The 56,548-nt window shown below is 45.3% G+C and carries 51 protein-coding genes and 1 pseudogene; 26 read left to right on the top strand and 26 right to left on the bottom strand.

The genetic code is table 11. From position 1 onward, the window contains the following. Positions 1-91: 91 nt before the first annotated feature. The 6 genes from MiSe_RS17895 to MiSe_RS17870 all read right to left on the bottom strand — a co-directional run bounded on the left by MiSe_RS17895 (position 92) and on the right by MiSe_RS17870 (position 10,104). A complete protein-coding gene (locus tag MiSe_RS17895; protein ID WP_226582878.1) occupies positions 92-3,412 on the bottom strand; it encodes a CHAT domain-containing protein in 3,321 nt (1,106 codons plus the stop codon). Positions 3,413-3,420: 8 nt separating this feature from the next. After that, positions 3,421-4,197 (bottom strand): DUF928 domain-containing protein, encoded by a 777-nt coding sequence (locus MiSe_RS17890; protein WP_226582876.1) that lies wholly within the window; start codon positions 4,195-4,197, stop codon positions 3,421-3,423. Positions 4,198-4,363: 166 nt separating this feature from the next. Further along, positions 4,364-6,676, bottom strand: coding sequence for a CHASE2 domain-containing protein (locus tag MiSe_RS17885; RefSeq protein ID WP_226582869.1), 2,313 nt, complete (start codon positions 6,674-6,676; stop codon positions 4,364-4,366). Positions 6,677-6,899: 223 nt separating this feature from the next. Further along, positions 6,900-7,856 carry a DUF1822 family protein gene (locus MiSe_RS17880; protein ID WP_226582866.1) on the bottom strand — a complete coding sequence of 319 codons (957 nt, stop codon included), beginning with the start codon at positions 7,854-7,856 and terminating at the stop codon, positions 6,900-6,902. Then, complete coding sequence (locus MiSe_RS17875) at positions 7,853-8,404, bottom strand: hypothetical protein (protein WP_226582863.1); 552 nt, start codon at positions 8,402-8,404, stop codon at positions 7,853-7,855. Before MiSe_RS17875 ends, MiSe_RS17880 begins: the two co-directional genes overlap by 4 nt. Before the next feature lie 197 nt (positions 8,405-8,601). Next, on the bottom strand, positions 8,602-10,104 hold the full coding sequence (locus MiSe_RS17870) for an SdrD B-like domain-containing protein (RefSeq protein ID WP_226582860.1): 1,503 nt from the start codon (positions 10,102-10,104) through the stop codon (positions 8,602-8,604). A gap of 15 nt (positions 10,105-10,119) precedes the next feature. Between MiSe_RS17870 and MiSe_RS17865 the strand changes: the two genes are divergently transcribed. Then, a complete protein-coding gene (locus MiSe_RS17865; protein ID WP_226582857.1) occupies positions 10,120-11,343 on the top strand; it encodes an RNA-guided endonuclease InsQ/TnpB family protein in 1,224 nt (407 codons plus the stop codon). On the opposite strand, the gene MiSe_RS17860 is transcribed toward MiSe_RS17865, so the two are convergent. Then, positions 11,311-12,423, bottom strand: a complete 1,113-nt coding sequence (locus MiSe_RS17860) for an SdrD B-like domain-containing protein (RefSeq protein ID WP_226582853.1) — start codon at positions 12,421-12,423, stop codon at positions 11,311-11,313. The genes MiSe_RS17865 and MiSe_RS17860 overlap by 33 nt on opposite strands. Before the next feature lie 389 nt (positions 12,424-12,812). On the opposite strand from MiSe_RS17860, the gene MiSe_RS17855 reads away from it, so the two are divergent. Next, on the top strand, positions 12,813-13,631 hold the full coding sequence (locus MiSe_RS17855; RefSeq protein ID WP_226582850.1) for a tetratricopeptide repeat protein: 819 nt from the start codon (positions 12,813-12,815) through the stop codon (positions 13,629-13,631). A gap of 93 nt (positions 13,632-13,724) precedes the next feature. Here MiSe_RS17855 and MiSe_RS17850 read toward each other — a convergent pair whose 3' ends face one another. Both MiSe_RS17850 and MiSe_RS17845 read right to left on the bottom strand, forming a co-directional pair. Beyond that, positions 13,725-14,462 carry a PEP-CTERM sorting domain-containing protein gene (locus MiSe_RS17850; RefSeq protein ID WP_373872809.1) on the bottom strand — a complete coding sequence of 246 codons (738 nt, stop codon included), beginning with the start codon at positions 14,460-14,462 and terminating at the stop codon, positions 13,725-13,727. 363 nt (positions 14,463-14,825) lie between these two features. Continuing rightward, entirely contained in the window at positions 14,826-15,734 is a 909-nt protein-coding gene (locus MiSe_RS17845; protein ID WP_226582846.1) for an XDD3 family exosortase-dependent surface protein, read from the bottom strand. 219 nt (positions 15,735-15,953) lie between these two features. Between MiSe_RS17845 and MiSe_RS17840 the strand changes: the two genes are divergently transcribed. After that, complete coding sequence (locus MiSe_RS17840) at positions 15,954-16,481, top strand: plasmid mobilization protein (protein ID WP_226582844.1); 528 nt, start codon at positions 15,954-15,956, stop codon at positions 16,479-16,481. 108 nt (positions 16,482-16,589) lie between these two features. Here MiSe_RS17840 and priA read toward each other — a convergent pair whose 3' ends face one another. Then, positions 16,590-19,214 (bottom strand): primosomal protein N', encoded by a 2,625-nt coding sequence (gene priA / locus MiSe_RS17835; RefSeq protein ID WP_226582841.1) that lies wholly within the window; start codon positions 19,212-19,214, stop codon positions 16,590-16,592. Positions 19,215-19,675: 461 nt separating this feature from the next. Here priA and MiSe_RS17830 point away from each other — a divergent pair, with 461 nt between their 5' ends. The 3 genes from MiSe_RS17830 to MiSe_RS17820 all read left to right on the top strand — a co-directional run bounded on the left by MiSe_RS17830 (position 19,676) and on the right by MiSe_RS17820 (position 23,018). After that, on the top strand, positions 19,676-20,812 hold the full coding sequence (locus MiSe_RS17830; protein ID WP_226582884.1) for an RpoD/SigA family RNA polymerase sigma factor: 1,137 nt from the start codon (positions 19,676-19,678) through the stop codon (positions 20,810-20,812). 264 nt (positions 20,813-21,076) lie between these two features. Beyond that, positions 21,077-21,577: a GNAT family N-acetyltransferase gene (locus tag MiSe_RS17825; protein WP_226582839.1), complete on the top strand. Its 501-nt coding sequence runs from the start codon at positions 21,077-21,079 to the stop codon at positions 21,575-21,577. 346 nt (positions 21,578-21,923) lie between these two features. Next, complete coding sequence (locus MiSe_RS17820; RefSeq protein ID WP_444980515.1) at positions 21,924-23,018, top strand: response regulator; 1,095 nt, start codon at positions 21,924-21,926, stop codon at positions 23,016-23,018. 87 nt (positions 23,019-23,105) lie between these two features. Here MiSe_RS17820 and MiSe_RS17815 read toward each other — a convergent pair whose 3' ends face one another. The 3 genes from MiSe_RS17815 to MiSe_RS53855 all read right to left on the bottom strand — a co-directional run bounded on the left by MiSe_RS17815 (position 23,106) and on the right by MiSe_RS53855 (position 25,172). Beyond that, positions 23,106-23,462 carry a hypothetical protein gene (locus MiSe_RS17815; RefSeq protein WP_226582834.1) on the bottom strand — a complete coding sequence of 119 codons (357 nt, stop codon included), beginning with the start codon at positions 23,460-23,462 and terminating at the stop codon, positions 23,106-23,108. 554 nt (positions 23,463-24,016) lie between these two features. Then, a complete protein-coding gene (locus MiSe_RS53860) occupies positions 24,017-24,436 on the bottom strand; it encodes an RNA-guided endonuclease InsQ/TnpB family protein (protein WP_307731450.1) in 420 nt (139 codons plus the stop codon). A 34-nt stretch (positions 24,437-24,470) separates the two neighbouring features. After that, entirely contained in the window at positions 24,471-25,172 is a 702-nt protein-coding gene (locus MiSe_RS53855; protein WP_307731452.1) for an RNA-guided endonuclease InsQ/TnpB family protein, read from the bottom strand. Positions 25,173-25,825: 653 nt separating this feature from the next. Here MiSe_RS53855 and glmU point away from each other — a divergent pair. Further along, positions 25,826-27,181 carry a bifunctional UDP-N-acetylglucosamine diphosphorylase/glucosamine-1-phosphate N-acetyltransferase GlmU gene (gene glmU, locus MiSe_RS17805; protein ID WP_226582832.1) on the top strand — a complete coding sequence of 452 codons (1,356 nt, stop codon included), beginning with the start codon at positions 25,826-25,828 and terminating at the stop codon, positions 27,179-27,181. A gap of 177 nt (positions 27,182-27,358) precedes the next feature. Here the strand turns inward: glmU and MiSe_RS17800 are convergent, their stop codons facing one another. Further along, complete coding sequence (locus MiSe_RS17800; RefSeq protein ID WP_226582830.1) at positions 27,359-29,986, bottom strand: serine/threonine-protein kinase; 2,628 nt, start codon at positions 29,984-29,986, stop codon at positions 27,359-27,361. Positions 29,987-31,077: 1,091 nt separating this feature from the next. Here MiSe_RS17800 and labA point away from each other — a divergent pair. The 6 genes from labA (at position 31,078) to MiSe_RS17775 (ending at position 35,144) form a co-directional block, all read left to right on the top strand. Next, a complete protein-coding gene (gene labA / locus MiSe_RS17795) occupies positions 31,078-31,596 on the top strand; it encodes a low amplitude/bright protein LabA (protein WP_226582827.1) in 519 nt (172 codons plus the stop codon). A gap of 98 nt (positions 31,597-31,694) precedes the next feature. Further along, positions 31,695-31,820: a hypothetical protein gene (locus MiSe_RS51025; protein ID WP_264196553.1), complete on the top strand. Its 126-nt coding sequence runs from the start codon at positions 31,695-31,697 to the stop codon at positions 31,818-31,820. A 135-nt stretch (positions 31,821-31,955) separates the two neighbouring features. Then, a complete protein-coding gene (locus MiSe_RS17790) occupies positions 31,956-33,569 on the top strand; it encodes a 2-isopropylmalate synthase (protein WP_226582823.1) in 1,614 nt (537 codons plus the stop codon). A 119-nt stretch (positions 33,570-33,688) separates the two neighbouring features. Then, on the top strand, positions 33,689-33,994 hold the full coding sequence (locus MiSe_RS17785; RefSeq protein ID WP_226582821.1) for an antitoxin family protein: 306 nt from the start codon (positions 33,689-33,691) through the stop codon (positions 33,992-33,994). Further along, complete coding sequence (locus MiSe_RS17780; RefSeq protein WP_226582818.1) at positions 33,988-34,455, top strand: type II toxin-antitoxin system VapC family toxin; 468 nt, start codon at positions 33,988-33,990, stop codon at positions 34,453-34,455. Before MiSe_RS17785 ends, MiSe_RS17780 begins: the two co-directional genes overlap by 7 nt. 71 nt (positions 34,456-34,526) lie before the next feature. Further along, positions 34,527-35,144 (top strand): hypothetical protein, encoded by a 618-nt coding sequence (locus tag MiSe_RS17775; protein WP_226582815.1) that lies wholly within the window; start codon positions 34,527-34,529, stop codon positions 35,142-35,144. Between the two features lie 138 nt (positions 35,145-35,282). On the opposite strand, the gene MiSe_RS17770 is transcribed toward MiSe_RS17775, so the two are convergent. Continuing rightward, positions 35,283-36,020 carry a glycerophosphodiester phosphodiesterase gene (locus MiSe_RS17770; RefSeq protein ID WP_226582814.1) on the bottom strand — a complete coding sequence of 246 codons (738 nt, stop codon included), beginning with the start codon at positions 36,018-36,020 and terminating at the stop codon, positions 35,283-35,285. A gap of 764 nt (positions 36,021-36,784) precedes the next feature. Here MiSe_RS17770 and MiSe_RS17765 point away from each other — a divergent pair. Both MiSe_RS17765 and MiSe_RS17760 read left to right on the top strand, forming a co-directional pair. After that, on the top strand, positions 36,785-38,224 hold the full coding sequence (locus MiSe_RS17765; RefSeq protein ID WP_226582810.1) for a RecQ family ATP-dependent DNA helicase: 1,440 nt from the start codon (positions 36,785-36,787) through the stop codon (positions 38,222-38,224). Between the two features lie 124 nt (positions 38,225-38,348). Then, positions 38,349-38,930 carry a Uma2 family endonuclease gene (locus MiSe_RS17760; RefSeq protein ID WP_226582807.1) on the top strand — a complete coding sequence of 194 codons (582 nt, stop codon included), beginning with the start codon at positions 38,349-38,351 and terminating at the stop codon, positions 38,928-38,930. A 237-nt stretch (positions 38,931-39,167) separates the two neighbouring features. Here the strand turns inward: MiSe_RS17760 and MiSe_RS17755 are convergent, their stop codons facing one another. Further along, positions 39,168-39,356 carry a hypothetical protein gene (locus MiSe_RS17755; RefSeq protein ID WP_226582804.1) on the bottom strand — a complete coding sequence of 63 codons (189 nt, stop codon included), beginning with the start codon at positions 39,354-39,356 and terminating at the stop codon, positions 39,168-39,170. A 246-nt stretch (positions 39,357-39,602) separates the two neighbouring features. After that, positions 39,603-40,607 carry a phenylalanine--tRNA ligase subunit alpha gene (gene pheS, locus MiSe_RS17750; RefSeq protein ID WP_226582801.1) on the bottom strand — a complete coding sequence of 335 codons (1,005 nt, stop codon included), beginning with the start codon at positions 40,605-40,607 and terminating at the stop codon, positions 39,603-39,605. Between the two features lie 148 nt (positions 40,608-40,755). On the opposite strand from pheS, the gene surE reads away from it, so the two are divergent. Both surE and MiSe_RS17740 read left to right on the top strand, forming a co-directional pair. Continuing rightward, positions 40,756-41,550: a 5'/3'-nucleotidase SurE gene (surE, locus tag MiSe_RS17745; protein ID WP_226582798.1), complete on the top strand. Its 795-nt coding sequence runs from the start codon at positions 40,756-40,758 to the stop codon at positions 41,548-41,550. A 54-nt stretch (positions 41,551-41,604) separates the two neighbouring features. Continuing rightward, a complete protein-coding gene (locus MiSe_RS17740; protein WP_226582795.1) occupies positions 41,605-42,000 on the top strand; it encodes a hypothetical protein in 396 nt (131 codons plus the stop codon). Between the two features lie 13 nt (positions 42,001-42,013). Here MiSe_RS17740 and MiSe_RS17735 read toward each other — a convergent pair. The 4 genes and pseudogenes from MiSe_RS17735 to hemJ all read right to left on the bottom strand — a co-directional run bounded on the left by MiSe_RS17735 (position 42,014) and on the right by hemJ (position 43,648). Continuing rightward, positions 42,014-42,271, bottom strand: a pseudogene (locus MiSe_RS17735) (ParE family toxin-like protein). Further along, entirely contained in the window at positions 42,268-42,468 is a 201-nt protein-coding gene (locus tag MiSe_RS17730; protein WP_444980514.1) for a hypothetical protein, read from the bottom strand. Before MiSe_RS17730 ends, MiSe_RS17735 begins: the two are co-directional and overlap by 4 nt. 67 nt (positions 42,469-42,535) lie before the next feature. Continuing rightward, the gene (locus MiSe_RS17725; RefSeq protein WP_226582789.1) at positions 42,536-42,865 is read right to left on the bottom strand and encodes a DUF433 domain-containing protein; all 330 of its coding nucleotides are present in this window, start codon (positions 42,863-42,865) and stop codon (positions 42,536-42,538) included. 213 nt (positions 42,866-43,078) lie between these two features. Further along, complete coding sequence (hemJ, locus tag MiSe_RS17720; RefSeq protein WP_226582786.1) at positions 43,079-43,648, bottom strand: protoporphyrinogen oxidase HemJ; 570 nt, start codon at positions 43,646-43,648, stop codon at positions 43,079-43,081. 139 nt (positions 43,649-43,787) lie between these two features. On the opposite strand from hemJ, the gene MiSe_RS17715 reads away from it, so the two are divergent. From MiSe_RS17715 to MiSe_RS17705, 3 genes are all read left to right on the top strand, one after another. Beyond that, positions 43,788-44,834, top strand: a complete 1,047-nt coding sequence (locus MiSe_RS17715; protein WP_226582783.1) for a dipeptide epimerase — start codon at positions 43,788-43,790, stop codon at positions 44,832-44,834. A 60-nt stretch (positions 44,835-44,894) separates the two neighbouring features. Continuing rightward, positions 44,895-45,374, top strand: a complete 480-nt coding sequence (locus tag MiSe_RS17710) for an SRPBCC family protein (protein WP_226582780.1) — start codon at positions 44,895-44,897, stop codon at positions 45,372-45,374. Positions 45,375-45,449: 75 nt separating this feature from the next. Then, positions 45,450-46,505, top strand: a complete 1,056-nt coding sequence (locus MiSe_RS17705; protein WP_226582777.1) for an N-acetyltransferase DgcN family protein — start codon at positions 45,450-45,452, stop codon at positions 46,503-46,505. A gap of 24 nt (positions 46,506-46,529) precedes the next feature. Here MiSe_RS17705 and MiSe_RS17700 read toward each other — a convergent pair whose 3' ends face one another. Next, on the bottom strand, positions 46,530-47,024 hold the full coding sequence (locus tag MiSe_RS17700) for a hypothetical protein (RefSeq protein ID WP_226582774.1): 495 nt from the start codon (positions 47,022-47,024) through the stop codon (positions 46,530-46,532). Positions 47,025-47,033: 9 nt separating this feature from the next. Here MiSe_RS17700 and MiSe_RS17695 point away from each other — a divergent pair, with 9 nt between their 5' ends. The 4 genes from MiSe_RS17695 to MiSe_RS17680 all read left to right on the top strand — a co-directional run bounded on the left by MiSe_RS17695 (position 47,034) and on the right by MiSe_RS17680 (position 51,238). Continuing rightward, complete coding sequence (locus tag MiSe_RS17695; protein ID WP_226582771.1) at positions 47,034-49,496, top strand: HEAT repeat domain-containing protein; 2,463 nt, start codon at positions 47,034-47,036, stop codon at positions 49,494-49,496. Then, positions 49,468-49,866, top strand: coding sequence for a HEAT repeat domain-containing protein (locus MiSe_RS17690; protein WP_307731451.1), 399 nt, complete (start codon positions 49,468-49,470; stop codon positions 49,864-49,866). The genes MiSe_RS17695 and MiSe_RS17690 overlap by 29 nt, the downstream gene beginning before the upstream one ends. A 203-nt stretch (positions 49,867-50,069) precedes the next feature. Continuing rightward, positions 50,070-50,720 (top strand): metallophosphoesterase family protein, encoded by a 651-nt coding sequence (locus tag MiSe_RS17685; protein WP_226582768.1) that lies wholly within the window; start codon positions 50,070-50,072, stop codon positions 50,718-50,720. Positions 50,721-50,731: 11 nt separating this feature from the next. Then, positions 50,732-51,238 carry a metallophosphoesterase family protein gene (locus MiSe_RS17680; protein ID WP_226582765.1) on the top strand — a complete coding sequence of 169 codons (507 nt, stop codon included), beginning with the start codon at positions 50,732-50,734 and terminating at the stop codon, positions 51,236-51,238. 493 nt (positions 51,239-51,731) lie between these two features. On the opposite strand, the gene MiSe_RS17675 is transcribed toward MiSe_RS17680, so the two are convergent. The 3 genes from MiSe_RS17675 to MiSe_RS17665 all read right to left on the bottom strand — a co-directional run bounded on the left by MiSe_RS17675 (position 51,732) and on the right by MiSe_RS17665 (position 53,438). Next, positions 51,732-51,908: a hypothetical protein gene (locus MiSe_RS17675; protein ID WP_226582762.1), complete on the bottom strand. Its 177-nt coding sequence runs from the start codon at positions 51,906-51,908 to the stop codon at positions 51,732-51,734. Between the two features lie 305 nt (positions 51,909-52,213). Continuing rightward, entirely contained in the window at positions 52,214-52,849 is a 636-nt protein-coding gene (locus tag MiSe_RS17670; RefSeq protein WP_226582759.1) for a hypothetical protein, read from the bottom strand. Positions 52,850-53,081: 232 nt separating this feature from the next. After that, positions 53,082-53,438, bottom strand: a complete 357-nt coding sequence (locus MiSe_RS17665; protein ID WP_226582743.1) for a hypothetical protein — start codon at positions 53,436-53,438, stop codon at positions 53,082-53,084. A gap of 1,011 nt (positions 53,439-54,449) precedes the next feature. Between MiSe_RS17665 and MiSe_RS53850 the strand changes: the two genes are divergently transcribed. Next, positions 54,450-54,680 (top strand): antitoxin, encoded by a 231-nt coding sequence (locus MiSe_RS53850; RefSeq protein ID WP_444980513.1) that lies wholly within the window; start codon positions 54,450-54,452, stop codon positions 54,678-54,680. After that, the gene (vapC, locus tag MiSe_RS17655) at positions 54,677-55,078 is read left to right on the top strand and encodes a type II toxin-antitoxin system tRNA(fMet)-specific endonuclease VapC (protein WP_226582737.1); all 402 of its coding nucleotides are present in this window, start codon (positions 54,677-54,679) and stop codon (positions 55,076-55,078) included. The genes MiSe_RS53850 and vapC overlap by 4 nt, the downstream gene beginning before the upstream one ends. 405 nt (positions 55,079-55,483) lie before the next feature. Here vapC and MiSe_RS17650 read toward each other — a convergent pair. Then, the coding region (locus MiSe_RS17650; RefSeq protein ID WP_226582735.1) for a vanadium-dependent haloperoxidase at positions 55,484-56,548 on the bottom strand (1,065 nt) is incomplete at its 5' end.

Here is a 56,548-nt window from a genome sequence, read left to right as displayed (position 1 = left end):
CTAGCGCGTCTGCCAATGGACGGAATGTAAGTCAACCTGGTAAAACTTCGGTTTTGCTGGATGCTGTTCCGGTTGAAGTTGGAAGCCCCCGTCATAGCGGTACTCCGCTTGACGGTGGGTAGTTCACCAACCCGTGGGTGGCTAGATGAATAATTCTAGCTGTGGGCAATTTTGCCACTACAGCAGATTTTACAGCTTGGTTGCCGATTAGGGGTTGGGTATTGAAAATAGAGGCGATCGCAACAGCTTCCCTTTCCGCATTCGGCAAAGCTGCTAACTGCTGTGGTGCTTCTCCTGGCATGAGGGAGATTTTGGGCATTGTAGGATTGCCAATTATGAGGATATTTTTAGCATTTCCTGGCACTTGTTGCCGTCGCCGATGGGTTAATTCCAGAACTTGAATTGCTGGGGCGGTGAGGATAGTGTGTTTCTCGATTAAATATTTCCCTTGAGCATCTTGAAGAGCGGTAAAAGGAACTAGAAATAATTGCGATTGGGGAATAAAGATAACGCGGGCGTTGGGGTCACTTGGTAATAGGTCAGAAATTGGTTGAATCAGCAACTGATAGAGTTTCTGCAAGCGGGGGTTATTGCTGCGGCGAGACTCTACTTTAGCTGCTACATCAGCGATTGGGCGTTTTAGAGTCACATCTGGGGGAAAGGAAGATTGTCTAATTGTGAGCATTCTGGCAGTAGTATCAACTGCTACCACCTCCCAAGGCTCCGAATCAGGGGCGTCGGTGTTGAGTTTGACCAAATCGCCGGGGAGAAAAGCTAGCTGCTGTTGGTTTTGACCGCGACTTCTGACGCCAATCGATTGACGGCTATCGGGAACGAGATTTGCTAAAGATGTATTTTGTTGCTGCCACAAAGGTTTAAGGTCAACTTGGCGAAAAGTAACTTCACCTGTAGGCTTGATTACCCAGATATAGAGTTTTGATTCTTGGCTTTCAATACTGCCTTGAATGTGGAAATCTTCATAGATAATCGAATATTGAATCAGGGTAGCTTTTTGTGCTTGAGCGATTTGTTGAATTTGCTGGAGCGTTAGTGACTTGGGCGGCTGCAATTGAGTCGTTGAAGTAGAAGAGAACCGTTGGGCTAATAACTCGACAAACGCCCTTGCCCGCCCCCGTTCGGCAATTTCTAGTGCTGCATTGGGTTGATTGAGGGCGATGAGGGCTGCTTGCTGTAGGTCGTAGGTACGAGCTTGCTTGTCAAAAATTGACACTTTATTGGCGTCGCTTAATCCAGGGCGGAGAGATTCCGCAATTTCAATTGCGCTACGGAGTGCTTCTGTTGCATCTGCGAGATTGCCAGACTTTAACAAAGCAGCTCCTATATTGCTCAGACCAATCCTTTCTCCATCGCGATCGCCAATTTCCCGTGCAATAGCCAGCGACTGCTGATACAACTCTATTGCCCTGGCATATTGCCCCTGGATATCGTAAACAATGCCCAGATTGCCGAGTGAGTGGGATTCCCCAAGGCGATCGCCTATTTCCCGTGCAATGGCTAAAGCCTGCTGCTGAACCTCTATCGCCCGCTCGTTTTGACCCAGAGCGCGGTAAGCATTGCCCAAATTTACCAGGGTACTGGCTTGTCCGTCGCGTTTCCCGATTTCCCGGTCAATTGCTAGTGCCTGCTGATAAAACTCGATCGCCTGCTGGTTTTGACCCACAGAAGAGAAAGCCAGACCTAGATTACCCAGGGAATCAGATTCTCCATCGCGATCGCCAATTTCCCGTGCAATAGCCAATGACTGCTGATAAAACTCTACCGCCTGCTGGTATTGCCCCACGGAAAAGTAAGCCACACCTAGATTACCCAGGGACTTATATTCTCCATCGCGATCGCCAATTTCCCGCTTAATTGCTAGTGCCTGCTGATGCAACTCGATCGCCTGCTGGTATTGCCCCAGGTGACGATATAGCGGATTGCAGTCGCATGAGGTACACCTTCGTTTGTGTAGCGGCACCCTTAAGGGTGCCGCTACACAAACAAAGCCATTTGGCTGTACCTCACTCGCTTGCAATCTGCTGTAATCTTCTCCCAAATTGTTCAAGGCAGAACCAACACCTGAGCGATCGCCAATGTCCCGTGAAATAGCCAGGGACTGTTGATGCAACTCTATCGCCCTGGCATATTGCCCTAGAGATCCGAAAGCATTACCTAGACCACCTAAAGCATAGGCTTCCCCGGTGCGAGCGCGAATTTCCCGTGAAATAGCCAGGGACTGTTGATAAAACGCCATCGCCTGCTGGAATTGCTCTAAAGAATAGTGAACGTGGCCCAGATGAAGCAGAGAACCGGCTTCCCTTGAGCGATCGCCTAGCTCCCGGTTAATAGCCAGACACTGCTGGTGGAACTCAATTGCCCGCTTGTACTGTCCCAGGGCGTCGTAGGAATTGCCTAAATTACTTAGAGCATTGGCTTCCCCAATCCGATCGCCAATTTGGCGTGCGCGATCCAGTGCCTGCTCAGAAAATTCTATTGCCTTTTGGTATTGTCTCAGCTTGTGGTAAGCAATACCCAGATTGCCTATTAGAGTGGCTTCCGTTGTGCGATCGCCCTGCTGGCGTACAATCAACAGCGACTGCTCGGACAACTCAACTGTCCGTCGGTACTGTCCCAACCTAGCGTAAGCCTGTGCCAGATTGTTTAAGGAAGCGGCTTCTACTCTTGCGTAGCCTATTTCTCGTGCAATTGCCAAAGCCTGCTGATAAAACGTCAGTGCCTGCTGATATTGCCCCAAGTCTGAGTAAGCATTACCCAGGTTGTCTACAGAAGCAGCTTCGACTTTGCGATCGCCTATTTCTCGTGCAATTGCCAAAGCCTGCTGATAAAACGTCAGTGCCTGCTGATATTGCCTCAAGTCTGAGTAAGCATTACCCAGGTTCCCCAAAGAAGCAGCTTCGCCTTTGCGATCGCCAATCGATCGTGCAATTGCCAAAGCCTGCTGATAAAACGTCAGTGCCTGCTGATATTGCCCCAAGTCTGAGTAAGCATTACCCAGGTTCCCCAAAGAAGCAGCTTCGCCTTTGCGATCGCCAATCGATCGTGCAATTGCCAAAGCCTGCTGATAGAACTCAATTGCTTGTTGGTATTGCTCTAGGGAATAATAAGCTAAACCCATACTGCCCAGGGTATTGGCTTCACTCTGGCGATCGCCTATCTCTCTATAAATCTTCAATGCCCCTATAAAAGACTGTACAGCAGCTGGAAATTGATTATTTCCAGCTTGCTCAAGTCCTTGCTGAAACATTCGATCGGCTTCTGCTTTCCGATCCGACTGCGTTTGAGCCAACACAGGTAAATCAGCAAATGACGTTGGCAAATTGAGTTTCAAAGGCACGTAAACAGTCGCCAAAGAGGTGAGAAGTGCGACGAATGAAATTTTTGTCAATTGCATAGTTATGCCTATTGTTCAGACGCACAGCAAGGAACCAGAGGCTCTTCGATCGTATTTTCTAAGCGAACAAACGGATGCCGCAACAGATCCGCCCATTGGGCAGCCAATTTAACATCCTGCGGATTGGCACGCCTCTGTTGAGCTAATTCGGTTAGGGTATCGTACCAAAAACCATTAGCAGCATAAAGGTCAACCCGCTGTTGTGGAGTTGCCGTCTCTAACTGACTCTTCAATGTGGCAGTCACTGACTCCCGCATCACTACCCCATCCACAACAAGATAGTCAGATTCGCTTGCCGGATTGCAAAAGAAATAAAATTGCCAACGGTACTTTTTGCCACTCTCTAACGGTGGCGCAGTTTGCGGCAGGCGGAAGCTTACAATTCCCTGCCCTTTAGTGACTTGGAATGTATTTTTATAAACTGTATTTTTTGTATTTTCGTCCTTGAGTACTAACTCAACAGCACCCGATTGATAGGGAATGTAAAGCCAAAAAGTCGGACGTTCAGAGATGGTTTTTCCCAGGTTAGTAGCAGGTACTAAAGCTGTGAAAGGTTTTGTTGATTGAGGGCAGCCGGGGCGGCTGCCAGAGTCGGATCTACGTCCTGGTGCGCCATCGTTTGGCGGCTCGAATTTTGATGCTAAAAGCAACTGAGAAGCAGCCGGGTTAGCAAATGTAGCAGGTGTACAAAAGCTCCAGCCAAACATTGCCAAAATCAGAGCGAATTTACAGCAAATTGCCAGCGAGTGAGGCACAGCCTTTTGGCTTTGTTTGTATAGGGGCACCGTTAACGGTGCCCCTATACAAACGAAGGTGTACCTCATGCGCCTGCAATCCGCTTTAAAAATGATTCCCCCGCGTGTAAATTTGCTCGAGGTCATAAAGACACCTCTTTTGAGGTGAAGTAGTGAGTGTAACCTCAACATACTACTTCAGCAATTTTTGCGATCTTTACTGAAATTTTAAAGGTAGTTTTGCAAAGAATTGTAAGCGAATTTCTAAGGTACGCGCCAGAGTCGCACATCCACCAGTCGCTACCAATGCCAAAGCACTTGGCACTAGCGGCACCCATCCGCCCTGAATTAAAAAACCAAAGCACAATCCGGATAAAATGCTGATAGTCGCTCCCGTAGCCAGTCCCCAATATAGGATTCTCTTATAGCAGCAGGCGATCGCACCCCCAACAATTGCCCAACTCCACACCCAAATTGCCTCTCCCCACGGATTCCAAACCCACAAAATAGGTCGATTATCTAGCACTGCACTGATAATTTGACTCACCATTTCCGCTTGTACAATTAATCCTGGCATTTTCTCATAAGGCCATTTCATTGCACTGTATGGAGTGTAAAAATCATCGCTTGAAATAGGAGCAGTTACGCCGATCAGAACCACCCGATTTTTTACCCAATCTGCTTTAATTTTACCCGATAATACTTCTGATATTCTGACTCTTCGAGCAATGTCGGCAGATGCTCGATAATTAAGTAATATTTGAAACCCGCGATTGTCCAGATTTTGGTATCCACCCGTATCAAGTTTTAAAGGTTTTAAAACAGTCTTACCCAGCTTTACTTTATTATTACCAATCAGTTGGGGATATATCCCATCTGCTGCTAGGTAATGCAGTGCTACTCTAACGCTGAAAGAGTAGTTTGTCGCACAAGGATCGGTGTGATGTGGGGTCATAAATACAAGATGGCGGCGGAGAATGCCATCTGGATCTACCAACACATCGCTAAATCCCAAGCGGTTTTCTGGCAGTTTAGGCGGAGGTTTAATCCCAGGTTTGTTGGGATTGTTGGTTTCACTGGCGCTGCAAATAGCTATTAGTTTGTTATTGTGCTGAAACTGGCTAACTAATGCTGCATTACCAAATTGTACAGATTGAGCGCGAAAAATATCTAAACCAATAACGCGCGGTTGATATAAATTTAATTTGGCGATCGCTTCAGCTAAAATCCCATCGGGTAGGGGAAATCCATAGCGGTTAATATCCTCTTCAGTTGCTTCAACTACTAACAAGCGCGCATCTATCCCTTGATTTGGACGCAGGCGCATTAACAGATCAAACGCTTGAAATTCTAACGCCTGAAGTATTCCCAACTGTCGCACCGCCATCACCAAAATAGTTATTACTAAACTGGCGATTAATGGTGTTTGGAATTTAAGGCGATCGCTTCCACGTAATTGTTGCCAAGTAGGCGGCACCGTCGCCGGATTTTGGCAAATTGCAGGTAACCAACTAGCACAAGGAAAATCACCTTCCAATCCTTCCAATTTTTTCCTCGCTTCCTGCACCGCCAGATAAAAAGACGTTCCAGAAGCAAAACTTTTGATAAAATACTTTAAAAATTCCTGTGCTACTTTATCCGGTACTGGTTCCCGCATCACAATAATTTGCGGTATATTTAGCTGTTCTAACTTGCGTGCTAATCCCAACCCATCGCAAGAGTTAAAAATTGCAATTTTTAACCCCCGTTCAACCGCTTTTTTAATCGCCAACTCTACTTCTTCAATCGTTAAACTATCTGTTTGATTGATATAAATTCTGCCTGTTTCTCCTTCACTTTTACTGTGACCATCAAAAAATAAAATATCCCAGGATTGTTCCCACAGTTGGTCGGTTAGATCTTGGCGTTGCGGTTGTACCAGAAAGGTTGTTTCTGCTTTAGGTAAATTTTCTAGTAACTGTCGATCTTTTTGGACATCAATACCGTCTTGATTTCCCAAAATAGCCAGAATTTTGATTTTGTTTGTATAGGTGTTTGTTTTTACTAGATTAGGTTTTTCGTAAGCGATCGCGCCAAGGGCAATTTCAGCGGATGGGTAACGTTCCAATAAATCCCACAAATGCCAGGGAAGTTGTCTTAATTGGGGGTTTTCAGTGCGAATTAGCACTCGCACTTCTTCCGACGTGCTGATTTTTTCCAACCATTGCTCGCGAATCGAGAGAAAAGACTCAGATTTAAGCCAAGAATTGAGATGGGATTTCAACCTCAGTCCTAAGTCTTGGCACTCTTGACGCTGGGTTTTGATCGAACCATCAAATTTGACCTTTTTAGCTTTAATAGCCCTTGTGGCCTTCCCCAGACCGCGATAAGCTGACTGCCAGTGGCTATATTGAGTCACCAGTTCGGGTACGGGAGGTAACATACCGCCGATTTCTGTAAACGCGCGATCGCCTTCTGTTGCAATTTCCAGGGTGACTCGAAAACCCTGCTCAAAATCACCGTCGAGTTTGAGAACAGCTAATTTAGCCATTGGTAATTGGGAATTGGGAATTGCTAATTGCTAATTGCTAATTGCTAATTGGGTAAGCGGTGTTTTTTCCCATTAGCCATTAGCCATTAGCCATTAGCCATTAGCCATGAGCCATGAGCCATGAGCCATTAGCCATGAGCCATTAGCCATGAGCCATTAGCCATGAGCCATTAGCCATGAGCCATTAGCCATTAGCCATGAGCCATTAGCCATTAGCCATTACCTAAATAATAAACTCTTCTATTATGCTAACATCACCCACACCTACCTTAAGGCTAAAACAATCTCCCGATTCGCCAGTAAACTCCAATTGAATATTCTTATTTTCGCTTCTGGCTTGGATATCCATTACCATTTCCCCCACTTCATCTAGCAACATCAACTGGAGATTGGCAGGTAAATAGGTTTGACCTTTGACGGGATGCACCTCCACCATAATATCCATTTCTGCCTCGGATTCTGGGGTCAGCGCCACAATTAAACCGACTGATTGATCGGTCATTCCTAATTCGATTAACTTGCATCGCCTGACGCTAGCTTCCGGATTCCTAAATCTAAAAGCCAGTTCGGTTTGCGAATTACCTAAAATTGTTTCTACAGCTTGCCAACCTGCGTCAAAGATATTATCAAACCATTGACGCAAGTTCGCTCTTTTTTCTGCGGTCGAATCTGCCTTCTGCGCTGGAAATGCGACGTTTTTGAGGTGATAAATATGGTCTAACAGGACATCCAGCGGTTGAAATTCTGAAACTTGCAGTTGCTCTGGTGGATTGTTATAATCGACAGCAGGTGCAAATCCTAAAAGCTCTACTTCTGATAGATTTTCATCCAACTGCACGCCCACATAACCAATGGGATTTTCTGTCACTTCCGGGGGTAAATCCAAAGCCGTCTCTTTTGGTAAAACAGGGCGACACTCTAATTGACCAATTCCTGGTAAAACCAAATCGGCGACATCAAATATCGCTCGTTTTCCAGGATGCCAACTATCACTTTGATGTAAACTTGTTTCAATTTGCAGCCATTTTAAATAACTGTGGACGGCATATACAGCTAGGGTATTGAGGTAAACTTGCTTCCCTTTTTGGCGGGTGGCTTGTTGGGCGGCAAATTGCTGGGCGAGGCGATGGGCGTCGCCACCCAGGGGGACTCTTAACAGATGCGCTTGTGTGTTTTTCATGGCTCGATGTCGGGTTCATATCCTAAATTTAGTGCAATTTCTTGCAACATCGGTAAGCAATTTCTTTTCCAGTGGGCGACGAGGGTTTGGTAGTTAACATTCCACTCTCTGGCAATATCTGCCAATTTATCTGGAGGGTTTTTAAAACGTAGCCTTTGGATGAGTAACATGCAGTTGCATTCGGGTTTGGCTTTGAGATGACAAGTTTTGAGTTTACCATCTGGGTCTGATTCAATGTACCGTTCTAGTTCTAAACCTATGCGCTGCGTTTCTTGGTTTTGAAGCTCTTCTATGTAGGAATCAATTCCGCTGAGTGAGAAAGTGCAAAATCCACTTTCTGACAATCTATCTAAATAAGTTGCACCGTCTTCATCATCCCAAAGGGGTTCGTCAAAACTGCGGGATGGTTTGTCATCGGGTGCGTACAAATCTTTAATTCGCCAGTATAGGTAACCGTTAATCCACTTTACCAGGCTGACTTGAATTGAGGGTGGGCGGGGTTTGAAGTTTTGAATGTTTTTGCTCACCCACTCCCAGGTTCGATTCAAGGCGTGTAAATAATCTGGGTGCTTGGATTTGTATAATCCGGGAAGAGATTGGATTTGAATGAGCAGCCGATTCAGAGCTTTCTTTCTTTCCAAACTCTGAGGGGGGTATTTGCAAACCTCTGCAATGAGTTGTCTTAGATGTTCATCGATTGCCATTGATCTGGGGGTGGTAATTGGTAATTGCTAATGGCTAATTGCTAATTGCTAATTGTTAATGCCATCTGGCGCCAGCGGCATTTTACTATTAACCTGAACCAATTGTTACCAATATCTTCGCCAATGTTGAAGCGATAGAGTTCTTTCCAGGTGTTGGTATCAAAAGCAATTATCTGATCGCTCTTGGTATTAGCAGCGTAGAGAACATCCTGGAGTGGATCGAATGCCATACCGCCATCGACATCGGTCAGATTCTCAATCGCGGTGAAGTTGGCATCCATGATAGAGATACCAGTGCCGACTTCCGTTGCAATCAGAGAACTGTCGCGGTTAATTGCAGCTAGAACGCTGCCGAGAAAGGTGTCTGTTTCGGCCTTTTTGGGGAAGGTATTGGTGAGTGCGTTATAGGTAAAAATTGGACCGCTGGAGATATTGCTTTCGGTCATGAAGAACAAATTGCGATCGCTACCTCGAAAGATGCTTGTGTTTTGCCTGACTTCGCCACCAAATCCCGAACCTCCCGCATCTTGGCGGATTGATAGAGTATCATTGCTCAAGTTAAGTTCGCGGAATGGCGTCCAACCCGAACCTTCAAATTTCGTGCTAAGAAACCCTTTACCATTCGAGGCAATATTAATATCCCACGCACCCCCTTCACCGGAGTCGAGATTGTAGGTAATATTCGTGACGCTACCAGTGCCAAGGTTGACTTTGCGAATAAAGCCTTGCGTTGCACCCCGTTGACCTTCCGCGACGTACAAAGTACTGCCATCTGGCGTAATATCTCCGCCGTTGAGGGAATTGCCAACATCATAGGGGGTCAGCAATGCTTGTGTAGCGACGTTATATCGCTCTACATCGCCATCGCTGGTTGTAATGTAAAGTAGGTTGCGCGTGGGGTCAAAAACAAGGTCGCGACGGTCTTTGATCGGAATCAGAACGCTTTGCACCCCAGTCCCCGTACCAGGGAAAGTCTGCTGCCATCCAGTCTTTTGGACTTCTGCAATTGTATAGCTACCGGGTACGAGTCCAGTAAAGCTGTAGTTGCCATTCCCATCGGTTGTGGTAGATTTCTCATCGGTATCCAACTTACCGTTTTGGTTTTGATCCAGATAAATTGTCCAACCAGATAAACCTGCCTCGCCAACATCTCGCACGCCGTCGCTGTCGGTGTCGTTCCACTTGATACCGCTGATAGTTGCCGTTTCCGGTGTGACCTGCTTGTTACCAAAATTGATACCCGTAACCGCCTGACCCTCGCTAACGTTAACCGTATGGGTGCCACCAGATCCAGATGCGTTTAAATTCAACATCCGCACCCCATTAGGGGTAGACATAAACAAATATTGCCCGTCATCGCTGACTGTCATCACCCCGTTGCCCAAAGGTTTGGAGGAATTGTCCCAATCATTTTTAACTAAGCCGACGGGAAGTCCCCCACCATAGCTGTACCCAGCTTGGTGGTGGGATGAAAGTCGGGGAAAACGGAGGGACGTAGTTTTCCAAATCTTCCTGATGTCTTTACTACCTTGTATATAATGCAATAAGGAGGTATTAAGATGCTGCACAAAGCGGTCAAGGTTAGGCTTTATCCAACAGTAGAGCAACAAGTATTACTGTCTCAGCACTTTGGTTGTGCTAGATGGTGGTGGAACTACGCTCTAAATAAGTCAGTTGAGACTTACAAAGAGACTGGTAAAAGCCTTGGTCAGTCAGCACTTAATGCATTCTTGCCAAAACTCAAAAAAGCTTCAGAAACCGTATGGTTATCTGAATGCTACAGCCAAGTTTTGCAGGCAACAACGCTCAATCTAACCACAGCCTACAAAAACTTTTTTGCAGGTCGCGCTAGATTCCCTCGTTACAAATCAAAACATGGTAAGCAGTCAATTCAGTATCCTCAAAATGTCAAGGTACTTGAGAGTTTTGTCCAGTTTCCTGGCAAAGTTGGCAAAGTTAAAGCTAAGTTGCACAGGAAGATAGAAGGAACAATCAAAACTGTAACAATTAGTTTAGACCCATCAGGGAAATATTTTGCATCAATACTGACTGAGACTGAAGGGGAAAATCCAACGGTTTCAACAGAAGGCAGGGTAATCGGTATCGATTTAGGATTGACACATTTTGCTATTACCAGTGATGGCAATAAAGTATCTAAGTACAATCATCCCAAACACTTAGCCAAGCATGAAAAAAATCTTAAGCGTAAGCAACAAAAGCTAGCTAAAAAACAAAAAGGAAGCAATTCAAGAAACAAGGCCAAAAAGACTGTAGCTAAAGTGTACGAACGTGTAACTAAATCCCGTCAGGATTTTCTACATAAGTTATCCAGAAAACTCGTCAACGAAAACCAAGTTGTCGTAGTAGAAAATATTCATGTCAAAGGCATGGTACGCAACCACAATTTAGCTAAAGCAATATCTGATGCTGGATGGGGAACCTTTACTAATTTCTTGGCTTACAAGCTAGAGAAAAAAGGTGGAAAACTGGTAGAGATTGACCGATGGTTTCCCAGCTCCAAGCTCTGCTCTAATTGCTATTACCAGATTGATCAGTTACCACTTGACGTTAGAGAGTGGACTTGTCCTCACTGTGGCACTCGTCACGATCGCGATGGCAATGCAGCAACGAATATTAGAGCAGAGGGTATCAGGATGCTACAGACGGATGGAACAGCCGTCTCTGCTAACGGAGGGGAAGTCAGACCAAGGTTGGGACGCAAGTCCGTTCTGAGGCATTCCCCCGCGATGTTAGAAGCCTACACTATAGTCGCTTCGACTTAGTGTAGGTAGTTCACTATCTTCTCCAATGTTGAGGCGATACAGTTCTTTCCAGGTATTCGTATCAAAAGCAACGATCTGATCTTTTGCCGAGTCAGCAGCGTAGAGAACATCTTTTAACGGATCGAACGCCATCCCGCCATCAACATTAGAAAGATTTTCCAACGAGTTCAGGTTTGCATCCATAATTGAGATGCCAGTACCGACCTCCATTGCAATTAGCGAACCGTTGCGATTTACTGCCGATAAACTATTGCTAAGAAAGGCGTCCGTTTTAACCTGACGAGGAAATGCATCAGTCCCCGGATCGTAGGTAAAAATCGGGCCGCTGGAGATGCCGCCATCGGTCAAAAATAATAAATTGCGGTCTTGACTGCGATTGATGTTTGCCCCAGCATAATAAAACGCGAAATTCAGAGCGTTGCGTTTGGTTAGCGTATCGTTACTGAGGTTTATATCGTATAAAGGTGTCCACTGTCCCGTTAGGATCAGCAATCCTTTACCATTCGAGCTAATGCTAATATCCCAGGGTTTATCATCCCAAGATTCGAGATTGTAGGTGATATTGGTGACGCTACCATTATTCAGGTTGACCTGGCGAACAAAGCCTTGTGTAGCACCTCGTTGATTTTCCGCAACGTACAAAGCACTGCCATCGGATGTAATATCACCACCGTTTAACGAGTTGCCGACATCAAAGAAAGTTAATAGAGACTTGGAATTAATATCAAAACGTTCCACATCTCCATCGCTAGTTGTCATATAAAGCAACTTCCGCGAAGGGTCGAAAATTAAGTCGCGTCGGTCTTTAATTGGAATCAGCGTACTCTGTCCTGCCGTTGGGAATGTCTGCGTCCAACCGGGCTTTTGCACTTCCGCTACTGTATAAGCGCCTGCTGTCAGTTTGGTGAATTTATAGTTCCCGTTGGCATCGGTTGTCGTAGATTTTTCTCCGGCATCCAACTGACCGTTTTTGTTTTGATCCAGGTAGATTGTCCAACCTGCTAAAACAGATTCGGTGGAGTCTTTTACGCCGTTATTATTGAGGTCGTTCCATTTAATACCAGAAATTTCGCCAGCCATAGTATTGATTCCTGACAATCGAACCAATCGAGTTATTACACCGCCATAAGAACTTTTCTGGTCATGGGTCGTTGGTCATGACCGCTGACTGATGACCGATTACCAGTTGCTCTTATATTTAGTTCTCAGGTAATCTCAGAAAAATTATGCTTTCCTTGTGTAAACTAGGATGGGTTTTGGGTCGGATGGGATCGCTCACCATTGTTAAAAGTTCCCGCAGTTGATTTTCTGCTGCTAACGCAGCTTCTGTAGGGGAAGCCTCTATATGTTTCTCAGGCTCTCTGGTAAAATTTATGCAAAATTAGGGAAGCCCAATCGTTTTTTAGGTTACAGGTAATAATTTCTCTCCCCTAGTCTCTATGCCCTAAGCTAGATGCCAGATTACCGACTTGATCCTAGCCAAAAAAACTGGTGTAATATGGCAAGATGAGCAATATGAAAATCTGCTACTAAAGCCGATGGGTAAAAAAACTTGTTTGTGGATTAATATACTCGCTGTCGCTGTCAGCAGTCTGAGTTTGACAACGTCGCCTCAAGCACTGGCATTGCCAAGCTTGGAAAATATTCAAAAAAATCAAGCGCCTGTTCCCAGCAATGGCTCGCGCCCAGAAAACCGTCAGCAAGCTTTGGGTTATTATCGCCAAGGGGTGACGTTTCAGCAGCAAGGACAGTTGGAAGCTGCGATCGCTCAATATCAAGAAGCGATTCGTCTCAATCCCAATATGGCAGAAGCATACCTGAATATGGGAGCAGCTTTGGCGGCAATTGGCAAGCAACCAGAAGCGATCGCTGCCTATCGCGAAGCGATTCGCGCTAATCCTAATTTGGCAGAAGCTCATCATAACTTGGGCAATGCTTTTGCTCAACAAGGCAAACTCACAGAAGCGACGCAAGAATATACTCAAGCAATTCGGATTAATCCCAATTACGCTAAAGCTCACTATAATTTGGGCAACGTCCTGGCTAGACTTGGCGAGCGACAACAAGCAATGGCGCAGTGGCGCGAAGCAATTCGCGTTAATCCCGAGTTTGCCGAAGCTTATGCTAATTTAGGCGTTACTTTGACTAGACAAGGTCAACGACGGGAAGCTGTAGAGATATTAAAAAAAGCTAGAGATTTATTCAAAGCTCAAGGTAAAAGCGACCAAGCCGAGCAAATCGATCGCATTTTACAACGGCTCGAACGCGGCACAACCGTAATAACTTAAAAGCAATGCTGGAGTCAGCTGACCCTGGTGACTCCGGCGATATTTTTTGGGAAAAAACTTCATCCTAGTTTTGGCGTCAGCACCCTGTGATGATTACTCGTCCACATTCTGCTTACGCAGCTTACCAATCGCCAAAGCTAAACCAATAGCTGCTAAACCAAGGATAGTTGTAGGTTCGGGAACTGATTGTTCCGGACCAAAGGATGAACGAGCGATACGGAATGCAACAGTTTGACCACCTTGGAAGCGGCTGCTATTGTAACCTACGCCTTGTAACTGATTCAACGTCAGCATTTCAATTCCCGAAAGGAATCTTCCCGACTGAATCACATTAAAACCAGTTGGATCGAAATAGGTAGGTCCAGTCTCGCGAGATAAGCTGCCAAAGAAATTTGCGGAAGTTGCTGTATTTGCAGGCATATTTCTCAGGTAGCCATCGATGGTCGCCTGGGAGCTAACGTGCTGTCCCCCTACGCTCCTAGCCGTTACATTACCATAAAGACCGACGAATTGGACTTGGGTCACTCCCCCACTATTAGCACCGAAGTGAACGCCGAATAGATTGCCGTTAGCTGTTGCTAGGTTAGTTCCCCTAGTGTTAATTAACAGATCCCCATAGCCAATGTTGTATTGAGTGCGTCCATTGCTTACGGTGTCCTGACCTGCATTCAACCCCATGTCGTGGGTGTTAATCGCGAAATAAACGTGAGTGGCATCTTCCATCAAACCCATGCCATAGAATTCATAGTGATTCCCACCATAAGCATCTCCTACCGCATCATTAACATACTGCCACTGACCGCTGGTACTGTTACCCAATACGATTGCCATCATGTCGTTGTTGCACTCCATGGCGATGGAGAGGGTTGATCTGCCTAAACTGATAGCATTGGCGTTCCCAGTCATCGAGATTAAACCAGCAACAGTTGCAGTAGCACCCAAGAGAGCTTTGAGCAAAGAGGATTTCATGCTATTTCCTTTTGGTTGATTCCGTTTTGCCGTTCCAGGTTCCAAGCATAGGAAACGGAATCTTCCGAAAAAAAGCGTAAATCCACTTCTCTTTTTAAAATTACCGTTGAGGTTCTATTGGGTATTTACCGAAATAGTTAGCTATGTTTTTTATTACTTATATAAGTATAAATGCTGCATCTGTAGGGTACGGATGCAGGCACTGTATGAGTGAAAGAATGGTTGCTATTGCTTGCAGCAAGCGATCGCCAAGCCAATCGCTGCTAAACTGATAATGCTCGCAGGTTCGGGTATGGAGGTGGCTCCACTGAGTGCCGACTTATTAAACTTAAACGCGATGGTGTGCGCTCCAGCAAGGTTTTTAGTATCGTATCCCGTGGCTAGTAACTGTGGCGTCACATCACCTTTGGCCAGGAAGGTAATATCTGTGAGAAAATTGCCGGAAGCGATCGCATTCAAATTAAATTTCCCATCTTTCGTCCCTAAATAGCTACGGGACAAATCTCCATAACCCACCGTACCACCTAGTCTGGTGACTGAATTCTCATATCCCAATATCCCACCAGCAGCAATCGTATAGCCATTTTTGATATCAGTAACGGTTTTAGCTTGAACGCCTCCGTAAACACCGAGTCTTGATACCCCAGAAGCATTGACATCAGAAAAGCGAATACCGAACAAATCCCCGCTATTCATCGCTGATGCAAAGTCTTGACCAGAAAGGTTGAAAAATAAATCCCCCCATCCAATTTGTCCAGATGCTACACTCGCTTCTGGGCTTCCTGTCAAAGGCATATTCCCCTTAAGCACCACAATAATGCTGTCGGCAGTTTCTTTAACAGCCATGCCGAAAATATCATAAGGATTTCTCTGCCCAGCAGCAGCACCAATTCCCCACATACCGTTGACTCCATCGGAATTGGAATCAAATGCATACTGCCAGCCATTAATGGTAGAATTTTCCCCTATAACCAGGCCGACGCCGTCGTTGAAACACTCAAGGAATGTATTAAATGTAGTCCCCCGCGTTAAACTAGCCGCATTTGCTGACCCTGTTATACAAATAATACCGGCAGCAACTGCTACGCTCTTGAGTAAATTTAATACCTTGCCAGATCTGATTGCTTTTAGCACCCTGATGTCCTATTGCGCTGATGAGATTAGCTTACCTGTAAAACTACCCAGATAAAAGCTTATAATCCCGTAGCGCTTGTCAAAGCTTGCGAAAGTATAATCATAATTTCGCGATTTATTCTGTAATTAATTATACAATTTTCCCATAAGTCGGAGGCAGCTGCGCGCCGTCAACAACCCTTCCCAGCTATACTAAGAAACGGAAATCTGGATAGCTCTATGAAAAGAATCAAGCAATATCGCATCAGGTTGACGGAAGAAGAAGACGATTTGTTAAAGCAAAAAGCAAAAAGTTTGGGAACCAGTGTAGCAGATATTATCCGCATGGGAATTAATTACCAAATAGATGACTTAAGGGGACGTAAAGAAACCGAGTTACGAAACAACTCAGAGTTTATCAAAAACTGGGAAAAAACTTTTGAACCATCCCTTTTCGAGCGGTTTGAACGAGGAATGCAGCACAGGTTGCAAATTGTCTATTTAGATATTTTGAACCAGTACAAAGGCGCTGTTTGTTACGCCGATGGAAAATTTGAGGTTGTATCCAGCATTAATGAATTTGAGTCAAGTAGCGAGCCACTTCCCATTGTAGAAGAGGCACAACCTGAAATTGTATCTGAACAGACAGTAAAAGCGGAAATTTGTCAATCTTTGAACAGGTTTTTAGGCGGTGAGTGGACTGGCGATGAATGGATCGTGCAAATCTTTCTATCTGGTTTAAAAGTTGATTTGCCATGTAGTATTTAGAATTGATAATCCTGAACTTGGAAATTGTAACCTGGAGGCGGAGCCTCCGGATCTAGTTCCCAGGCTGAGCCTGGGAACTAGATGGGAGAGGCTACGCCTCTAATTCCACTACATAAAATTGAGCGGGTCAACATCAATCGTCAAGCTAACTGAATCAGGACACAAGTTTCGCAACTCAGTCAAATCTGGTAATTCCAGGGGAATATTTGGTGGAAACTTGATTAAAATTTGCCATCGATATCGATTGGCAACTCGCATAATACTAGCAGGTGCTGGCCCTAAAATTTCGTAACTTGCTGCGTTCTGATCTACTGGACGCAAGTGAGCTGCTAGCATCAAGGCAGTATTTTCAACTTCAATTTCATCTAAACTGCTCAAGCGAAATAAAATTAAACGCCCATATGGGGGATAATTTAATGCGGCTCGCTGCTGCAATTCTGAGCGGGTAAAATATTCATAGGCGTGATGCTGCGCCGCTTGAATAACTGGATGTTCTGGTGTATAAGTTTGCAGAATTGCTCGCCCAGGGTCATCGCCCCGCCCCGCTCGACCTGCGACTTGAGTTAAAGTTTGAAATGCCCGCTCTGATGCGCGGTAATCTGATAAATGCAGCAGTCCATCAGCTGCTACAACACCTACTAAAGTAACTTGGGGTAAATCTAACCCTTTAGTTAGCATTTGAGTGCCTAATAAAATATCTGCTTCCCCGTTAGCAAACTGGGTTAGCAAAGTGCGGTGCGATCCTTTATTGCGGGTGGTGTCGCTATCAAATCGAATGCAGCGCAACTGAGGAAATTGCTTTTTCAATTCTTGTTCGACGCGCTGAGTACCGCTGCCGAAGAATTTAAAATAAGGCGAACTGCATTCCGGACAAGTTTTTGGGTGAGCTATGACAAAGTTACAGTAATGACACCGTAACAATTGGGGCGCGCCTTCGTAGGTGTAGTGATAAGAAAGGGAAACATCGCAGTTGGGACATTCCATCACATATCCGCAACTGCGACAAGAGACAAAGCTACTGTGTCCGCGTCGATGGATAAATAAAATTCCTTGCTTTTGTTCTTCTTGCAATTGTTGCAAGGCATCTTGAAGCGAGCGGCTAAAAATTGAACGGTTACCCTCGCGCAATTCTTGCCGCATATCGACTATTTCTACAGGCGGTAATGGGCGAGATTGAATTCTTTCTGGTAGGGATAGGTAATGGGTAATGGGTAATTGGTAATTGGATAATTCTCCTCTGCTTCTCTGCTCAAGAGCTCCCCTGCTCCCCCGCTCTCTCACTTCTACCCAAGTTTCTAAAGAAGGGGTGGCGGAACCTAAAATTAGGGGGCAATTTTCTAACTCGGCGCGCCATTGGGCGACGGTGCGCGCGTGGTAGGTGGGGGTGGGTTGGTCTTGTTTGAAGCTGGAGTCGTGTTCTTCGTCTAGAATAATTAAACCCAGGTGGGGTAGGGGGGCAAATACGGCTGAACGTGTGCCGATGACAACCTGGGGTTCCCCTGCGAGCATTTGACGCCAGGTGTCGTAACGTTCGCCTTTGGAAAGATTGCTGTGATATATACAAACTTTACTGCCGAAGCGGGCGCGGAAGCGATCGCTCAACTGCGGTGTCAGTCCAATTTCCGGTACTAATACTAGCGACGATTTACCAGATGCGAGGATGGGCGCGATCGCTTGTAAATATACTTCCGTTTTCCCCGAACCCGTCACCCCATGCAACAGTACTTGGGCATATCCTGCTAAATTATTAATAATTTCTAATGCATAAGCTTGTTGAAAAGTCAATACTTTGTCAGTATGGCCGCCGACTTCAGGTTCGGCTAATTTCCGCAGGATTTCCTGTTCCTGAATCACAACGCAGCCGTTTTCCGCTAGTGTCTCTAGGGTGGACAAGGTTGTCTTGTAAGTTTTGATAAAATCATCGAGCCACATTTCGCCCCCGCCTTGGGTGCTGAGAAATTTTAAAATCTCTCTTTGGCGGGATGTGAGGGTGACGTTGCTAGAGTATGCATTTGCGGAGAGAGCGATCGCTTTTCTTAATTTCGGCTTTGTAGCTGGGGCGATTTCGAGATAGCTTTTCACCCAACGGCGTTTGAGCAACTCTTTTAATCCTCGCGAGGCTCCGTTGCGGTTGATGCGGTGTTGTTTCTCCAATTGCTGTTTAACGTAGTTCCAGGCACAATCAGAGGTTTTAGAAGCTTGTAGCACCTCTAAAATCCCTCGCGCCGATAAACTGAGAAAGGCAGCTGCGCCGGTAGGGATAGTATCCGGATTGAGGCGAAGGCGACGCTGGGGTTTATCTAGTAACCCAGGGGGTAAAGTTGCTTTAATTACCGTCATCAGCGGCGCGTGATAGTAAGAAGCTACGCGCAACAGCAGGGTTGAATAGGTAGAGGGTAAAAATCCGGGGCTAACGACCTCATCTATATCGCGGATTTTTTCCGGCGCTATATTGGAGGGGGGTTGGTTAATGATGCGAATTGCGATCGCTCTCAACACCTGGGTCCCAAACGGCACGGTTAAAATATCCCCAGGCTGCACTTCCATCTCTGGCGGCAAGCTGTAAGTATATAACTGCATACTCCGGGAATCTTCCCCATTTTGAGCGTCTTCACCAATCCCTGGACAATATACCAGCGCTTCCACCCATTTGCTGGGAGAGGAGGCAGTCTCATAAGACGATCCAGGTTCGGCGACTAAAGGCAAGTTGCCGCTCAAATGGGTAGTATACATACAGCTCTTGTTAACCAGATTTATGTTGTATTTTAGCCGGTTCGCAACTACTGAGTTAATCCCATCCATTAATCTCGCTGGAGGCGGAGTTTTAAGTTAATTTATAATTGTAGCGCCCGCTGACACTTCCGTCCGTAGCATAGTGCGTGTTTTACCCCCGACGATAGAGAAGAAAATTTTCTAGTATATGAGATGCTTTGATTACAGCCTGAAAGCTTACTAAAAGTTTAAGGATGACTCATTTATAAGTTATGTCATAGAAGATTAACCTTATTAGTTAAATTTTCCTTTTAATGCCATAAATAATACAGCAGGCAAAACAGTAATAGGTTCTCTATAAAAGAATCTAGTTAAGCATCAAGCAAAATCCTTAACAGGTGGAGCGGACTTAGTTAGATATGTATAAACAAAAACCACTGTTGAACAACCAGCCGTTACCCGAATCCGAAACAGACCTGAGTATGAATATTGCTGAGTTGGATTACCAGAATACCGATCCAGTATTGGTAGATATGAATTTGACATCCTCTGGCAATTTGGAGCCTTCCGAACCCGATCTAGCTGAAGTAGAAGCGGAAGCAGAAGCGATCGAGTTAGGGGATGAAGGTGAATTGGTAGAAGTTCGCAGGTCAGGCTATCAAAAAACGATTGCCGATGATGCTGTAGGCGCATTTTTCAAGGAAATGGCGCGCTATCCGCTCCTGAAACCCAGCGAGGAGATAGAATTAGCCCGCCGCATCCAAGTTTTGGTTAAATTAGACGAACACCAAAAACGCTTACAGACTGCCTTGAGGAGACATCCTACCACAGAAGAACTAGCGGCGGCGTGTGGGTTAACCGAACGGCAATTGGAAAATCGGCTTTATCAAGGGCGAGTGGCGAAACGGCGGATGATTCGCTCGAACTTGAGGTTAGTGGTTTCAATTGCCAAGCGGTATTTAAACCGAGGCGTGCAGTTTCTGGATTTGATTCAGGAAGGGGCGATGGGATTGAATCGCGCCACCGAGAAGTTCGATCCAGATAAAGGATATAAGTTTTCTACCTATGCTTACTGGTGGATTCGGCAGGCAATTACGCGGGCGATCGCCAACGATGCGCGCACGGTACGCCTACCGATCCACATCGTCGAAAAGCTGAACAAACTCAAAAAAGTGCAGCGGGAACTCAAGCAAAAACTGGGGCGCAATCCCAACGAAGTTGAGATAGCACAAGCTTTAGATATTTCCCCCGAACACCTGCGCCAGTTGTTACAGCTGCGCAGGCGATCGCTTTCCCTCAACCATCGCGTTGGTAAAGAAGAAGACACCGAACTCGTGGATCTCCTGGAAGATACCGATACTCAATCTCCGGAAAAGCAGATGAGCGATGCGATGATGCGTCAGGAGATTTGGGAAGTATTGGGGGATGTCCTCACCCCCAGGGAAAAAGATGTCATTTCCCTGCGCTATGGTTTGACTACCAACGAACCTTGTACTTTAGAAGAGGTCGGCAGCTTGTATAATCTTTCGCGGGAACGGGTGCGTCAAATCCAAAGCAAAGCGATGCGGAAATTGAGACGCCCCCAAATCGCTCAGCGGTTGAAAAACTGGCTGAGCTAATTGCAGATTTTAGATTTAAGATCGCCCAAGTTGCGAGTTACATCCAAGGGTACTGGTAATTGCGAAGAATCCACAGCCAATGAATCCAATTACCAATTACCGAGCGTCAGAAACCCGGTTTCAGAGTTAATTTCTCCCTGTCAAACCCACGATTTTTCAGAGAAACCGGGTTGATTTGCCGCCAAAGCCTATAACTAGCAACTTGAGTTAAGATAGCAGATTGAGTTAATCTTAAATCTGAAATCTGCAATCTTAAATTACACTATGGGTTTGCCAGCGCTCGTTCGACCGGCTACACCAACTGAAGTGCCGGTATTATTTGATTTAATTGTGGCGCTGGCAGAGTATGAAAAACTCTCCCATGCCGTCAGTGGTAGTCCAGCTTCCCTGGAGGAACACCTGTTTGGTAAGCGGGCTTATGCTGAGGCTATTCTGGCCCAATTCGACGGGCAAGCTGTTGGGTTTGCATTATTTTTTCATAATTATTCCACTTTCTTAACTAAACCGGGAATTTATTTAGAAGATATATTTGTGCTGCCAGAATACCGAGGTCAAGGGATTGGCAAAGCACTGCTGACCTATGTTGCCAAATTGGCAGTTGAGCGCGGGTGCGGACGACTGGAGTGGAGCGTTTTAGATTGGAACTCGCCTGCGATCGCTTTTTACCAGCGCATGGGAGCTTCTATCTTAGAAGAGTGGCGCATTTGTCGCGTCAGTGGCGCTTCTCTCACCGAGTTGGCTCAAAAAGCAGATACTCAGTTTTAAGCCCTCACATGGAATTGTACTATTCAAGATCAATCGTCCGACTGATTTTTAATTGTCCGATTCCCCATGCCCAATAGCCAAAACATGCGCCATGTCTTGCTCCCATAACCCCTTGTGATTTGCATCACAAAAAATCCGAGTGCTGTCTCACAGCTAGGGCTGGAATAATATATTTTCTTATGGTTAGATGGCTCCGTGTTAGGCGACCCTGGCACTGGTTTATAGTTGAAAACTGCTTTTGTTAAGAATTCTTGACTATTTGTAAAAATTGGATTGTGTCTTTAGCTGAAGTGAACATCCTGGAAGTATTAGGAAGGCAACTGTGATCGCAAGTCCCGATTTTGGTATGGGTGTTGATTCGTTAGGCACTGTAACCTCATTGAGTAGCTGGTCTGATGCCGATAAAGGGGGCTTATCAGAACAACCCTTAATATTGGTGGTTGACGATCATCCTACCAGTCGCATGACGGCGGCGACGCTACTGGCAGTAGAGGGGTATCAAGTGCTGGAAGCAGAAAGCGGTCCTCATGCGCTGTCTATGGTAGCCGAAACCAAGCCGGATCTGTTGCTGCTGGACGTAATGATGCCGGGAATGGATGGGTTTGAAGTGTGTCGGCGTCTGAAGCAGGACGAACATACGCGGCTGATCCCCATTGTTTTCGTTACTGCACTCAATGATAGGCGATCGCGCATTCGCGGCATCGAAGCTGGAGGAGATGATTTCCTCACCAAACCGTTTGACCGCCTGGAACTGACGGCGCGCGTCAAGTCCCTGGTACGTCAGAAGCGCCTCAACGAAGACTTAGATCACGCCGAACAAGTACTTTTTTCCATTGCCCGTTCGATCGAAAGCCGCGATCCCAACACCGGCGACCATTGCGAACGACTGGTGGCGATGGGTAAAGCCTTTGGTGAATTTCTCAATCTGTCCCGGATTTCTATCCGGGACTTAATGTGGGGGGGATATTTGCACGATATCGGCAAGGTGGGCATTCCCGACGCCGTGTTGCTGAAAAAAGGCCAATTCACACCCCCAGAATTCGAGGTGATGAAGCAGCACGTGCTGATCGGCGAAAAAATTTGCCAGCCTTTGCGAACCATGCGGGGCGTTCTACCGATTATCCGCCACCATCACGAGCGCTGGGATGGTTCGGGCTACCCAGATCGCCTCGCCGGGGATGAAATTCCCTTTTTGGCGCAGGTATTTCAAATCATCGATATCTACGACGCCCTGACCAGCGAACGGCCTTACAAAGTGGCTTTCACCCCCGAAAAAGCTTTAGAAATTATTGCGGCAGAAACTGCTAAAGGTTGGCGCAATCCCGAACTGGTGGAGCAATTTACCAAGTTTATTCGCACCGTCGTCCTGAAAGCAAAGGTCAAGCATGAGAACGCTAAAGGCAGCAGTTTGGTGGAAAAAACAGCGACTTTAGCTTCATGAGTTGACAATTGGGCGACATCGGTTCCCAAACGAGTTCAGCGGATCGTTTTGCTTTTTTGGGGCTGACTGCTGAGTACAAAAATCTCTTCATAACTCGAGCAAATAACTGGCTCTTGCAGAGATTTCGGCGTAGCTGTATCCATCGCTTCCATGGACTGGCTGGCAATACTCAAGGCGAACTGAAAACCGCTTTTTGTTGATGATAAATTCTAGTTTACCTTTTAATTTCTCAATGTGAAGTTTTCGATGCTTTTTGGATGCATCAACCGCGCCTTGAGCATCAGAAATAACACCATTGCCATAACGCTTTGAGATTCCGTAAGTTGTCTGTAAGTGAGTGTTACAACTGGATTTGTTTAAATTGTTTCCAGCCAGAATATGATTAGCTGTTTCACAGGAGCAAGAGTGAAATACCTGACTGTAAGCAGCAAGAAACATCTGCATATTTGTGAATCCTAAGCTACTCAGTTATGCTGCTATTGTCGGTAATCCTTTAACATACGTGAGAGTTGCCATCGGTTAACCTTTAAACGTGTTATATATTAATATAGCAATATTTACAGCGATTATGTATGCCAGGAAATAAAAAACACAAATTAGGCGCCAAACCTTGAGCAGACGAACCTTTTGACGGAAACCTGTTGGTTTTAATATTCGAGAAGGTGTAAGGGAAAAATTAAAAACCGTTTTTGAATGGAAAGAACGGCAAGCGAGAATTAGTTGACCAAATCATATCAGACATACCCAAAAATGAGTAGCTATGGGTAGAAGTGGAGAAGAATTAAGTTGCAGTTTCTGGCGCTTTGATTTTGGCTGAATATGTTCAACCTCAAGAGAAACGTAATCGGGACTTACGCAAGGGCGTTCCTATCACCAAAGTTTCTTGCTGCGCTCTCTAGTTCCAAGTCGAAGATTTTTCAGAGAAACTTTGGTGTTTGCGTAAGTCCTGGTAATTTGACATCTTCTGTCATCCTTATTGCTAATTGACACTCCCCCGCTTAAAAGACGGGGGATTCTTGGTTCACTGAGAAATCTTGCCCAGACTTGTTGCCAAATCCGAGTAGAGGATCGTCTCTCCCCAAGCTTGAATTCCCGAATGCCCTGCGGTACTCAATTGATAGCCAGTCTGTTTGGTGCGCTCTATCCAAAATATTGATTGCCGCATTATGATCGCGATCTAAAACGCATCCACATTGGCAAATATGGGTGCGTACTGACAGCGACTTTTTCACATTTTGACCGCAATTAGAGCAATTTTGGCTGGTATATTGTGGCGGTACTCCCACCACAATCCGACCGTAAACTTTGCCCAAATACTCCAACCACTCGGTAAACTGCGACCAAGCAGCGTCGCTGATAGACTTGGCTAGATGGCGGTTTTTCACCATATTGCGAACAAGCAGTTTCTCGAACGCCACAAAATCGTTAGATTTTATTACGCACAAAGCCGCTTTAAGGGCATTGCTCTTTACGCTGGCGGGAAACTTTTAAATGCTTGCGCCCTAACCGATTAATCGCGCGCTTCCGATTGCGAGACCCCTTTTCCTTTTTAGAAACCCGGCGCTGCAATCGCTTCAAGGCTTTCTCCGATTTACGCAGGTGACGGGGATTTTCTACCTTGTTACCTTGCGAATCGGTGTAGAAAGCTGACAATCCAACATCCAATTCGATGGTTCTACCAGTCGGTTGGATATCGATATTCCGTTCCGCGTCTATGACGAATTGAACGTAATATCCATCGCTGCGCCGAATAATTCTGACCCGCTTAATTTGGTCGATTTGATAGTAGTGCAGGTCGATTGTGCCAACGATTTTTAACCTACCAATATTGTTTTTGTCGATGAAATCGATGTATTTGCGTTCTTTTGAGAGCTTCCATCCCGTTTGCTTGTATTCTACGGAACGGTTTCTCTTTTGAAATTTTGGGTAACTTTTTTTACCCTGTTTCCCAGCTTTGCAGTTTGAGTAAAAACGTTGAATCGAGAATGATGCTCTCTCGGTAGCCGCTTGTCTGGCTTGAGAATTTAGAAGACTTGCCAATTCAAATTCTTTAGCCAAAACCGCACTTAATTTGCCCAGTTCAAACAACTTAACGCCACGATTATCCATCCAAAATCTTATTGCTTTATTGCGAATAAATTGGCATGTACGGATAGCTTCATCTATTTTTCGGTACTGCTCAATTTTTCCTTTGGCTTTGAATTCCTATGTAATCATGGCGTTATGTTTTATCGACCTGTTTCAATCTTACAACTGTTTATGGCTGGCGCGGCTCCCTCACAAAAGTTAATATTCTCGGTGCTGACTGCGAATAAATAAGCCCTTGTCGCATTTCATCCACCGGATGAATCACGGTGGATGAAATGCTCCCGATCTGCTTTAGGTAAGGTTTGCCTCGACAATGTTGAGGCAGCTTACTTGGAACTAGGCACGGACTTATAAACCTGAGTCGCTATTGGTTAACCTAGTTCGACAGTTGCTACAGACGGGCGTTCATCTGTAGGTGTCGCGGCTTCCCCAAGGTAGGCATGCCCATGTGCCTGGCTGAGTCGTTCCTAGATCTGCCGATCTCTGCCGAGATTTGCACAGGACTTACGCAAGGGCGTTGCCAGAAACCCGGTTTCAGAGTTGATTTCTCCTTGCCAAACCCACGATTTTTCGGATCGCCCTTTGTTTCTTTGCCTAAGTCCTGTTGCAGAGGTTTTGAGGAACGGCTACCGATAAAATTTTTCCCTTCCCACTCCCTCTCCTAGTAGAATCGCTTTTGAGTACTCCTCAGTTTTCCATTCTCATACCTGTTGTTGTCTATGGTAGCGGTAGCAATTCTAGCGGCGGGACGCGGAACTCGCATGAAATCCACTTTGCCCAAAGTGTTGCATTCTTTGGGAGGGCGAAGTCTCGTCGAACGAGTACTCGATAGCTGTCAAGGTCTGGCGCCCAAGCGGCGGTTTGCGATCGTTGGCTATCAGGGGGAGCAAGTAAAAGCTGCGTTGCAGTCGCACCCGGATGTGGAATTTGTCGAACAGCAGCAGCAGTTGGGAACCGGACATGCTATTCAGCAGTTATTGCCCTATCTAGAAGGCTTCGATGGGGATTTGCTGGTTTTAAACGGGGATATTCCCCTCCTGCGTCCGGAAACCCTTGAGCAACTGATTGAAGTTCACAAATCCAACCAAAACGCGGCTACGATCCTGACGGCGAATCTGCCCAATCCTGCCGGGTATGGGCGCGTATTTTGCCACGGGAACAATATGCTTAAACAAATTGTAGAAGACCGGGACTGCTCGGCAGCTCAAAAACAAAATCACCGCGTCAATGCTGGAGTCTACTGCTTCCGTTGGGCAGATCTGGAAAAAGTTTTACCTCAACTTCAGGCTAATAACGATCAGAAAGAATACTACCTAACCGATGCGGTAAATTATCTCTCGCCGGTGATGGTGATGGAGGTGGAGGACTACGAGGAAGTCCTGGGGATCAACGATCGCAAGCAACTGGCAACGGCTTACAATATCTTGCAAGCGCGGGTCAAAGATAAGTGGATGGCTGCGGGGGTGACGCTGATCGACCCAGACAGCATCACCATCGATGATACGGTACAGATCCAACCGGATACGATTATCGAACCTCAAACCCATTTGCGCGGGACTACAACGATCGCTTCGGGTTGTCGTATCGGCCCCGGTAGTTTAATTGAAAATAGCCACATCGGCGAGAATACGACGGTGCTGTATTCGGTGGCGATCAATAGCGTTGTTGCAGGTGGAACTAGCATCGGACCATATGCCCATTTACGCTGTCAAGTCCAGGTGGGACAATCTTGTCGCATCGGGAATTTTGTCGAACTGAAAAATACTACCTTGGGCGATCGCACTAACGTCGCCCACTTGTCTTATTTGGGAGACGCCACGTTGGGTTCTAAGGTAAATATCGGTGCGGGTACGATTACGGCAAACTACGACGGCGTCAAGAAGCATCCTACCTTGATTGGCGATCGCACGAAAACAGGTTCTAATAGCGTTTTGGTTGCGCCAGTAACCCTGGGAACCGATGTCACCGTTGCCGCCGGATCTGTTGTAACGGAAAATGTACCCGATGATTGCCTAGTTATTGCTCGCCCACGTCAGGTTGTTAAACCGGGTTGGCAGTTGAAAAATAGTCAGTAGTCAATAGTCAATAGTTATTAGTTATGAGTCACAGCGCTAATAGCTAATAACGCAAGTAGGGGCGGGTTTAACGAGAAAAGAAACCGGGTTTCGACCTAGATCTCTTTCCTTGCTCCACAATTTTTCACAGAAACCCAGTTTCTTTCCACAGAATGGTTGGTAAAACCCGCCCCAACACTACTCCTGTGCTCTTGAGCTCACCTGCTCCTCTGCTTCCTCCTGGGGCATACCAGTCCAAGGTTTGGTAGCCTCGTCTTCCTCTTGGGGCATACCAGTCCAAGGTTTGGTAGCCTCGTCTTCCTCCTGGGGCATACCAGTCCAAGGTTTGGTAGCCTCGTCTTCCTCCTGGGGCATACCAGTCCAAGGTTTGGTAGCCTCGTCTTCCTCCTCTTGCCTATCGGACCAAGGTTGGGTAAAGTCGTCGATGTTTTCCGGAGCGAAATTATCTATCATATCATCTGCCTGAGTCACGCTCTCGGGGGAAAAATTAGTTAATTTTAATAGCGCTTCCCTGGCTTCTGAGGCAATTTGATAGCGCTGGCGGAAGTCGTAGCGCACCATTTTGCTAATAACTTCTGCCAGTTCTTCGCTGACTTTTGCCTTGGATGTCCACAGTAATTCTCCCGTTTCTGGGTCTTGCACTAACTGATGGGGGGGTAGTCCAGTTAAAGCTTGAATGCCCATTATACCGACGGCGTAAATATCGCTATTGAATCGCGGACGCCCCGCGCATTGTTCGCTGGGGGCATAACCTTGGGTGCCAATTCCGACTGTAAAGCGGCTTTTTCCTTCGTTTTCTAGCAGTTGGGTGTTGATTTCTTTAACCGCACCAAAGTCGATTAGAACTAATTTACCGTCTTTTTCCCGCCTGATAATATTGCTGGGTTTAATATCTCGGTGGATGACGCCTTGTTTGTGGACAAATTCCAATATTTGCAAGATTTCTTGCAACATGTTGATGACTATAGATTCGGGGAGTTGTCTGCCGATGAGCAATTCTTCATCGAGTGGATGTCCGTCGATGCATTCTTGAACCAGATAAAATTGTTCGTTTTCTTCAAAATAAGCCAGCAACTGGGGGATTTGAGCGTGTTGACCGACTTTTTCCAGGACTTCGGCTTCGGTGGCGAATAATCGTCGGGCGAGTTTCATGTGCTTGGCGTCTTTAAAAGCGGGTTTGAGTTGCTTGACGACGCATCTCGGCTTTCCGGGGCGTTGGGTGTCGCAAGCAATATAGGTTTCGCCAAAACCTCCTTGACCCAAAACTCTGACAATTTCGTAGCGAAAGCCGATGATTTTGTTGTTAGTTGCGGGTGTTGAATTGATGGGTGCTGGAACTGAATTGAGCGGTGCAGATTGGGATTTAATTGTTACGGGTGCTTTGGACTGCACTGGTACCGGGTTTAAGTCATCCAGAGTATCGAGAATATCCCCTACTTCAGGCAAGGTGGCATTGCTTTCTACGAGTATGCGGAGATCGCGTTTTTTCAGTTGGCAGATGGCGACTCCCGTGGTGAGGTAGGAAACACCCGACAGGGCGATCGCAAACACCGGCACGGCAACGGGTACAATTAAGCCACCATAAACAAAGGCAATATAGCCGATCCCGCTCCAAGCGACCACAATCCCAACTGTCCAGCCAAACCGGGTTAAACAGCGTTTTCGGTTGCTTAACCACCAGCCTGCACCAACGCTAAACAGCAAGACAAATAAACCTTTGAGGGGGGTGTGGGGAAGGATTTGTTGCAGGGTTTTGCCTTGTAGTAAAGTTGCGATCGCATTGGCGTGAATTTCTACTCCCGCTAAGGGATCGGGATACAGCCAACTTTGGGAAAACGGTGCTTTGTGAAAATCCTTCAACTCGGTCGCCGTTGGTCCAATTAGCACGATTTTGTCTTTGAAATAGCTTCCCTGTTGCAGATAGCCATTCCAGTTAATTGGGTCGAGTACGTACCAGAAAGGTATTTGTTTAAACGTACCCGCTGGACCCCAATAGTGAATGCGATCCCCTTTTGGTTTGGCATAATTTAATCCCGATGCAGTTATGGCTGCTTCCCCAAACGAGGGCGTTGCTACCGACAAGTGTTTAAACTCATCAACTAATTCCTTTTTGTACGTTTGTTCTAGTAGCTTGCGGTATTCGCTGCCCAATCTGTGAATTCTGCCATCTGGCTCTAGGGGGAAATTAATCGAGCCAACAGAAAAGGGTTGGGTCAAAAATTGGGCAAGGGGTTGGGTTAGCTGGTTAACCGTCCCCTGGTTCGACTGGATATCTTCGTAAACTGCGCCTAAAGTCACTTTACCGGCATAGCGCTGCAAGGTTTGGCGCAACTGTTGGTCATCTGCCTCTCCGTACTTGCTGGGTCGATCGAATACTACATCTACCGCAACAGAACGGGCGCCAGCAGCCATGATTTTATCTATGACCTTGGCATAGGCGGCGCGTTTCCAAGGCCAAGTTTGTATCGGTTCCAAGTAGGCATACTGTTGGGGCGCACTCAGATAGATATCTGCTTGCTTTAAAGACTCGTTATCAATCGCCAAGATGACAATATTTTCTGGGGCTTCTACCGGGCCGCGCAGTTCAAAAAATAACATTTGCGCCTGGTATTCCATCAGCCGGACTAAATTTGTATTGGCTGCGGTAGCGATCGCTGCTCCTAAAGCGCAAGCTCCCGTCAGTATATGGCCTAAGCGCGCCAGACGGGAATATTGGCGCGTCCCCCCGGTGATGGGGTTTGCTGCCGCAGAACTCTTGGCAGAAGCATTGGAGCTGGTTAATGTTAGGGTACGTTCATCTGCCATATCAGGGGTTGCAATTGATTGCTGTAACAGTAATGATTGAGTCGCACTTCAGTTTAAAAAAATTATTGATAACATCTTCACCTATAAAGTGGAGGAGCCATAGCTGGTTCTGGCATCAGCGCTAAAAGCAAACAGCTACTCTCACCAGTATGCTATCTGCAATACCCTAGCGGCATCCATACCAACCCAGACTCCCAGGTAACTCGAACGCCTTTCCCTTAGGGGTTGGGGTTGCTTTTGCGGCGAAAACCAGCAAATATACTTGATGCGGTCATAGATAGTGAATCATGGCTAATGGCTAATGGCTAATGGCTAATGGCTAATGGCTAATGGCGAGCTTGTTAGCTCTGGGAGTCTTGTCGCGCGCCACCTTTCGTGTCAGGAAAGTGCCAGTGTGAATTATAGTATTCCCCAGCTTAAGCACCCACTTTCGCTCACGGCGGTCAAATGCTGACCTTGAGCGTGCTGGGAAAGAACGATCGCAAAGGTCAACGAACCAGCACAACCGGAAAAAAGTGCTTCGGCCTTTTTGGATAATGGTTTTTTATAGGTATGCCTACTTCGGATCTTGCAGCACCCGATGCACCAGAAGCTTTTTCAACCCTTACCCAGAAAGCGATCGCTATGATTATAGAACCAATTATCCAGCCAGCCGAGAAACCAGCAAGCCCGTGTTAAACCGCTTCGGCTTTCGCCTTCTGCACTCTATATGATATATTCCCTTGCTAGTTGTAATCGCAATATAACGCGCTGACCTCGTTGTACCCAGCCGGATTTGCTGAGTAAGTATCGTCAGGTTCCCAGGAGCCTGGGTTCCAAAAGTCACGAAATTATAAGTCTGCCAAGCACAGTGTCCTATGTTTTACCCGTTTAAGGTAGAGTTTTAGATAGACGAGTGGTCTTAATCCCACTCAATCAAGGGCTAGCAGCCTTTAAAACTCGATTAATCCCATAATTCTGTCCCTAGAGGGAGGTTAGCAAAAGGCTGAACGCACCGATAGATTGTTAATTATTAACTAAACTTTAAGCAGAATTGGTATAATCGAGTATTGCTTTAAATTCTCTTCTAGTAATTTTAGGTCTAAGTTTCTATGGGTTACTCAATGAACCGTCTTTCTATTTTTGTAGACGGGAACAATATGTTCTACGCTCAACAAAAAAATGGTTGGTTTTTTGACCCTCGACGTGTTTTGGAGTACTTTACAAGCGAACCGGGAACAAAGCTAATCAATGCCTTCTGGTACACCGGATTAAAAGACCCCCAGGATCAGCGAGGCTTCCGAGATGCTTTGATTAGTCTGGGTTACACGGTTCGCACCAAAATCCTCAAAGAGTATTATGATGATAGTTCGGGTCGCTACTCGCAAAAAGCTAATTTGGACATAGAAATAGTCGTGGATATGTTTAATACAGTCGATCAGTACGACCGAGTGGTTTTATTCAGCGGCGATGGCGATTTTGAAAGGGCAATTGAACTGTTAAGGTCGAAAAATACGCATATAACAGTTGTATCAACGGAAGGGATGATAGCAAGAGAATTACGTAATGCGACGGATCAGTACATAGATTTGAATGATATTAGACCACAAATAGAAAAAGTTGACTATTAGGTATTGGTAATTGGTAATTGGGACATGGCTGCGAAAGAGCTAAGGAGACGCGGCATTCCCGCAGTACGCAATCCCTGGGTTCGTTACGCCAAAAGCGGATGAACCAAGCACCGCGAACTGTTACCTGCTTTGGCTCGAAGATTGCATCAGGAAAAAAATCTCCCCCCTCGCTCTCCCTGTTCGGTCAAGCGCCAGAGGAGCAAGCAAGTCCCCGTTCGATCTAACTAGTGTAAAAACTTTGACGTTGAACGGGAAAATTGAGCATCCTTTAAGAAAATCGTCGCAAAAATGCTTGGGTTTGACGGCCCATTCTAAAATATAGAACAAGAGCAATTGTCCAAACATTCTCAGATTCAGCTATGAACGCTAAACCAGACCGCATCATCATTTTCGATACCACGCTTCGAGATGGGGAACAGTCGCCAGGAGCTACCCTAAACGTAGACGAAAAGCTGACAATTGCTCGTCAACTGGCTCGACTGGGTGTAGATGTCATCGAAGCTGGGTTCCCCTTCGCCAGTCCGGGAGATTTTGCCGCAGTACAGAAAATTGCTCAAGCCGTCGGAACCGAAACTGGGCCGATTATATGCGGTTTGGCACGCGCCACCCGGCAGGATATTCAGGCAGCAGCAGAAGCACTCAAACCCGCAGCAAAACCAAGAATACACACGTTTATTGCTACGTCGGATATCCATCTTACGTATAAGCTCAAAAAAACTCGCAAAGAAGTATTGGCGATCGCTCCAGAGATGGTCGCCTATGCCAAGTCTTTGGTGGAAGATGTGGAATTTTCTCCCGAAGACGCCGGACGCAGCGATCCGGAGTTTCTTTATCAAGTGTTGGAGCAAGCGATCGCAGCCGGTGCAACAACTGTTAACATCCCCGATACCGTCGGTTATACCACCCCTGCCGAATTTGGCGCGTTAATTCGCGGCATTAAAGAAAATGTCCCCAATATCGATAAAGCAATTATCTCCGTCCACGGTCATAATGACTTGGGTTTGGCAGTAGCGAATTTCCTCGAAGCAGTTAAAAATGGCGCGAGGCAATTAGAATGCACGATCAACGGCATTGGGGAACGCGCCGGAAATGCCGCATTAGAAGAATTAGTCATGGCGTTGCACGTGCGGCGACAATATTTTAATCCGTTCTTGGGACGCGCACCAGAATCAGAAGCACCGCTAACCAATATCGACACGCACCAAATTTACAAAACATCTCGATTGGTTTCTAATTTAACCGGGATGTTCGTACAGCCGAATAAAGCAATTGTAGGCGCAAATGCCTTTGCTCACGAATCTGGCATCCACCAAGATGGGGTGTTAAAAAATAAACTCACCTACGAAATTATGGATGCCCAGTTAATCGGTTTGACGGATAATCAAATCGTACTCGGCAAACATTCCGGTCGCAATGCGTTTCGCACCCGCTTAAAAGAGTTGGGATTTGAACTGTCGGATGCAGATTTAAATAAAGCCTTCGTCAAGTTCAAAGAAGTGGCGGATAAAAAGAAAGAAATTTCTGATTGGGACTTGGAAGCAATTGTTAACGATGAAATTCAACAAGCTCCCGATTTATTCCGCTTAGAATTAGTACAGGTTTCTTGCGGCAGCAATGCGCGTCCAACAGCGACTGTAATGCTTCGCACGCCAGAGGGTGAAGAATTAACCGATGCTGCAATTGGAACCGGACCAGTAGATGCGGTTTATAAGGCGATTAATCGTGTTGTCAACGTGCCAAATCAGTTAATTGAATTCTCCGTTCAGTCAGTAACTGATGGCATCGATGCAATTGGTGCCGTGACAATTCGCCTCAAACATAACGAGCGAATTTTCGCCGGTCATGCTGCGAATACGGATATTATCGTCGCTTCGGCGCAGGCTTATGTAAATGCGCTCAATCGTCTTTATGCAGCGTTGCAGCAAGAGCAAAACCAAACAGGGGAAAAACCTCCCGCTGGCACAACTGTTTAAGTGCTATCTCTTCCAGAGGCAGAGCCTCCCGGATCTAGTTCCCAGGCTCTTGCCTGGGAACGAGGTCGTCGAGGCTCTGCCTCGGATTTAAAATATAGCTATCCATTCAAATTAAAATTATGTCTGAAACTATTGTTGCGGTGTATGAAAATGGGGTTTTGCGTCCTTTAAATCCCGTGTCTCTAAGTGAAGGTCAAACGGTGCAACTAACAATAGTGCCGCAAGTTTCGCCAGGAGAACCAAAAAACGAGTTACAAGAGGTTTTGCAGTCGCTCATTGACCAAGGATTGCTGCGTCTTCCTTCTTCTAAACGGGGTCAAGTCGATAAAGCTGAACTATCGCGGCGTCAACAAGCTAGAAAACTGGTGAAAATTCCAGGAAAACCGCTCTCAGAAACGATTATAGAGGCACGCGGCGCGTGGTAAATGCCTACTTCTTGGATACTAGCGCTTTGGTGAAACGCTATATTGCTGAAACTGGGAGTAATTGGATTAGATCTATTACCGATGTTGCTACGGGTAACCAAATCGCGCTCGCTCAGATAACTTGGGTAGAAGTACTCAGCGCTTTAGCACGCCGTCAACGCGAGGGAAGTCTATCTGCGAGCGATCTCAACTTAGTGGTGCAACACTTTCGCGAAGACTTTGAAAACCAGTACGAACTCATCGAAATTGACCAAGCGTTGATTGAAACAGCAGGCGAATTGGTTATTCAATATCCCCTACGCGCCTATGATGCTGTTCAACTAGCGTCTGCGTTGCGCTTTCAATCTAACTTGGCTCAAATACCGCAGGAGCAATTAGTTTTTATCTCTGCCGATAATCGCTTGCTCGATATGGCTCAATCTGAAGGATTGCTGACGGATAATCCGAATAATTATGCTTGAGCGATCGCATATTACATACAGTTTTTTCAATAAAATTCCCCGTGTAAAATTTAGCTGATGGATATTGAGGAGTGTCCAACCCCATGAACCGACAGCGCCTTGTCAAAATTGGCATGACAGTTTTAACTTTTCTTGGGCTTGTTGCTCTTGTTGCTGTTGGCGGAATTGTTTGGACAATAAAATCTACTTTTGACAGCGCCACTCAAGAGATAACCGATATAAAGCGCTATCAGGAAATTCGGAGTCAATTTGACCCCGCTTGGGCATTAGTAAAACATTTTCCCTATGACATTCCAACTGATGCCACCAACGTCCATCTTTATTTCTTACCGGGTTTTCTCCAAGGAACCACTATTTTTCAACTAAAAATGAAATTACCTCCTAAGAAGATAACAAGTCTTCAGTCTCAATATCGACCTCTGGCTAAACGCAGATACAAGTGGGGTAGCAAAAACAACAGTCCTACAGAGTATATATGCCCCACTAACGATGGGAACTGGACTATACGCTATGACTATAACTGCTATACCTGCGGAAATAAAAATCAATCCTTTCTGCCTACTTATGAAATATTAGTCCTTGAAGATACTAGAGGCGGATCAGAGTGTAGGTGGAATCATGCCGAACACTATGGAGTAGCGATTGATAGCTCGGCATCAGAAATAGTTTATTGGGTTGAAGCATGGTAAACTACTCCTAGTAACTGGCAAATCTCACCCTACGACTGGAGGGGGAGATGAGCGATATGCCGACCGCACGCACTCGCGTTCCCAGCGGCATAACATGACAGAGGCGCTGGCGGTAGACCGCAGCGTGCGGCATCGGGGTTATGATGGAAAAAACTCCTGTTTTTCCACAAGCGAATTAGTCGCAATCCGCACCACACCCAGATTAACTAATTTCTGCAAATCTGACTGACTATCCACCGTCCAAACACCTACATCAATCCCTTGATTTCTGCTAGCTTCAATTAAAAAGGGATTTTTTAGTACAGTATTATATTGACTCATCATAACCGCTCTCCCATCCGCAGCAGCTTTGGGCAACTTTTCTGCATACACCGCTGCGTCAGCAACCAGATATCCTAAAATAATTTTGCTTGACCTTTCTCTAACTTGCTCTAGCAATTTATCTTTAAAACACAGAACTATACATCTTTCTTCCCATCCCGTTTCAACTAAAATTTGCACAAATTTTTCGGCATCCCTATCTGTCCAATTCTCCGATCCTTTCACTTCTGGATAGGCAAATTTATCTAAATTTTTAATTGCCTCCAACCCCTCTCTCAATGTCGGTATTCTTTCCAAAGCAAATTTTGGGTCAAACCAACTACCCGCATCTAGTTGTTTTAACTCTTTTAAGGTTTTTTCTCTGACGTTACCGATCCCGTTGCTCGTTCTTTCTAATGTCGCGTCGTGGATGATGACAAACTCGCCGTCAGAGCATAACTGGACATCGAATTCAATCGAGTTTGCACCTTTTTCTATCGCGGCATAAAAAGCTGCTAGGGTGTTTTCGGGTGCGATCCCTGAATATCCCCGATGAGCGATAATTTCTAAGGGCATAGGGCTTGACTTTTTTCCGTGTTTTGTTTATACTCATCTCATAATCCAAATATTCGCGCCTCACACAAATTTTCACATATTCCCATTTTAAAATATAATATCAGGTTTTTTTCAGGCAAGCAAGGGGCTTGACTTTTTTCCGTCTTTTGTTTATACTCATCTCATAATCGAAATATTCGCGCCTCACACAAATTTTCACATATTCCCATTTTAAAATATAATATCAGGTTTTTTTCAGGCAAGCAAGGGGCTTGACTTTTTTCCGTCTTTTGTTTACACTCATCTCATAATGGAGATGTTTGCGCTTCCAATAAAAATTAAAATATTCCCATTTTAAAATATAATATCAGGTTTTTTTCAGGCAAGCAAGGGGCTTGACTTTTTTCCGTCTTTTGTTTACACTCATCTCATAATGGAGATGTTTGCGCCTCACACAAATTTTCATATATTCCCATTTTAAAATATAATATCAGGTTTTTTTCAGGCAAGCAAGGGGCTTGACTTTTTTCCGTCTTTTGTTTACACTCATCTCATAATGGAGATGTTTGCGCATAATATAAAAGTTTACATATTACCATTATAAGATATAATATCAAAAATTTTAAAGAAAAGCAAGGGGTGGGAATTTTTGATGATTTTTGGTAAAATAATCTTAAAATGGGAATATTGAGTTTTATAAAAATTTTGCACAGATTTCGAGTATGAGATAATTATAGCAAAAATTTGGGAACAATCAATATAACAACATATTACTTTAAACACTGATGCAGCGAGGGGAAAAAAGCTGGGAGGAAGTGCGCGCCGCGTTTGAAAGGATTTGGGGATATGAAGAATTTCGCGCGCCCCAAGGGGAAATAGTTCGCAGCTTGTTATCGGGGAAAGACGCATTGGTAGTGATGCCGACGGGTGGGGGAAAGTCGATTTGCTTTCAACTGCCGGCATTGTTGCAAAATGGCTTAACATTGGTGGTATCTCCCCTGGTGGCATTAATGGAAAATCAGGTGCAAGAATTGCGCCAGCGTGGGTTACCGGCGGGTTTGTTACATAGCGAACTGCCATCCTTAGAACGGAAGCAGACGCTATATAAAATAGAACAACAAAAGTTGAGGTTGTTATATCTTTCGCCAGAAACGTTACTGAGTGCGCCAGTGTGGGAAAGGTTATCGCAACCGCAGATAAAAATCAACGGCATAATTTTAGATGAAGCGCATTGTTTGGTGCAGTGGGGGGAGACATTTCGCCCTGCTTATAGAAGATTGGGGACGGTGCGTTCGGCTTTATTAAAGTCTAAGTCAGCGGGGACTTTAATAGCGATCGCAGCTTTCACCGCCACCGCCGACCCAGCGGCGCAAAAAACGATCCGGGATGTGCTGCAATTGCAACAACCAGAGGTGTTTAGACTCAACCCATATCGTCCGAATTTGCGGCTAAAAGTGCAAAGGGTTTGCACGCCGCGATCGCGCCGCCAACAGTTGCTAAAATTTATCCAAGCTCGACCTCAAAAATCAGGGTTAATTTACGTCCGCACGCGAAAAGATAGCGAAAATTTAGCCGCATGGTTGGGTAGATTGGGATATGCCACCGCAGCGTATCACGCGGGGTTAAGTCCAGAGGAAAGACGGGAAATAGAAGCATTTTGGTTAAATGGAAAAATGCAGTTTGTGGTTTGCACGTCTGCTTTTGGCATGGGGATAAATAAACCCGACGTTAGATGGGTAATTCACTTTCACGCGCCTTTATTATTATCGGAATATGTCCAAGAAATTGGACGAGCGGGAAGAGATGGGAATGCAGCGGATGCTTTTACTTTGGTAAGCGAACCGACTGGATGGTTAGATCCAGAAGATAAGCAAAGGCGACAGTATTTTGAGAATCAGATGCGCTCGCAACAACAAAAAGCCCAAAAACTGGCTAAAAAATTACCCAAAACCGGGGAAGTTGATGCAGTAGCGCGACAATTTTCTGAGGGGGCGATCGCATTGTCTCTCCTCCACAGTACCGGACAGCTAACCTGGCAAGATCCGTTTCATTACACGATCAATAATACTGCCAAAATGCCGACTTATAATCAACTCGACGCCGCGCAACAAATGGCGGAGTATCTCAATACTCGCGATTGTCGCTGGAAGTATTTATTACGCGCGTTTGGGTTTGGTTTAGAAGCGGAAAAAATGCGGTGTGGGTGTTGCGATCGCTGTAAGTAATTGCAGATTTTAGATAACAGAATTGCAGATTTGCCATTGGAAATTGCAGATTTTAGATTTTAGATGGCAGATTTGCAATTCTGTTATTTGAAATTCTAATGATGTCAGCATTGAGGTTACCCTTATGTCTCTCACTATTTCAGATTTGGAGAAACTGCAAGCAGAACATCCCGATTGGCGAATGGAATTAGTAGAAGGAAACATTTTAGTCAGGAGTCCAAGCGATTACCAATCAAGCGAAATTGCTACTGAGTTCGCCATACAGCTTTGCAATTGGGTAAGACCACGCAAGCTAGGACGAGTCACTGGTTCGAGTGCAGGCTTTATTTTACCTAGCCTTGAAGCTTCAAAAACGACAGAAAACGGGAATGAACCCAGGAATCTACCCACGCCTGATGTTTCATTTGTGCGTGCAGAAAGACTCAAAAAAACCCAGCGCGACTTTGTACAATTAGTGCCAGATTTAATGGTAGAGGTGAAGTCCAAAACCGACCGTATTAAGCCACTTGAAGCAAAAATTCAGCTATTTTTGCAACTGGGATCTACTGTCGGCATTCTCATCGACCCCGATCGATTAACGGTAACGGTTTATCGACTCAATCAAGATCCAGTCGTGTTGCAAAGCGGTGATATACTTACACTGCCAGAATTACTCCCTGGCTGGGAATTAGCCATATCAGATTTGTGGCCTCTTGAGTTTGATTAATGGGTAATGGCGTTCCCAGGCAGAGCCGTGGGAACGAGGGTAATGGGAAGAAAGATTTATTCTGTCGCTGTGCTAAGGCAAATGTACCGCGTACTTTGACAACAATTCCCTTTAATCTCCATAAAGCGAGAAACCAGTGGGGTTAGCGTAGCATGAGCTGGGCGATCGATCTTACTTTAGAAATAGGTATAACTACGCAAGAGCCTCCACTCGGTTGCTTTCTTAACCTCTTGCGGATTAATGCCACACTAGCGAGGCTTTAATTTGTCGAATGCGATCCAAGCGCGCCACCAGTACTTGATCGGCGGCTACCGAACCAGCGGCATATCCTTGCAAGTACTGAATGGCATTTGATTGTGGCTGATTTCCTCTGGTTGCGTCTTTATAGCCGAATTCAAAAAGCTGATGCACTGTTGAGGATGCCATAGAAATTACCTCACAAACTACCACAAAAAATTAATCTTTTATTTGGATTTGATACTACAGCTAAGAATAGAGGTTTAAAAACCGATCGACATAGATCGTTAACAAAATTATCACAACTCAATACTTATAGCAGTAAGCACTTCTCTATCTACAGACAGATGTAAATCGCTAATAGCTAATGGCTAATGGAAGAGTTGGAAAATATTCCTATAAGCAATTAGCAATTAGCAATTAGCGATTAGCCAATTAAAACTGGCGCAAAAACCGCAAATCGCTGCTATACAAACGGCGGATATCATCAATTTGGTGCAGCACCATTGCGAAGCGTTCTACGCCAAAACCGGCAGCGAATCCAGTGTAAACTTCTGCATCGTATCCTACGGCTTTTAGCACGTTTGGATCGACCATGCCGCAGCCCATGACTTCCAGCCATTTGCCGCGCCATTGTACGTCAACTTCTGCCGAAGGTTCGGTAAAGGGAAAATAACTGGCGCGGAAGCGGACGGGCAATTCATCGCCAAACATCTGTTGCAAAAATACCCGAATTGTGCCTTTGAGATCGGTAAAAGTCAGACCCTCATCGATGGCTAAAATTTCGATTTGGTGGAAAACTGCCGAGTGGGTAGCATCGACGGTATCGCGACGATATACTCGACCGGGCGCGACAATTCTAATGGGCGGATCGTTTTCTTCCATGTAGCGAATTTGGACGGAAGAAGTATGGGTGCGCAGCAAATTTCCATCCGGCAGGTAAAAAGTATCCTGCATATCGCGGGCGGGGTGATCGGCGGGGGTATTGAGTGCCTCAAAATTATAGTAATCGGTTTCCATTTCCGGGCCGGTGGCGACGGTGTAACCAAGACCGACAAAAATATCTAAAGCGCGGTCGATGGTACTATTGAGGGGATGCAACCGACCTTGGGGAAAGAAAACTCCCGGCATGGTGACATCGAGGGTTTCGGCTTCGAGTTGAGCTTGAATTTGGGCAACTTGTAAAGCTTCCCGCTTTTGTTCTAAAGCTGTTTGCAAAGCTTCTTTAACAACGTTGGCGACGGCGCCGATGCGAGGGCGTTGCTCCGGGGATAATTTACCCAAACCCCCTAAAATCTGGGACAGTTGACCTTTTTTACCCAGATAGGCGACGCGCAACTGTTCGATTTGATCTAAAGTGGCAGCAGAAGCGATCGCTTGTTGCCCTTGTTGCTTGAGTTCTTCTAGTTGTGCCTCTAAATCAGTAGGCTGATTTGTCATAAAATCAAAATTTTGGGGGCGCTATTTTAACAGTGGAGTCCCAATTTACCAGTTTAGACGAGAGATGCGCGATCGCAACGGAACGTTACTGCGGTATTTTAGGATGGCAAGATAATTAAGATGCCTAAATTGAAGCGTATAGGACTCAATGAAATTACTAATTAGTAACGATGACGGTATATTTGCCCCTGGTATTCGCGCCCTAGCCAATACCCTAGCCGAAGCAGGTCACGACATATCGGTAGTATGCCCGGATCGGGAGCGTTCTGCAACCGGACACGGCTTGACTCTGCACGACCCGATCCGCGCCGAGGTGGTAGAATCAGGTTTCCATCCAACTGTAAAAGCTTGGGCTTGTTCTGGGACGCCTTCTGACTGCGTCAAACTGGGATTGTGGGCATTATTGGATAGTAAACCCGATTATGTTCTGTCTGGCATTAACCAAGGTTCCAATTTAGGCACGGATGTTTTATACTCTGGTACTGTCTCGGCGGCGATGGAAGGAGTGATCGAAGGCATTCCCGGAATTGCGTTTAGTTTAACCAGTTTTGTCACCCGTGATTTTGCGGCGGCGGCGAAGTTTGCCAAACAACTGATGGAACAATTAGGCGAAAATCCCTTACCACAGTTGATGCTGCTTAATGTTAACGTACCGCCCGTACCTTGGGAAGCGATCGCCGGCGTCGCCATCACCCGCCAAGGCGTCCGCCGCTACTTCGATGTGTTTGAAAAACGCACCGATCCGCGCGGCAAAACCTATTATTGGTTAACCGGCGAATTGCAGGAAGAATTAGAACCCACACCCCATCCTTTCATACCGCCCGACATTGAAACCGACGTGCAAGCAATCCGCAATAATTACATTACCGTCACCCCCTTGCAATTTGACCTCACCTGTGCTGGTGGGATCAAAACCCTACAGTCCTGGAATTTCAGATTTTAGATTGCATTTAAATCTGCTTTTTCCCAATTACCAATTACCAATTACCAATTACCAATGCAACTCGAATTTGTACCTGTCGAAGAATTCTATTTTGCCCTGACCTTAGCCGTCAAAACCTTAGAAGATTTGGACAAACCCGGCTTGGCGGAAAAAGTGGGACAATGCTTGAAAGAGAAATTTGGGCAGCCTTCCACCGTCGCATCTGGCAAGCAAAATAATTTCAATTACGTATTTCGGGTTAAAGATGTAGATAATAGTCCCGCTTCTCAATTGGTTATTTCCATTGCAGATTGGCAGGGAAAATTGCGTTTGGGAAGCGACTATGGCTGGATGCTGGATGAAGAAAGAAAGCCAGCCAAAAGCGAGAAATTTGAACAACGGATGGAATTTTCAAAACAACTGCAATCTTATTTAGAAAATTGGTTGCAAATTCCATTTGAGGGTCATTAATAATTAGATGTTCTCAATACCCCAAAAGTTTGTCATATTCTGCATGTGAACCAATCCAAAACCAAACTATATCGGTATCCTGTGCTACAGCTAGCGCTCTATAGTGCAAACCGACTCGCACTGACCAAAATCGACCCACTTTTTTGAAATGCAGCGATGGATGCCGGGGATCTTGCTTAAGCAACTCGTAGCATCAATCTGCGAGTTCTTGAACATCACTCGGCAACTGTCGATAGTAGTACCAAAAATCTGGAGTTGCTCGATGTTTCACAAATCGGTACAACGTCCTTCTTTTAAATCTTGCAATGCTTTGTCAGCCAACGCATCTAACCTACCCGCAGCCACATCTGCTTCCAGCTGTCGATCCCAGATAGCTGCATCGAATTCTGTAAACCAGATACGGAAAGCAGCAAGATCTTCTGGTGATAATTGACTGACCGCACGTTCAATTTCTTGGAGAGTATTCACTTTCATAACAGCAAGCCTCTAACAATTGTGTTATCAAAGTTTTCATCTGCCAGCAATTTCAACATACTTACTGCATTGCCTTGCGAGCAAGTAGGCGATCGCGCCAGCCTTGAGGGTCAAATTTTGCCTCATTCATTTTACGAATCTCTTGGGCTTGTTGTTGCCTTTGCTGTAAATATGTTTCAACTTCCTGCTGATGATTGAGATAAAAAGCAATTGTGGCATATACATCAGCTAATTTTAGCGATGGAAAGCGATAGACGATTTCCTCTGCTGTTGCTCCTTGTTGGAATACATAAACCACAGTATCTAGGGGTACGCGGGTTTTACCGACAAGAACCACACCATCGGCGTTAACTCGTAATGGCGCAGGTTCCGCTGCAATTGTCAAAGTCATAAGCACTTGGGCTACTACTGTATTGATGATATTAACACCCAGATAACCGACTTCTCCAAGAAGTCGGTTATCTAACTCAAGTTGCTAGTTATGCTCATGGCTAATGGCTCATGGCTCATGGAGGATATTATTGTTGTGAGCTTCACATCATTCTCGCAAGCAATTAGCTATTAGCAACGCCCAAGTTTATAACTAGCAACTTGAGTTATCTAGCTATTCCTGAACTGCTTGCGTCAAGAGTTTTTCTTTATCCCGCTGACGTTTCTTAGCATAAAGCTGAATCGTTGCCGCCATCGCTACAATTAGGCCAAAAATCACCCAAGCAGTCAAATCCGTTGGTAAGTTATTTTTGAACACAGCCAGCATAACAATAACTACCAAAAGTAAAGTCGGTGCTTCATTTAAAGCTCGCAACTGCTTGCTAGTCCATTTACATTCATCTGCTGCCAACTTTTTCATCAGACGACTGCAATAATGATGATAGCCGAGTAAGACAACTACCAAGCCCAACTTGACATGAAGCCAACCGCTTTTTAAAATATCAGGCTCCACAGTCAATAAACCAATTGCCATCGCCACCGTCACCAGCATTCCTGGCGTGGTGATGATATTGTAGAGGCGTTTTTCCATAATCTGATATTGATTCTTAAGAATCGAGCGAGCGGGTTCTGGTTGTTCGTTCGCCTCTACGTGATAGATAAACAGACGCACTAGGTAAAATAACCCAGCGAACCAAACCACTACGCCAATGATGTGGAAAGCCTTAAACCAGAAATACGCCATGATTAGTGTTATCCTTCAATTCAAGTTGTTTTTGCTTACTTGGCTGATTCTACCAAGCGTTAGCACCGTTTGTAGTAGGCCGTTCGTAGTAGGCGCTTGAGCGCCGCTTCCCTCCTTACCACCCCTCTCACCCCATCTCATGCAAATTCATATTCAAACCTTTACAGTAAACAAACGTTTCGCTCTTACTATCAGTCGCGGCACCACTGCCCAATCTACAAATATATTGGTAATTATAGAACAAGAAGGAATTGAAGGAATTGGAGAAGCTTCCCCATTTTCTATCGGCGAAGCGCGACAAACTACAGAAACAATTGTCGCCGCGTTACAGCAAGTTGCTCCCATCTTGAAAAATTTTACCCCAACCGACAGGCAACAAATCGAGCAAATTTTGATAGACAATCAATTACCATCGGCTGCTCGTGCTGCTATTGATGTAGCCTTGCACGACTGGATGGGTAAAAAAGTCGGATTACCTTTATGGCAACTTTGGGGCTTAAATCACAACCAAATTGTGCCAACTTCTGTCACAATTGGCATTAACTCGCCGGAAAAAGCAACACAGCGCCTGCGAGATTGGTTTCAAGTCACAAAAGTGCGATTTTTGAAGGTAAAACTCGGCAGTCCCGATGGCATTGAAGCCGATAAAGCTATGCTAATGGCAGTGCTAGAATCAGCCCCAAATATTCCAACGAGCATCGATGCCAATGGCGGATGGACTCTTGACAATGCGGTAAAAATGTGCAATTGGTTAGCCGATTTAGGCGTTAAATATGTGGAACAACCCCTAGCAAAAGGCCAGGAAAAAGATTTACTCAAATTGAAAGAATCTTCACCGCTTCCCATCTTTGTTGATGAAAGCTGCTTCAGCAGCAAAGATATACCCCATCTGGCAAATTGTGTAGATGGAATTAATATAAAATTGATGAAATCGGGGGGTTTAACTGAAGCGATGCGGATGATTCATACAGCGCGTGCTTTTGGATTGCAAATCATGTTCGGTTGCTATTCCGATAGTACGCTTGCTAATACTGCCCTTTCCCACCTCTCGCCGCTAGCTGATTATTTAGATTTAGACAGTCATCTCAATCTAATTGATGACCCCTTCACGGGTGCATCGATGCAAGATGGATGTCTGATACCAAATGATTTACCAGGACTTGGAGTTAAAGGATTTAAGATTTAAGATTTAAGATTTAAGATTTAAGATTTGGGATTTGAGATTGACTTTAACCAAAAGGGAATAATGAAAGTACAGTCACAAGCATCGATTGCAATCAAAGCATCACCCGAACGAGTGTTTGACTTCGCCACAGCGGTTTATAATTTGCCAAAAGTATTTAAAGGCTATGGTGTAATTCCGGCAATTCTTAGTGCTGAAATTGTAGGGGGTGGTGAAATGCGGGAAGGGGTAATACGTCGAGTGACAAACTCTGATAATTCAGTCATTGACGAAGAAATTATTAAGCTGACGCGCCCGACAAAACAAACCTATAAAATGGTTAGTGGATTCAAGCCGCCCTTTTCATACTTGGTTCGCTACGGTGGGGGAGATTGGACGCTTACGTCGTCTAATGATTCGACAATCGTTACCTGGAAATTTTACTTTGAACTGACATCGGTCTTGGCTTACCCTATCATGGCTTTTATGATGTCGGCGCAGTTTCAAACGGCACAGCAAAGTTGTCTAGCTGAAATCAAAAAATATGTGGAAAATGTTGTATAACCAGGGGGCGGGTTTACAACAATTGTCGATTATGATTATATATGGTTGGTAAAACCCGCCCGTACACAACGGACTATGCTAAAAAATCACCAAAAAGTAGCTATCTTACTGCACGAGGGTATTCTTGGGCCTCAAGGCAAAACTGGGTTGACACTTTTACGCTATAGTGAAGCATCAATTGTAACGGTAATTGACCGCGAGTGCGCTGGTAAATCTTTGCCGGAATTAACTCGCATTCCGCGCGATGTTCCAATTGTTGCTTCGGTGACGGAAGCGCTAGCTTATGCACCCGATGTTCTGGCGATTGGGATTGCACCTTCTGGGGGTATTTTGCCAGAAGAATGGCAAGCGGAAATAAAAGAAGCAGTGGCGGCGGGGTTATCAATTGTCAACGGACTGCATACGCCAATGGCGAATAATCCGGGATTAAAAAGTTTGTTGAAAGAGGGACAATGGATTTGGGATGTGCGTCAAGAACCTGCGGGGTTAGGTGTAGGAAGTGCGTTGGCGCGCAAGCTTCCCTCTCTCCGCATTCTAACAGTCGGTACAGACATGGCTGTGGGTAAAATGTCCACTAGCTTAGAACTCCATAAAGCATCCCAAAAACGAGGGTTACGTTCCAAATTCCTGGGTACTGGACAAGCTGGTATTATGATATCCGGCGATGGCATACCTTTAGATGCAGTCCGGGTAGACTTCGCCGCTGGTGCAGTGGAACAGTTAGTAATGCGAAATGCAGATAATGAAATCCTATTTATTGAAGGACAAGGTTCCCTACTCCATCCAGGTTCAACTGCAACTTTACCTTTAATTCGAGGTTCGCAACCCACGCATTTGATATTAGTCCATCGCGCGGGACAATCTCACATCCGCAACCATCCCCAAGTGCCAATTCCACCTTTACCAGAAGCGATTAAATTATACGAAAGTGTAGCAAGTGCGGCGGGTGCATTTAAACCGGCAAAAGTAGCCGCGATCGCTCTCAATACCGGACACTTAGATGATACTGCCGCCATTGGTGCGCTCGCGCAAATCCAAGCCGAAACAAATCTACCCTGCACCGATCCAGTCAGGTTTGGTGCTGAGGTATTATTAGATGCGGTAATAGCTAATAGCATTTTGAACAATTAGCAATTAGCAATTAGCAATTACCAATTACTTCAAAAACCCCGGTGCGATCGCCGCCATTACCAACAAAAACCCTATTTGCAAAACGTAAGTTACATACACGGTGGGATTGAACAATCCATCCCAAAGGTAACCTTGGCGCTTGGGAATCAAACTGCGTTTTAAAGTACGCGACCAACCTCCGTAAATTCCCGGAGAACAATAACCACAATTAATCAAAATTGTTTCAATTTCGGCGACGCGGGGATAGAAACCGCGTTGGAAGTGTTTCCACTGACTTTCTAGTATCCAAAAAAACAAGGGTATTGAACAGCCAATTGTAGCGCGAGCGCTAATTTTCATCTGTAACATCAGCGCCAAAACCCCTGCCGTGCCGCTAATTCCCAGCGCTTTAATCGCCCAAATCTGCTTATTGTAATCCTCAATCGTGTTTTGCCGGAAAAAGTATTCCTTTTCCAGCATATTTAGCTCAAATTCCGTCATGGACTGATTTTCGAGTTTAGCAAGTGATGGATTAGACATAGTGCCGGGGTGAGGTTACTAAAGGACAAGGGGAGGAGGAGACGCTCTGACGCGGGGAAAGAGGACAAGGGGAGGAGGAGACGCTCTGACGCGGGGAATGTTTGTAGACAACTCGACCTGTCGCCGCGTCTCCCTTTCTCGGCGTCCTCGCAAGCGTCAGAGCGCCGAATTCCGGTCTTGGTGCAATTGCGCTACTACCAGACTTCGATTTCTGACTTAATTCGCAGCTTTTTGAAACAGCACGGATTGCTTTTAGAGTTACCAGAGATTGAAAGACTGTTATTTGAGCGGCAATTTCTGCTTTTAGTCGATGGTTTGAACGAGTTGCCTTCCGAGGCAGCGCGGCGAGATTTATCCAGGTTTCGGCGCGAAAACACCACCACGCCGATGGTTTTCACCACGCGGGATTTTGGCGTGGGGGGCGACTTAGACATTGGCAAAAAGTTGGAAATGCTGCCGCTGACCGGAACACAGATGCGCGAATTTGTCAACAAGTATCTGCCAGATGGGGGCGAGCAGATGCTGCGGCAATTGGGCAAGCGCTTGCGGGAGTTTGGGCAAACGCCGCTGCCTTTAATGATGCTGTGTTCGCTGTTTCGCGCCACGGGAGTTGTGCCTTCTAACCTGGGTTTGGTGTTTCGCCAGTTTACCCAGAAACTCAAGCAGGATGCCCCGGTAATGGATGAGTCGCGGCGCTGGTGGCAGCCGTTGTTGCAGCATTTAGCGTTTAAAATGACCCAGGGACACAAACAAACTGAGTTGCAATTGGCAATTCCCAGGCAAGAAGCTGAAGAAATTATGACCGCGTTTCTGCGGGATGAACAGTTTGATAAACCCAGAGATCGTGCCATTTCTCGACTTGAAGATTTACTCAAGCATCACTTAATTCAACTGGGGGTAGACAATCAAATTGAGTTTCAGCACCCCCTAATTCAGGAATATTACACCGCCGAAAGTTTGCTGGAAAAATTACCCCATCTCAGCGATGAGGAGTTGAAACGGGAATACCTAAATTATCTGAAATGGACGGAACCTTTAGCGCTGATGTTGGAGTTGGTAAACGAACAACAGCAGGCGTTGCGAGTGGTGAATTTAGCAATTGATGTGGACTTGCAGCTAGGGGCAAGATTGGCAGGTGCGGCAAAACCAGAGTTTCAAACAGCAACAGTTGGGTTAATTACCCAAATGGAAATTCCGCTACCAATCAAGATGCGGTTATTAGCCAAAACCCGCTCCGATCTGGCAATTGGGACTTTTGTACAAGCATTAAAACATCCAGAAGCCCATATTTGTAAGTGGGCGGCAGAGGCGCTTGCTGCTATTGGTACGGAGACGGCGGTAGCAGCTTTGGTACAGGTATTAAAACATCCAGAACCGGATGTTTCCAGGCGGGCGGCGGAGGCGTTAGCTGCTATTGGCAGCGAAGCGGCGGTGGCGGCGTTGGTGCAAGCGATGAAGCATCCTGATTCCGATCTTCGCAGAAGTGTGGCATATGCGATCGCCAACATCGGCACTGAAGCATCGGTTACCGCTTTAGTACAAGCTTTAAATGATGGAGATTATGTAGTGCGCGGAATTGCCGCTGAAGCATTAGGAAATATCGGCACCGAAGCAGCAACGGAAACTCTCCTACCCGCTTTAGCTCACCAAGATTATATTGTTCGCAGAAGCGTCGCGACAGCATTAGGAAAAATTGGTAATGCCGCCGCTGTCGAAGCTCTCGTTCAAGCTTTAAACGATGAAGATTCTGACCTGCGCGTCAGCGTCGTTGCCACCCTGGGAAAAATCGGTAATACCGCCGCTGTAAATGCCCTACTTGAAGCTTTAAACGATGAAGATTATATGGTGCGTTGGAGTGCGGCAGAAGCATTAGGAAAAATCGGCAATCCCGCCGCTGTTGCAGCTTTGCTACCAGCATTGAAAGATGAAGATTCCGATGTTCGCAACAGTGCGGCAGATGCCTTAGCAAATATCGGCAATGCTGCCGCTGTAGATGCCCTAGTACAAGGTTTGAAAGACGAAGAATATTATGTGCGTTGGAGTGCCGCAGATGCATTAACCAATATCAATAAGGCAACCGCAGTTGAGCCGCTACTCGATGCTTTAAACGATGAAGATTCTTATGTTCGCAGCATCGCCGCCGAATCATTAGGAAATATTGGCAACGATGGGGCAACGGCGGCGCTACTTTATGCTTTAAACGATGAAGATTATGTCGTGGGTTGGAGTGTAGCCGAGGCATTAGGCAAAATCGGCTCTCAGGCAGCAGTTTCATCGCTGATTTTGGCTTTAAACGATGAAGATGATTACGTTCGCAGTAGTGCGGCAGAGGCATTAGGAAAAATCGCCAATCCTGCCGCAGTTCAATCCCTGCTTTTGGTATTAAAAGATGAAAATGCTAACGTTCGCAGTAAGGCGGCGGAAGCGTTAGGAAAAATCGCCAATCCAGCATGTTCAATCGCTGCTTTTTAGTTTAAAGGATGAAGATGCTGATGTTCGCAAAAGTGCGACTTATGCTTTGGGAAAAATTGGCGATGCTTCGGCGGTAGAATCGCTGCTTTCTAGTTTAAAAGATGAAAATACTGATGTTCGCAGAAATGCCACTTATGCTTTGGGAAAAATCGGCAATACCGCAGCGGCTGAAGCCTTGCTTTATGCTTTAAACGACCCCAATTATAATATTCGCATAACTGTCGTCGCAGCGTTAGGAGAAATCGGTAATACAGCGGCGGTGCAAGCTTTATTCTACGCTTTACGGGATGAAAGCATCGAAGTGCGTAAAAGCGTAGCGTATGCGTTAGGAAAAATCGACAATGCAGCGGCAGTTGAAGTGCTTAGCTAACGCAAGTTGCTAGTTATAAACAAGGGCGTTGCTAATTGCTAATTGCTAATTGCTAAGCTTGGATTTTTACCAATCTCGCCATTAGCCTCGTGACCACGGCAGAGCCTAGTAACGCCATTAGCCGCTCCCAGAGAGATAACTAGCAACTTGAGTTAGCTATGCATTGTCAGATGAAAATTTTCACGTTCGTAGGAGTGCAGCTTATGCGTTATAAAAATTATCCTGTTCAGAAATATTACCTCGTTCTGAGCGAGCTTCTTCTAACTACAGAAGAAATTTATTGGCTCGATACCATTGCAGCAATTCAAGAGCGCTGCAATTTTTACAATCACAATCTCACCCAAATCTATCTTACAATAGAAGAGTCAGCAGATATGCCAACCGTCCAAACTATTTCTGTCCCCAAATCCGTCATTCTTCACCTTAGCGATCTCCACTTTGGCACCCTCGCCGATGCGAATAATTGGTACGGCACCCTCGCTGACGATTTAAACGATTTGTCATCGGAACTCGATTTCAATCAAATCGATGCCTTAATTATTTCCGGCGATGTTGCCAATCGCTCGACGGAAGAAGAATACCATGCTGCGGAAAAGTTTATCACCCAATTGGCTGGGGAATTTCGGATCAAGCGATCGCACATCATTATCGTTCCCGGAAACCACGACCTCAATTGGGATTTGGGCGACAAAGCTTATGAGAAATGCCGCGAAAATGGCAGATTAGTTTTAAAATGCAATCCCGAGTTACACCAAGATTTGACAACTTCAGAAACTTATATCAAGCTATCAGAATGGAATCTTATCCCTTGGAGTACGAACATCAAGGAATTGTGTATCACATGCCCTAGCTAAAAATATTAGTTTTGGGACTAAATTCTTCTTGGCAATTAGATAGTAATGAAACCAAAGAAGCTAGCATTCATCCCGATTATATCACCTACGCGCTGAATAAAATTCGCGACAATCAAGACTTCTATGAAGGCTTTTTGAAGATGGCTGTTTGGCATCATCCTTTATCGAGTCCCTATGAAGATAGAATTAAAGATCATGGCTTTATGGAACGTTTAGCAAAAGGAGGTTTCCGCTTTGCGCTGCACGGACATGTCCACAAATCTGATAAGAGTCTTTACAGCTATGATGTCAGTGCAGGAGGACGCAAACTTAATATTATCGGTGCTGGGACTTTTGGCGCCCCCGTGCGCGAGTGGACGCCCGGATTTCCCCTGCAATACAATCTGATGAAAGTAGAAGATAATAAGATGACGGTTTATACTCGTCGTCGCGAAGAACTTAACGGCGCTTGGAAACCGGATGCACGTTGGGAAGGCGTCGCACCTTATCCGTTGCCTTATTATGAAATGACGATCTGATTTTAGATTTCAGATTGCAGATTTCAGATTTGTTAGGAGTGACGTAGGTGTAACAGTTTTTGGTCAATTTTTAGGTTTGTAAAATACATAAACCGCCCCAGATTTGGGGCGGCTTTTTTTATTGCGTGGGTAGCCGCACTGGAGGCAGAGTTATATCATGTCGTTAAGATTACCCATAATTAGCAGCCGGGACACGGCAAGATCAACGTTATCTGTTTATCCGATATATCTCTGATGCCGTGTCCCTACGCAACAACTCTGTGAGTTTTTTTTATTATGGGCAATGAGCGCGGACATCATATTAGCCAAGGTGCAATATCTGAGTAAAATCACATCTTGCACCAGAGCCAACAGAAATAAATTTCACACCTGAAAGCTAAAACCCGTTGAAACGGGTTAAAACCCGATCGTAGTTAGCTTTAGCTCACTTAAGCTTTCAGCCCCAAATTTATTTGGAGGCTGTTTATCGGGTAGGTGCAAGATGTGAATAAAATCACTTAGGCTCTTTTTTCTGTTTCTGCTCTTGGAGCCAGTTCTGGATTAATTCAGTCAGAACCTCGCCCATTGTGCGGTCAATCGCAGTACAGGCAACCTTGAACTCTCGCTTGAGTTCTTGTGGAACATACCCGTTTAGCTCAACCATCCCCTCTGGTTTTCTCGTTGCCATCATTACCTCAAAAGCTTTGTTCTATATGTATTTCACCTTAGCGAGGTAACTGGATTCAAGTTAAAAACAATAAATGGGTTGCGCGGTCAAAGGGTAAATGGTATAATAGGTCAAAAAATTAAAAATGCTAGGGGCACGGCATCTTAAAGGTTATCTGTTCCGGCAAGATATCTCGGATGTTCCCTACTAATTACAGGGCGAGCGCTAAAACATCTCTAAAAAAAAATATGGCAGATTTACAAAGTTTTTGAAGTTGAGCGCGATCGCTAAAAATGGTTGGGGGAAAGGGAGCGATAGCGCATCTTTTGTCACTGTAAAGTAATTATCAGCCCACCTTCAATTACCTTACCACAAACACTTTCTAGACTTTGCTCAAACAACTCGCTAATTTCCTGTTGCATTGTCTCAAGACTACTGGCAACTTCATCCGGCCGACAATTAATAATTATGTGGTGGATATCTAGGTTTTCTAACTCTTGACGTATTGTGGGTATAAGTCGGCGATGAACAAACTCGTTAATGGCTGTTTCTAAACCATCTTGAATTTTAGGATAGCCATAAACAAAATCAGATATCTGGTTTTCTCCACTGACTACTGCCAGTTGATATTCGCCTTCCCGAAGAGCTAGCATTCCATTTTCTACACCAACAACAAACTGTTTAGAGAATTCTCCCCGCTTGGGCATCCAATTTTGTAAGGGTGGGAACTTTTCCCTGAATCTGAAATTCCAATTGCCCTTAATTTTAAATTTATTTTCAGTTGATTCAAGGAGCATTCGAGTTACATCAACTTCCTGAAACCAAGTTCGTTTGATAGCCAAAGCTTCTCCATTAATCGCCAGATTTTCAGGGGTATGAATTATTTTTTTAATCAGCCTTTCCAAGTATGAATTTGGTAAGTATACAGTAGCTGTTGAGTGAGCCTTATCTATATCTACATACATTTTTGGGTATTGTGTAACAGCACCCAAGGTAATTAACTTAGGATAGGCTTCGACTAGGGAGTTTGTAGGAATAATGAAGGCTGCTCTGCATAAGACACTACGGTAACGACACTCACCAGACCGTCCTTTAAGTAACTTATTGACGTGAGGTATTTCTGGAAAAGCTCAACAGTTTTGTTGAGCTTATCATTTTTCTTTGGATTGTCAGTTGGCAAATTAACTCTTGATGGATCTAGTTCATCCCATTGTGAGATGAAATTGGAATATTCTGTTGAATAATGGCATAACCCTTTGCTCTGGATAAAATATCTAGCGGAACTGTTGCTTGCCAAGTTTCAGTTCGATCGCTCCGACCTATCCATGTACCATCAACACCATATCTGTGTGGCTCAGTCTGCCAAATTGCAAACCCTTTTTCATCGATTATTGCGATGAAAACACAACCGGTAAAGCCCGCCATCTTAACATTAGTCCAGATTCGAGTGGTAGCATACAGATTACCATTCGAGTTGATGGTAAACGAGGTGTTCATATGACCACCTCCTACATCATCATACTGTTCTCCATTGACGGGAAAAGAAATCCCCATATCTGTATTACTCCCGCATCAGGATCATCAGTCATTAATTAATACTTTAAACAAGCAATTCCGAGATATACTTAACATTTATTAGCTGTTTTATTAGCAATTTTTTCCAGTAGTTTATTAGTTTTGTTAGGTCAGACCACCTGAAACCTTGTCCCATCAGGCTTTGCTCCAGGTTGACCGCCAAAAAGATACGGACTTACAACGGTTTTCAATTGGGTCAGGACTTACGCACGACGAGCGTATCACCTTTGTTTCTGTGTAGATCTCTAGTTGCCAAACCAACGATTTTTCATAGAAACTTTGGTGTTTGCGTAAGTCCTATGGGTGTAACACAGGCAGTTGTAAGGCTGTCGGTTGAATCCCTGTCAGGAGTCAATCAAGCTCAAAACCCGATCTAACTAACTTCTCAGGGGTTGTCATCCCATCCGGAAAATCAGGTCTAATTTTTAAGAATAGTTTAAAAAAACCTGCATTTATTGAATTTTTCTTAAAACAGTACATAAAACTCGCGTCAATTACTGATAGTATGTCAATACTTACGTAGATATAAATGTAAATAACTTGGTTCCGGGGTAGCAGCTATCACTTTCTTTCCTATCGCCACAGAAGACTTTACCCCTAAATATGGCATTTTCCCAACTCCTAACATCACAGTCAGAAAAGTTTCCAGAAGCGGCTAATAGCTGGAATCTCTCACAACTTTACAAGGATTTAACAGCAGCAAAGCGACTGTATACGGAAATTCAAACACAACAACTGACACCCCAAGAACAAGCCTATCTTCGTGGAATACTTTGCGGTCAAAGTCCTCCGGAAATTGCTAAAGTACTCCACCGAGATATCAAGGGATTGAGAGTAGACTTATCGAGAGGACTGTATCGCTATATTGAAACTCTCACCCAGAAGCGACCTAGAAATTGGAAAGAAGTTCCAGTTATACTAGAAAATGCTGGCTACAAGCAAAAGGCAAATGTAGAGATAGATAATATAGTACAGATAGAGAGGTCAAAAATGGAAACAGTTAAATTATTGATGAATGGTGATAATCAATCGGTCATCTTGCCTAAAGAATTTCAGCTCCAAGGTAGTGAAGTTTATATCAAAAAAATTGGCGGCGTCATTGTTCTGATTCCCAAAGAAAATCCTTGGCAAGCTTTGTTTGATAGTTTAAGCCTATTCTCTGAAGAATTCATGGAAACCAGAGAACAACCGATTATAGAAATTCGAGAGGCATTGGAATGAGGTTTTTACTGGATACGAATATTTGCATCTATATCATCAAACAGAAGCCTGCCAAAGTTTTAGCAAAATTCCAAACCCTCAACCTATCTGATATCGGGGTTTCATCCATAACGGTGGCAGAACTAGAATATGGTGCTTATAAAAGCCAACTTTTAACGGAAAATAGGGCTGCCTTGAGTCAATTTTTAATTCCTCTAGAAGTCTTGCCATTTGATGAAAGAGCAACCCAGACTTATGGACAAATTAGATCCGAATTGGAACGCAGGGGTATTGCAATCGGCTCGATGGATATGTTAATCGCATCTCAAGCAATCAGCCTTGGTCTGATTCTAGTTACAAATAATGTGAGAGAGTTGTCACGAATTCCAGGGTTAATTTTGGAAAATTGGGCAGATTAAAAGGCGTAGGGACAGGGCGATCGCTCTTCGCCAACCTTTCCGGTTGAATTAAGTAGGTGAGTATAACTAAATTGAACAAGAGGCGGGCAGAATGCCCACCCCACAAGAATTTCAGACTTGTGGGGTGGGCATTCTGCCCGCCCCACACTTGCATAACTATTTTCACTTTATTTACTTGTACCTACTTAGGAGCGATCGCGAGCATGTCAGGAATGCAAATCTATGCCAACACCCACCAAGGGTGCGGCTATACAAACGAAGCCCGCGAAGGCGGGCTAAAGCATTTAAAGCCTGCTCTGGCAGGCTTTGTTTGTGTAGCGACACCATGCGCGGGTGTCGGCTTTAGGGTGTCGGCTACTCTCGTTGACATCTTCCCTTTGCGATCGCAAGTTCTCAAATTACCAACTACACTGGCTGAGCAATGTTATTAACTACGTAGTTGGCGATCGCTTGACCAGTTGCAACCGCATCAACAATAGCTTCTCGGACGTGAACTCCACCGTACAAGCGACTAATCGCATCTTCAAACCCAGCTTGATTAAAGCTGCTAAACGTCCTTGTCGTACCGATTAACTCTTGAGACACGGCAGTAAACTCGTAATTATCGCCAAAAAAGTCTGTCATCACCGTACCGAAAGCACCCCCAAAGGTTGAGTGACCGGAGATGTAATCGGGGAAGGGGGGAGTTGGTAATAGTGACTGCCAATTTGGGTCGGGGATGGTGTCAGGACGACTGTCTGTTGCAGCGAGTGGCGCTACAGGTAATCCAGTCACTTCATCAATTCGACCGGCAATAACATCATTCGGTCTAGGTTGAAAATAGGTGTATTTGGCATCCCAAGCAGTAATCGCAGAATCAGCTAACGCCACGCTTAGTTGCAAGAACAGACGAGCATTTTCAGCAATAGTATTACCCTCGCGCACCGCTGTTTCTTGGGCAATTTGGATCAACTGACCGTATGGTCTGAAAGTATCGGGGCGATCGTATGCCCAGAAATACGTCAATTCAGTTTGGTCTGGGGTTCGATTTAAGGTCGTCGTCGCGGTATTTTGCTTACCCCCAACCTTCCGAACTTCTTCAATTTCTTGTGCATATTGATCGCTGTTGAACCTAGTGTTGAAGATGGGAGCAAATGTATCGCTGTCAGGAACTGCAAAGGGAATTGCATCCTCGCCATAACCTGCACCCAGCGCATAATTGTTGGGCGGATCGACGTGCCAAACATAGTCACCAGCAGGAGGAGTGTAAGGATAACCCAGATCCGGATCGGTGACGCTTAGCGCCGTCGCTTGGGGGGATGCCATTACCGCTTGAGCAATCGAACGCCCAAAATCAAAGCCGAGGGCTGACAACAGTGACAAAAAATCTGCCCAAATCTCCCTAAATCTCTGCAAAACCTGACTGATTGTAAAGATTTGCGAAGATTTAGGCCGACCAAACCAAGCAAAGCTCATAATTACACTCAACAG

Origin of the sequence: Microseira wollei NIES-4236, assembly GCF_020521235.1 — a bacterium.
GTDB lineage: Bacteria > Cyanobacteriota > Cyanobacteriia > Cyanobacteriales > Aerosakkonemataceae > Microseira > Microseira wollei.
This window is presented reverse-complemented; position numbering and strand designations above follow the sequence as displayed.

What these genes read in the sequence shown, in the direction of transcription:
- MiSe_RS17895 (WP_226582878.1), bottom strand. Translation starts at nt 3,412, where the DNA reads ATGCAATTGACAAAAATTTCATTCGTCGCACTTCTCACCTCTTTGGCG.
- MiSe_RS17885 (WP_226582869.1), bottom strand. Translation starts at nt 6,676, where the DNA reads ATGGCTAAATTAGCTGTTCTCAAACTCGACGGTGATTTTGAGCAGGGT.
- MiSe_RS17880 (WP_226582866.1), bottom strand. Translation starts at nt 7,856, where the DNA reads ATGAAAAACACACAAGCGCATCTGTTAAGAGTCCCCCTGGGTGGCGAC.
- MiSe_RS17865 (WP_226582857.1), top strand. Translation starts at nt 10,120, where the DNA reads ATGCTGCACAAAGCGGTCAAGGTTAGGCTTTATCCAACAGTAGAGCAA.
- MiSe_RS17860 (WP_226582853.1), bottom strand. Translation starts at nt 12,423, where the DNA reads ATGGCTGGCGAAATTTCTGGTATTAAATGGAACGACCTCAATAATAAC.
- MiSe_RS17850 (WP_373872809.1), bottom strand. Translation starts at nt 14,462, where the DNA reads ATGGCAATCGTATTGGGTAACAGTACCAGCGGTCAGTGGCAGTATGTT.
- MiSe_RS17840 (WP_226582844.1), top strand. Translation starts at nt 15,954, where the DNA reads ATGAAAAGAATCAAGCAATATCGCATCAGGTTGACGGAAGAAGAAGAC.
- priA (WP_226582841.1), bottom strand. Translation starts at nt 19,214, where the DNA reads ATGTATACTACCCATTTGAGCGGCAACTTGCCTTTAGTCGCCGAACCT.
- MiSe_RS17830 (WP_226582884.1), top strand. Translation starts at nt 19,676, where the DNA reads ATGAATATTGCTGAGTTGGATTACCAGAATACCGATCCAGTATTGGTA.
- MiSe_RS17825 (WP_226582839.1), top strand. Translation starts at nt 21,077, where the DNA reads ATGGGTTTGCCAGCGCTCGTTCGACCGGCTACACCAACTGAAGTGCCG.
- MiSe_RS17820 (WP_444980515.1), top strand. Translation starts at nt 21,924, where the DNA reads ATGGGTGTTGATTCGTTAGGCACTGTAACCTCATTGAGTAGCTGGTCT.
- MiSe_RS17815 (WP_226582834.1), bottom strand. Translation starts at nt 23,462, where the DNA reads ATGCAGATGTTTCTTGCTGCTTACAGTCAGGTATTTCACTCTTGCTCC.
- glmU (WP_226582832.1), top strand. Translation starts at nt 25,826, where the DNA reads ATGGTAGCGGTAGCAATTCTAGCGGCGGGACGCGGAACTCGCATGAAA.
- MiSe_RS17800 (WP_226582830.1), bottom strand. Translation starts at nt 29,986, where the DNA reads ATGGCAGATGAACGTACCCTAACATTAACCAGCTCCAATGCTTCTGCC.
- labA (WP_226582827.1), top strand. Translation starts at nt 31,078, where the DNA reads ATGGGTTACTCAATGAACCGTCTTTCTATTTTTGTAGACGGGAACAAT.
- MiSe_RS51025 (WP_264196553.1), top strand. Translation starts at nt 31,695, where the DNA reads ATGAACCAAGCACCGCGAACTGTTACCTGCTTTGGCTCGAAGATTGCA.
- MiSe_RS17790 (WP_226582823.1), top strand. Translation starts at nt 31,956, where the DNA reads ATGAACGCTAAACCAGACCGCATCATCATTTTCGATACCACGCTTCGA.
- MiSe_RS17785 (WP_226582821.1), top strand. Translation starts at nt 33,689, where the DNA reads ATGTCTGAAACTATTGTTGCGGTGTATGAAAATGGGGTTTTGCGTCCT.
- MiSe_RS17770 (WP_226582814.1), bottom strand. Translation starts at nt 36,020, where the DNA reads ATGCCCTTAGAAATTATCGCTCATCGGGGATATTCAGGGATCGCACCC.
- MiSe_RS17765 (WP_226582810.1), top strand. Translation starts at nt 36,785, where the DNA reads ATGCAGCGAGGGGAAAAAAGCTGGGAGGAAGTGCGCGCCGCGTTTGAA.
- MiSe_RS17760 (WP_226582807.1), top strand. Translation starts at nt 38,349, where the DNA reads ATGTCTCTCACTATTTCAGATTTGGAGAAACTGCAAGCAGAACATCCC.
- MiSe_RS17755 (WP_226582804.1), bottom strand. Translation starts at nt 39,356, where the DNA reads ATGGCATCCTCAACAGTGCATCAGCTTTTTGAATTCGGCTATAAAGAC.
- pheS (WP_226582801.1), bottom strand. Translation starts at nt 40,607, where the DNA reads ATGACAAATCAGCCTACTGATTTAGAGGCACAACTAGAAGAACTCAAG.
- surE (WP_226582798.1), top strand. Translation starts at nt 40,756, where the DNA reads ATGAAATTACTAATTAGTAACGATGACGGTATATTTGCCCCTGGTATT.
- MiSe_RS17740 (WP_226582795.1), top strand. Translation starts at nt 41,605, where the DNA reads ATGCAACTCGAATTTGTACCTGTCGAAGAATTCTATTTTGCCCTGACC.
- MiSe_RS17725 (WP_226582789.1), bottom strand. Translation starts at nt 42,865, where the DNA reads ATGACTTTGACAATTGCAGCGGAACCTGCGCCATTACGAGTTAACGCC.
- hemJ (WP_226582786.1), bottom strand. Translation starts at nt 43,648, where the DNA reads ATGGCGTATTTCTGGTTTAAGGCTTTCCACATCATTGGCGTAGTGGTT.
- MiSe_RS17715 (WP_226582783.1), top strand. Translation starts at nt 43,788, where the DNA reads ATGCAAATTCATATTCAAACCTTTACAGTAAACAAACGTTTCGCTCTT.
- MiSe_RS17710 (WP_226582780.1), top strand. Translation starts at nt 44,895, where the DNA reads ATGAAAGTACAGTCACAAGCATCGATTGCAATCAAAGCATCACCCGAA.
- MiSe_RS17705 (WP_226582777.1), top strand. Translation starts at nt 45,450, where the DNA reads ATGCTAAAAAATCACCAAAAAGTAGCTATCTTACTGCACGAGGGTATT.
- MiSe_RS17700 (WP_226582774.1), bottom strand. Translation starts at nt 47,024, where the DNA reads ATGTCTAATCCATCACTTGCTAAACTCGAAAATCAGTCCATGACGGAA.
- MiSe_RS17685 (WP_226582768.1), top strand. Translation starts at nt 50,070, where the DNA reads ATGCGTTATAAAAATTATCCTGTTCAGAAATATTACCTCGTTCTGAGC.
- MiSe_RS17675 (WP_226582762.1), bottom strand. Translation starts at nt 51,908, where the DNA reads ATGATGGCAACGAGAAAACCAGAGGGGATGGTTGAGCTAAACGGGTAT.
- MiSe_RS17670 (WP_226582759.1), bottom strand. Translation starts at nt 52,849, where the DNA reads ATGTATGTAGATATAGATAAGGCTCACTCAACAGCTACTGTATACTTA.
- MiSe_RS17665 (WP_226582743.1), bottom strand. Translation starts at nt 53,438, where the DNA reads ATGGGGATTTCTTTTCCCGTCAATGGAGAACAGTATGATGATGTAGGA.
- MiSe_RS53850 (WP_444980513.1), top strand. Translation starts at nt 54,450, where the DNA reads ATGGAAACAGTTAAATTATTGATGAATGGTGATAATCAATCGGTCATC.
- vapC (WP_226582737.1), top strand. Translation starts at nt 54,677, where the DNA reads ATGAGGTTTTTACTGGATACGAATATTTGCATCTATATCATCAAACAG.